This is a genomic window from Dubosiella muris, assembly GCF_004793885.1.
GTDB lineage: Bacteria > Bacillota_I > Bacilli_A > Erysipelotrichales > Erysipelotrichaceae > Dubosiella > Dubosiella muris.
This window is the reverse complement of record NZ_SRYG01000008.1, coordinates 57672-98365: the sequence shown is the minus strand read 5'-3', so window position 1 is coordinate 98365 and position 40694 is coordinate 57672. Positions and strand designations below refer to the sequence as shown.

Genomic DNA, 40694 nt, shown 5'->3' with positions numbered 1-40694 from the left:
TCTGACATCTCCAATAATGGCTTTATCCAAGCGTTACAAACTTTTTGTAAGAACCAAAGGAAGTCGACAGTCTTTTTTTAATCTTCTTCAAACGTTTTCAAATACGCCAGCAGCGTCTGAAAATCGCCATGGGCGAACAAGTCGATATTTTGGTTGGAGCGGTTGATCAAATGGTCCGTCAGCAAGAACGTGCGCATCCCCAGCTTTCGGGCCACCATGTCCTCGTCCACGTCGTTGCCGACCATGACGCACTCTTCCGGCTTCAAGTCGAAGTCCCGCAAAATGTTTTCGTAATACGCCAAAGACGGCTTGCACGCGCTGGCGTTTTCATACGTGGTCACCAAGTCAAAATCGTTTGGATCCAGTCCCGCCCAGCGAATCCGGGAATACGTCGCGATTTGGGGAAACAGCGGGTTGGTCGCCAGCATCAGCCGGTATTTCTTTTTCAAAGCCTCCACGATTTTCTGGCTTTCAGGATTAGCCGGACAAACCTTTTGGATCTCCTGAAACTCCTGCTCGTAAAAGCGCTCGAAAACGGGAACGTATTCCAAAATGCTCTCTCCATACATTTCCTCCATCTTTTTCCAGAATACGCGCTCGTTTCTTTCCGGGCCCTGGTCTTTGATCATTGCCTCCGTCGCCGCCCAAATGCTGCGAATCAGCTGCCGGGAATCGAAGGCGTACGCCATTTTGGCCGCCAGCTTTTGAAAATACAACTCGACGAACTGCTCCTGGTCCATTGGCAAAAGCGTTCCATCCAAATCAAATAAAATTGTTTTAATCATACGTTTAATTATACACGATTGGAATCGTCACGGAAAGAGTCGTTCCCTTTCCTAAAACGGATCGAATACGAACCTCGCCATCATAAAACAAGGCGATGTGCTTGACGATCGACAAGCCAAGTCCCGTTCCCTTTTTCGTGTTCGTATCCGCCCGGTAAAAGCGCTGGAACACCTTTTCCTGCTCGTCTTCGGCAATCCCGATTCCGGTATCCACCACGGTTAAATGCATGTTTTCCTCTTTGGCGCTCAAGTGGATGTGAATCGTTCCGCGCGGTACATTGTACAACACGGCGTTGTGCACCAAATTGGAAACGAGCTCCTCCATATACGGCTTGTACGCGTACACACGAACCGGCTTCAGCATCGTCGTGATCGTCAGCTGCTTCTCGTTCGCCAGCGGTGTCAGGCTTTTGACTATGGACTGGACGACATCCTGCATCTCGACGATTTCCGCCGGCCCGTTGTGCTCGTTTGATTCCAGACGGGAAATCATCAAAATATCCTGAATGAGCCGGGTCATGCGCCGACTTTCCAAAAGGATGCGGTCGATGCAATCCGCGCGCATCGCCTCTGTCAGCTCGTCTTGTTTTAGAAGCTCCGCGTAGCCTTGAATGCTCGTCAGCGGGGTTTTTAGCTCGTGGGAGGCGTTAGAAAAAAAGAGCTGCTTCATTTGCTTGTCGTTTTCCAAGTCGTGGATTTGCGAATTGATCTTGCGATCCATTTCCTCGATCGAGGAAGTAATTTCCTGCAATTCGGGACAGTCGTAGTCGTCCAGCTGGATCGGCTCGTCTTGGCGGTTTCGCACTTTTACGGAAATCTGGTGGATGGGCTCGAGCAGGATCCTGGAAAAGTGGCGAATGCAAATATAGGCGAGTCCGCAAGAAAACGCGAAGATGAAAATGAAAATCGGCAGCGTGTGGCTGACGCTTTCGTTCAAGCCTTCCAGCGGCATCGCCAGCCGGATGATGCAGTGGTCCTTTGGCATGTATTTGGCCACATACAAAAAATTCATGTGCGTCGTCGCGGAATAGCGTGTCTGGCTTCCACTTCCCTTTTCCAGGGCGAGCTGGACTTCCTTGCGCTGGAGGTGGTTTTCCGTTTCGTGGGCGTACGTGTCGCTTAAAACGGTCCCATCCTCGGCGATGACGCTCAGACGAATATCGCTCTCTTCCAAAAATTTGGAAAACGTGTCGGTTTCGCGGGGCGCGATGCTGACAAGGTCGATCATGTTTTCAAGCGTCTGCACTTCTTCCTGAATGTATAGCGTGTGGAAAACCATGTACAAACCGGTAAAGGAAATGAAAAGGATCATCAAAAGGATCCCCATAAAGATCGCGGTAATTTTCTTTCTCATAACAACCTCTTTTCTTTATCCTATCAAAAAAAATCCCTTTCGGGATTTCTATTGTTCAACTTTCCTGCAACGTATATTCGGCCAGCTGGGTCGCGTGGTCCGAAATACGCTCGTAGTTGTAAATCGTATCGAGGAAATAAATGCCTTCCTGCACGTTGTACGACTGCTCGCTCATCCGGTGCATGTACGACTGCCGCATCGTCTTTTCCATTTCGTCGACGCGGTTTTCATGCTTCTCGACTTTTTTGTACTGATCCAAATCGTGATTTTCCCGCATCTTCAACGCGTATTTCATCGTCTTGTAGGCGTGGGAGGAAATCGTGTTGATATCCTCGATCATCGTTTCGCTCATTTTATGCTCCAGCATTTGCTTCGAGCCGTTGAGAATGTGCATGCAGTAATCCGAAATGCGCTCGATGTTGTTGATGGCCAAAATCGAGTGCTGCAGTTCCAGCTTGTCGGCTGGCGGCAGCGTCGCGATGTCGACCTTTTCCAAATACGAGGTCAGCTCTTCCTGAAACCGGTTGATCTTGCGCTCGTTTTCCTCCATCTTTTCGAAATGGTCGTGCGAAACGAGCACGTCGCGGGAATAGGAAATGTTGCTTAGGGCCAGCGCGCCCATCCGGATGATTTCCTGCCGGACGACATCGAAGGCGATCCCCGCGTTTTGGAGCAAACGCTTATCCAAGTGCACGAATTCTTTTTCCTTGATTTCCTCGTGCTCGGGAATCATTTTTTGCGCCAGCTTCACCAGCCAGTTGGCGAACGGAAACAACAAGATCGTCGTCGCGATGTTGAAGCCGGAATGGAACAAAGCCAGCGAGGTGCCGGTCACGGTGGATTGCGCCACAAGCGGATTGAGCGCGAAGAAAATCCAAATGACCGAACCAATCAAGATCGAGCCAATGATGTTAAAGAGCAAGTGCAGCATGGCCGCCCGCTGGGCGTTGCGATGGGCGCCAATACACGACAGCAGCGCCGTCACGCACGTTCCAATGTTTTGTCCCAGGGCGATAAAGGCCGCCGCGCTCCAGTTCACGACGCCGTTGAACGCGAGCGTCTGCAAAATTCCCATCGAGGCGGAGGATGACTGAATCACCGCCGTCACGACCGCGCCGACAAGCAAACCGAAAATCGGATTGGAGCCGATGACGGTAAAGGCCTGGTAGAAGATCGGCTCGTCGCTGTAAGGCTTGATCGCGCCGGACATGGCGTTCAAACCAATGAACAAAATACCGAATCCGACAAGGATGCTCGACGTTTGCTTCATCCGCTCGGTTTTGGCAAACAGCAGGATGACCGTTCCGATAATGAGCAAAATCGGCGCGAAGAAATCCGGTTTAAAAAACGATCCCCATTCCGACATGGAAACGAGCCAGCCGGTCATCGTCGTTCCGATGTTGGCTCCCATGATAATTCCAATGGCCTGGCTTAGGTCCATCAGCCGGGCATTGACAAACCCGACAACCATGACGGTCGTTGCCGAGGACGACTGGATAATGGCCGTGATCAAGGCGCCGACCAGCACCCCGACGACGCGGTTGTTGGTCAGCATCGCCAGTAGTTTTCTTGTTTTCGCGCCGGCGGATTTTTGCAATCCATCCGCCATCAGCTGCATACCGTAAATAAACATTCCAAGACCGCCCCCGAACGCAAGGACGCTTTTTAAAATTTCAAGATTCATGAAAAATTTCCTTTCTCTTTCGAATTTAGTTTACCACGTTCAACTTTTTCAAAAGTAAAGGAAACGTAAAGCTTTCCACCCGCTCTTTACATGGAATTAACATAGAAAGATCCGTTTTGGATCAAAGGTTTTGCAGTTTGTGCTTGATGGTTCGCAAACCGTTGTACAGCTTGTATTGGGACGGCTTGGCGACATACGTAAAATCGCCGACGAGCTCGGCCACGATGGCGTTGAAGCTGCGCTTGAATGTAAAGACGCCGTAGTCCTCGGCGCTCTCGTCGAAATCGCCGCTGATGCCGTAAAAATTATAGCGGTCGCATCCGTGTTCGATGGCCATTTGGATCATATGCCATTGGATCATGAACGAGCCGGCGAAGCGGTTCAAGTCTTTGTTGGATCCCGAAAACAAGTACAGCACCTCGAATGGTGTCACCATAAACGAGGCGGCCGCCAAGTACAACACCGTGCCATACGCGTCTTTGTATTGTTTGATTTCGGCCAGCTTTTTGTCGCATCCTTGAATGGCGTACTCGGCTTCTTTTTTGCGGTTGATCTTCTTTTGGGAATCGGGTGTCTTTTCCAAATCGCGCTCGGCTTTTTCGAGCGTCTTGACTTGCCGGGCGCGGTCTTTTTCGACATTGGCCCGATAAGAGTCCAAGTCGATATACGCCAGACACGCTTTGAAATCGTCCTGGAAATGGTCGGCGTACGCCTGGTATTTCGAGAGCTCCGGCGCTTCGAAATGCCGGATCTCCCCGGCCAAATCGACGAGTTCTTTCAAGATGTACAGCTCGTCGCGGCCCAGCTCCTTGACTTTGACGCCCATGCGCTCCGCGTTGCGAATGCTTTGGCGCGTGTTCGTGTGCATCGCCTTGAACACGTCTTCTTTTGTTTTCCCTTTCAAATCGAGAATCGACATCCAGCGCGGTTCGAAGTTGACGTCGTTGCCAACGCGAAATCCCTCATGGTGAAAGCCGGCCTGTTCGAACACCGCGATCAGATCGTCGCGCTTTTTTCCCTCGAGCACTTCCCCGTTTAAGTCATGCGGCTGGTAGTCCACGTACGGATCGACTTTCATGTACAAGCAATCGTGGGCGTTCAAATACGTTTTGAGTTCGTCTAAAAAAACGCGGACGAGATCCAGGTCGTCGTAGTCGATCAAAAAGCCGCGCAGCGACATGTACAGGCGCAGCTTGCCAAACACCGGCAGCGAGACGAGGACGCACGCGGCCGCCAGACTGCCGTCCTCGTTTTCCAATCCGACAAACGTCTTGTCCCAGCTTGGTGTGTTGTCTTCGCGCAGCTCGGCCATTTCGACGGACTGCCAGAAGTTTTTTTCTTTATATTGATCCCGAAAACCGGTGTATCGTTGTTGTGTGATTTCTCTAAATAGCATGAAATTCCTCCATCCGCCTGATTATAGCACACAGGGAATGTTCATGCACTCGAAGAAGCCATTTCCACCTGTTTTCCCGCCTTCTGTCCAATCGTTGAGCGCTTTCGTGCTGGCGTCGCCGTTTTCATTGAGGGCGATCAGCGATCCATCCTCCAGGGTGAGCACAATGTACGTGTTTTGCTGCCAGTAGATGTACACAAGGCACGGACCAACCCCTTCGATTTCACCTTTTCCGGCCGCGTATTGTTCGGTGCTGATGCCATCCGCACCGGCGCCAAGCGTTTTCATCATCATGGAGCGCGGCTCGCTCTGCCCTTTCGTGAGCGGGCCTTTCAGCGTCGTGCCATCGTAAAGCGACACGGGCGAGGTTACGAGGTCGACTTGGCGGATGGAGTCGAGCGGGATCACGGTATTCAAATTGAATTTAACCGCCTTGCATTCGATTTCCTTGTCAGTTACGCGAATTTGCACCGAGGGCTTCAAGGAGTAAAACAAAATGACAAATACGATCAAACCTAGACCGATGCCGAAAATCGCAATGACAAACTTATAATTTTTTCTCATTCGCTTTCCTTTCCTGAGTGGCTTCTTTTTTATTATTATACATAATTTTCAGCAAACGCAAAAAAGACTTGCCGAAGCAAGTCTTTCCTTTGATTCTTATTTCTTTTCGATGATAGATTCGTTCCAATGCTCGTTTGGTTTCACGTCGAGCAATTCGCAAACGGTTGCCGCGATGTTGGACAATCCCAGGTTGTCATCCTGTTTGCATACGACGTCGGCGCCGTATACGATGAATGGCACTCTGTTGAGCGTGTGGCTCGTCTTGGCTTTGTGCACTTTTTCATCCGCTTTCGGCTTGTCGTACATTTCGTCGGCGTTGCCGTGGTCGGCGGTGATGAGCAGGATGCCGTTTACTTTGTCAACGGCTTTCATCACGCGGCCGAGCGCAAGGTCGACGGCTTCGACACCGATGATCGTCGCTTCCAAATTGCCTGTATGGCCGACCATGTCGCCGTTTGGATAGTTCGTGCGCAGGAACTGGTACTCGCCCGACTCGATGGCCTGAATGAGTTGGTCGGTAATTTCCGCCGATTTCATCCAAGGACGCTGTTCGAATGGAATGACATCCGACTGGATTTCCACGTACGTTTCCAAATTGTCATCGAATTTCTCCGAACGGTTTCCGTTCCAGAAGTACGTCACGTGACCGAATTTCTGCGTTTCGGAAATGGCGTATTCGTTGATGCCTTCCTTGACGAGCTGCTCGGTCAGCGTGTAGCGGATCTTTGGCGGCTCGGTCAAATATTTCTTTGGAATGTTGAGGTCGGCGTCGTATTGGAGCATGCCGGCGAATTTCACATCCGGTTTGTTGCCGCGGTCGAACTTGTCGAATTCTTCCCCTTCGTCGAACGCCTTGCAGATTTCCTGCGCCCGGTCTCCGCGGAAGTTGAACAGAATGACGCTGTCGCCGTCTTCGATCGTTCCAACCGGTTTTCCGTCTTTGGCGATGACGAATCCTGGCAGATCCTGGTCGACAACGCCGCTTTCGTTGCGGTATGTCTCGATAGCTTCAGTCGCCGAAGCGAACTGACGTCCTTTACCGTGCACGTGGATGTTCCATCCTTCCTCGACCATCGGCCAGTTGGCTTCGTAGCGGTCCATCGTGATTTGCATACGGCCGCCGCCGCTGGCGATGCGCGCGTCGAACGAGTCGTCGTTCAAATCGTTCATGAAGTTTTCGATTTCATCCACATACTGTAAAGCGGATGTTTCCGGCACGTCGCGTCCATCGAGCAGCACGTGTACGCGGACTTTTTTCACGCCTTCTTCTTTCGCTTGTTTAATGAGCGCTTCCAAATGTTTGATGTGGGAGTGCACGTTTCCATCCGACAACAAGCCGATGAAATGCATCGTATGATCTTTCGCGCCTTCAACGAGCTCTTTCCATGTCGCCGAGTTGAACAGCTCTTTCGAGTCGATGTTCTCGTTGACGAGTTTGGCGCCCTGCGAGTAAATTTGTCCGCAGCCGATCGCGTTGTGACCTACTTCGGAGTTTCCCATATCGCCATCTGTCGGAAGCCCTACGGCGAGTCCGTGCGCTCTCAATTCCGTATGCGGGCATTCGTTCCACAGTTTGTCCAAATGAGGTTTGTATGCCATCTTTACGGCGTTTCCAAGCTCTTTGTCGCTAATGCCGACACCGTCCATGACAACAAGGACCACAGGTCTTTTTTCCATGTTTATTCCTCCTAATTTAATTCATAAAAAGTTTACCACTTAAAGGAGTTCGATTCAATTAACCATGTGAAAAAATGAACAATACGATAGGAGGATAGAATGTTTTTCATTAACCAATTATAAAGGACCGCCGTCAAGCGGTCGCTTTGTCTTATTCTAAAATTTTGATTTCTTCGATGTCGTCATCGAACAGGTTGTATAAGTTTCCGTCATCCGCATCAATAATCAAACTTTCTTTGTTGCTTTCATCATTATCTTCCGGATAACAGTATTGACAAACAGTACCGGTCATTTCAAGACCTTTTTTTGTTCGAATCCAAAGTTTATTTCTGACAAAGTATTTTTTAAGATCCATGCTTTGATTCTTCTCTCTTGGGATTGCTCAAAAGCGGCATCCTCCACGCTTATGAAACCCATAGCTTCAGTTTATGTTCAACCACTTTTAAATGAAGAACTCCTGTCAAGCGGTCACTTTGTCTTCATCTAGATTTTCAATTTCGTCAATATCATCTTCGCAAAGGTCATAGCAATTTCCATCCGGTGCATCAATCAGCAAGCTTTCCTTGCCGATGTCCTCATTATCTTCCGGATAGCAATACTGCCATAGCGTACCAATGATTACCCGCCCGCTTTTCGTACGAATCCGGATTTTTCCGGGCTTACAATATTGTTTCAAATTCATCCGTCATCCTCCTTTGACCACACTGGCACGAAATGATTCGTCAGTTTCATTATTTCCTGCAAATTGAAAGAAGCCTTATAAAAGAATCCCGATCATTCAGGATGCTCGTCAATGAAAGTCTTCATCATTTTAGCAATTTGTTCCGCCTGACTGACACCAGCACGTTCACACGCCTCTTTGAATTGAACGGTTAATTCTCTTTTCAGCTTATAGCTTTTCGAAATCAATCCGTTCTTTTCCTGATAGCGTTTTGTAGCTCTCGTCTGACTATTTGACATCGTGTTTCCTCCTATCCTTCTCGATTGCCATACCCAGTTTCACAAGGCCGACCGCGCCTCCTCCATACCCAATCGTTTTTAAAATAAAGCGCATTTCAGCTTTCCTTTCTATTTCGTTTCCAGATATTTATAGTGTACCATTGCACACACTTTGATTGGAGATCAAAAAAAGACAGAACCATCATGATCCTGTCTTTGATTGTATTGATTATTCCTGCTCAAGCGCGAGCGTGCGAGTCGTCAGATCGCATACTTCCGCCGGTCCGTAGTACTGGATCGCACCCGGATATACGTAGCATGTTTCTTCCGCCCACTGGTCGCGGTTGGCTTCGAAGAATTTGAATGGTTTGCCATCAAGCTCGACAAGCGCCTTTTTAATAACCGGCTTGTCCTCGCCATGACGACGCTCGATGTTCATCATCTTCGTGATCGGCATACCGCCGGCTACCCATTCGCTGGCTGGATTGGAAAGGTTGGAAATTTTCGACAAATATCCCGTGTATCCATACTGGATGAGCATGAACGCGTTGTAGCCTAACGAGTAGCAGTAGTCCGCGTCAAAGTTCGACGGGAACGCGCAACGTCCTTCGTACCCGAAGAAGTGGTGCAGCGGGTTGAATTTGCCCGTGTACGTGCCAGCCGCTTTTCTTTGCGCCAGTTTGTCCGCTACAAGCGCGGAGAACAGTTTTTCCGATTCGATAAGCGAAACCTGCACGTTTCCGTGTGGGTCGCGCTCGAGGAACAGCTGCTGCTGGATTCCCTGCGGCAAAATGTCGAACACTTCGAACGACTCTTTCGTCAAACCGTTTTTGATGAACTCGTATTTTTCAGCCCATGTCGGCAGCGCGTTGAACGCGTCCGCTTTCGCGCCGGCCAGCAGTTCGTTGATCTCGGCGATCAGCGCGGAGAACTCAGGAACGAATTCCACAACGCCTTCCGGAATGATAGCCACACCAAAGTTCATGCCTTTAGCGGCGCGTTTTTCAACAGAGTCGGCGATGTAGTCGGCAATTTGGGACAGCGACATTTTCTTTGCCGCCACCTCTTCGGAAATGAGGCAGATGTTTGGCTGGGTTTCCAGCGCGCACTCCAAAGCGACGTGGGAAGCGGAACGTCCCATGACCTTGATGAAGTGCCAGTATTTCTTCGCGGAGTTGGCGTCACGCTCGATGTTGCCAATGACTTCGCTGTATGTTTTCGTCGCGGTATCGAAACCGAACGAGATCTCGATATCCTCGTTTTTCAAGTCGCCGTCAATCGTTTTCGGGCAGCCGATGACTTGAACACCCGTGTTGTTGGCAGCAAAATACTCGGCCAATACGGCAGCATTCGTATTGGAGTCGTCACCGCCAATAATCACGATTGCGGTAATTCCGTGTTTTTTGCAGACGTCGGCCGCGATCGCGAACTGTTCCTGCGTTTCCAGTTTCGTTCTTCCCGAACCGATAATATCAAAACCGCCCGTGTTGCGGTACTCGTCGATGTATTTGTCGTCGAATACGAGGTAGTCGTCGTCGATCAACCCGCTTGGCCCGTTTTTAAAGCCAAACAGCTCGTTGTCCGGGTTCGTCGCTTTCAACGCGTCGTACAAACCGCAGATGACGTTATGGCCGCCCGGGGCCTGCCCACCGGAAAGAATGACACCCACCACTTGTTTTTTTGGTGCTGACGTGTTCTCTCCTCTCTCAAATGTGATTTCTTTTTTCCCATAGGTATTCGGGAACAGCGCTTTAATGGCTTCCTGATCCGCAACGCTTTGCGTTTCCTCTCCTTCTTTGACGCAGATTTCCGAAATTCCGTTTCGCAGCATGCCTGGCAGCTTTGGCGAATATTCGTATCTGGCCTTTTGTAACGGTGAAATTTTCATATTACCTCTCCTTTTTTCAGTTTAAATTATAGAATAGGCGTTCCGAAAAGTAAATGGAATGTGTGGGCATTTCCCGATTTGAAAGAGCTTATTTTTTTCGAAAAACAGCCATTCACAAAAAAAACGCCAGAACGTGTCCGGCGTTTTCCTTACGCTTCGTTTTCGTGGCTGGCGAACCGGGAAAGAAACTGTTTCGTCCGTTCCTGCTGCGGATCGTTAAAGATCTGCTCCGGCGTGCCCTGCTCGGCGATGACGCCCCGGTCCATGAAAATGACCCGGTCGCTTACCTCTTTGGCAAACTGCATCTCGTGCGTGACGATGACCATCGTCAGCCCTTGCTTGGCCAGCTGCTGCATGACTTCCAGCACGTCCCCGACCATTTCCGGGTCAAGCGCGCTGGTCGGCTCGTCGAAAAGCAGCACTTCCGGATCCATGCAAAGCGCGCGCGCGATGGCGACACGCTGCTTTTGCCCGCCCGAAAGACGGGTGGAATCCGAATTGGCGAACGCCTCCATGCCCACTTGTTTCAGACGCTCCATCGCGATTTTCTTCGCCTCGTCTTTGGAGCGTTTGAGCACTTTCGTCTGCCCGATCATGCAGTTCTCGATAACGTTCAAGTTGTTGAATAAATTAAACGACTGGAAAACCATGAGCACCTTCGAGCGGTAGTCGCCTTTATCCATGCTCGAATCCAAAATGTTTTGTTTTTTGTATTTGATTTCGCCGCCATCCGGGATCTCGAGCAAGTTGATGCAGCGCAGCAGCGTGCTCTTTCCCGAACCCGAAGAACCGATGATTGTCACGACTTCGCCTTTTTCGACATTGAAGTCCACATCGTGGAGCACCTGCAAGTCGCCAAAATGCTTTTGAAGATGCTCGATATCAATGATATGTTCCATAGGCTTCCTCCTTTACGCGCAATGATCCTTGATCGTCACGGTGTTCGTCTTGTTGATGCGCCGCTCCGCCGCGTTCAGCAGCCACGTCGCCAGCGTCGTCAAGATCAAATACAAAATGGCGGTCACGAAATAAATTTCAATATAGCGGTACTGCGTCCCGGCTACGCTCGTGGCCTGGAAATACAATTCCGTCACGGCGATCGCGTTGAGCATACAGGAGTCCTTGATGTTGACAATTAGCTGGTTGCCAATCGACGGGAACGTGTTTTTGATCGCCTGCGGCAAAACGATGTGCATCATCGTCTGGAAGTTGCTCATGCCAAGCGACTTGGCCGCCTCGACCTGGCCGCGGTCGATCGACTGGATTCCCGAACGGACGATTTCCGCCATGTACGCGCCCGTGTTAATCGAAATGATGATCATGCCCGCGGTAATCGGCTCCCAATGGAAAACCGGCCGGAGCAAATAGTAAATAAACAAAGCCTGCACCATCATCGGCGTTCCGCGGAACACCCAGATGTAAAAACTGGCGATCGCCTGGAAAAATTTGATAATTCCCTTTTTGACCGGATTGTCGAGCGGATCGTCCGGAAGACCCCGGATGGCGCCGACGATCAATCCAATCACCAAGCCGCCCAGCGTGCCGACGATGGCAAACGAAATCGTGACCTTGATTCCGTACCAGAACATCGGCCAGTTGGCCTGGAGCATTCGCCAGCAATACGCAAAATCAAGCGACATTCCTATTCACCCGCCGGCGCCGTTTCAACGGCGGTCGCCATGTACGTGTTGCGCTGGTCTTGCGAGATCTTGTCCAGCGCGCTTTGCACGGACTTGAACAATTCGCTGTCCCGGGAATCGTTTTTCATTCCAATCGAAACCGTCGTGTCGACGTCGAATCCTTTGCCGTCCTCGAATTTCACGATCGCCAAATCCGGGTTGGACGCCACGATGCCTTCCGCTACCGGCATTTCGGCCGTGATCGCGTCCGCGTCGTTGTGCTGAAGCGCCACGACAAGCTCCGGATACGTCGCTCTAGGCGTCACGTGCTCCACGCCTTCGATCTGGTCGATCACGTCGTCGTAGTTCGTGTTTTTTTGGCCAATGACTTTTTTACCGGAAAAGTCCTGAATCGACGTGAAGCCTTCTTCCTCGCCGCCTTTGCGCACGATCATGACCATGCCTTCGCTCTCGTAATATGGCGTCGTGAAGTCCAGACCTTCCTCGCGCTCCTCGTTGGCTGTCATACCCGCGATGATCGCGTCGATTTCTCCGGAAGCGACTGCCGGCTGCAAGCCGTCCCAAGCCACTTTTTTCACGACAAGCTCCTTGCCTATCTCGTCGGCGATTTCTTTGGCCATCATGATATCGTATCCGTCGCAATAGCCCATGCCGCCGCCAAGGTCTACGCTTGTTTCTGTTTGTTCCGATGTCTGCCAGTTGAATGGCGCGTAGCCGCATTCCATTCCAACGGTGAATGTGTTGTCGTCCTGCGCGGCCTCGCTGGACCCGCATCCCGTCAATGCCATCAGCATCGCAGCGCCGACGCATACCAATGATTTTTTCATAAGTTATTTCTCCTCCCGTCCAGATAAAGAAAAAAGCTATATGTTATCGAACATATAGCACGTACTTCTACGCTTTTCGATAACGCCTCTTCGAGTGAAGGAGTGCATCAAGTATTCCCTGATACCCCAAGAGCCGGATTGCCGCCCGCCTCTTTCGGCGATGGTTGCCTTTCCACGGTTTCTTCGCATGCCTGCTCCGCCGTCTACTGATCTGCACCGCTACCTTTATCTTTATCCAATCTTTTTAATAAGGTCATTATAGGGGGGCGGGCGAAGGATGTCAACGGCTTCCACCCCGATTTCTTTCGTTTATGGCCAAAGGAGATGAAAGAGCCGAATCAAAAGCGCGTTTTCGTCGAACACCATCGGAATTTGCGGAAACACGACGACCATCCGAACGATGTAGTACAACAGCATCGCCGCCGCCCAGCCCGCCCAAAGCCAAGTCAAAACGTTCTTTTGTCTCGCCAGCGCGATCGAGACGACCGCGACCAGCAGCGTGGGAATGACCATCGCGTGGTAAAACAACGACGCTTTCACGTTCCCTCGTGCCAAAAACACCAAAGCGGTCGTGAAATTGCATCCAGGACACGGAATACCGGTCACGGTTTGAATCGGACAATGATACCCGAATACAAAAAGCAGGCACAACGCCAGCAGCGCCATACCTGTTCTTTTCAAAAACTTATTCGCCATACCGAACGAACGTGTTGATCGAGTTTTGCAAAATGGCCATCGAAACGATTTCCGCGAAAATCGCCAAAATCGCCAGCAACGTGGAGTCGTCGCCCAGACGAACTTTGGAATCCAAGTTGTACATCGCCTTGCCCGCCTGATAAAAGAAATAAATCTCGTACAGTCCGCACGTCACGATCGACAGCAAAACGACCAAAATCGGATCCGTCATTTGCGGCTTTCCTTGCGCGGCGCTCAGCTCGTTGACGTCCTTCGCCAGCAAATACAGCCAGACAAGTCCGTAAATTCCGCACGTCACGATCGTCAAGATCACATCCAGCGCGATGCTGCGCTCCTGAACCGGGGAGGCGTAAAATGTCCGCTGGGCTTGCGGATTCGCGTTGCCGCTCATTGGATCGCGCGCTTCCGTTTCCGCCTTCAAATAACGAGCCAGTTCGGAATGCTTCAAAAGAACCCAGTCCTCCATGCCGTTTTTCCAAACGTACGTCGTGCCTTTGATCACGCCCTGGTCGATGAAGGCCTTCATTTCCATTTCCGTAAACGGCCCCGTCGACGCGTTGTTGGCCACGTAGTACCATTGCGCCTCCTGCGGTTTCGCTTCTTCCTCCTTCGGCTCTTCCAGCGTCGTTTCCTCCACTTCCACAACGACCGGCTCCTCTTGCGTTTCGGTTTCGGCCGGTCCGCTTATCACATCTTCGTCGTTCGAGCTTTCTTCCATTATTTCTTCCGTCAGCGCCGCTCCGCAATTCGAGCAGAACTTCGCATCCTCGCTATTTTCATAGCTGCATTGTTTACAAATCATTATTTTCCCTCCAGATCATGCGGTTTATGTTGTTAATTATAACCGTTCCAAGACAATGATGCAAATTATTCCTCTTTGTCCTCGTCCTGGTCCTTGCGGGTAAAGAACTTCACAACGAGCAGCAGGACGGCCGCCAGCGCCACGAAGCCAATCGTGATATAAAAGCCTTCGTTCGTTTTGGCCGACGTGTTCGTGCCTTGCAGCTTGGACGGCTTCTGGTTTGGCTGAAGCGAGTTTGGAATGATCTTTTTATAGTAAACGTTAATGATCGTGTCCTCTTTCAACCCGTCCCCTTTGGTTTCCCGGTCGGTTTTCACGTATTCATAGCCGTTGATCTCGATTTTGTCGAACTTCGAAACATCCCATTTCGCGTCTTCCTTCAAGCCGACGACCTGGTTGGAAGGATGGATCGACTCATCGTTTTCAATGTTTAAATAGTTGACCCGGACATAATACCGGCTGATTGGCTGCACCGAAACGACGATTTCGATCGGTTTGGCCAATGTCCCGCTAACTTCGCCTTGCACGGCGACGATTTTAAAATCTTTTGGCACGTTGGCTTCAATCAAATCCTGAAAATTGTAGTTCTCGCCTTCAGGCTGGCCATAAACGACGTATTCGTGCAAATCCTCGTCAGTTTGCGAGTCGATATAGCGCACCGTGACGTCGAACTTTTTGACTTCCGCCGGCTTTTGCTGGACATCCCCCGCGTCGTCTTTTTCATCCACGGCCGGTTGCTTTTCGTCAGCCCCGGCAGTTTCGTCGCTGGTTTCTTCTTTTTTCGGCTCGCTCATGTCCGTCAGCGTTTCCGCCTCGTCTTTGACAAGCTTTGTTCCCTCAAAGACAGAATCGTCCTCTTTTTCAATCGTGCTTCCCTGGCTGACATAGGAGCCAAGCGTGACGTCTTTGACGTTCTTTAACACAAGCGTCGTGTTGTTCATGAAAAAGTCCACGTCGATAAAACCGTCGATTTGACCCGTGTTGCCGTTGAGCAGCATCGTCGAGTCGTCGATGGTCATCGGCGAAAAAATCGAAAGGCCGATTCCCGCGTTTTCAAGGCTGGACACATTGGATTTCTTTTTCAACGTCCACGTTCCGCCCGCGATGCCGTTTTGATTGTTTTGAACGAGCACCTTGGAGTTTTGCAGTTCGACCGGCGTCGCGTTGAGCTGCATCGCGTCCGCCTTGTTGTCCTTGATCGTCAATTTGGAATTGTTGACAAAGGACAAGGCGCCGCTGTCCTGGCTGTTGGCGTACACGCACGGCTGGTCGGCTTCCATGCCGGTCATGTCGATGGTCGTGTTGTCAAACTGCACTTTGGCTTCCGTCACATTGAAAGCGGGCTGCTTGAGATGGTCCTGAATGTCGAAATGGCAATCCAGAAACGTCGCCTCCCCCATGTAGGCGGAAAGGTAGCGCCCCTCGTAGTGACTGGCGGAAAAGGTGCACTTTTTAAATACGATGTTCTCCCCTTGCAAAAACAAGTTGGAGTCGGTTATCGAATCCATCGTCTGGCTTCCTTGCGTTTTGAAATCGCAGTGGTCGAAAACGACATTGTCCCCGACAAACAGCTTAAAATACTCTTTCAGGTTTCTTGTCTTGTCATCGCCGTCGGATAGTGTTTTTCCGGACAATTCAAACGTACAGTCGGAAATCGTGACAATGGAGTCGTCTGTGCTTTCAAAGCGCAGCGCCTTGCCTTCCTCGAGCTTGAACGTCTTGTTCGCCGTGTTTTTGGAAATCGTCTCGATTTGCATTTCGGGCGTCTGCCCGCTTTCTTCAACCGGTTCTTTTTCCTTGTCGTCCTGATTATTTGTTTCGGCTTCCTTGGCCGGCGCCGGCTTTTCCTCCCTGGCCAGAAGCGGGACCGGACCTTCGGACAGCATCGCGGCCGCGATCATAAATGGTATGAGTTTTTTTTGCATAAACATGCCCCCTTTATTATTGGTTTCATTATAGCATCTCCGTCCGCTTTTCGTTTTCCCACGCCCGCAAAACCACTGGACAAACAAGAAAAACAGCACAGATTGCGTGCTGTTTCGAATCTTTGGTTTATTTTTTCTTCACGACGACATCCTCTTGCGTTTTAAAGATCGAATGGGCCGGGATTTGTCCGCGAACCCGGGAAAGAGGATAAATGTTCGTGTCCCGTCCAATGACGGTTCCCGGATTGAGGACGCTGTTGCATCCCACCTCCACATGGTCGCCCAGCATCGCGCCAAACTTTTTCAAGCCGGTCTCGATCGTTTCGCATCCGTTTTTCACAACGACAAGCGTCTTGTCGGATTTGACGTTGGACGTGATCGACCCGGCGCCCATATGGGAGAAGTAGCCAAGAATGCTGTCGCCGACATAATTGTAATGCGGCGTCTGCACGTGGTCGAACAAGATCACGTTTTTCAGCTCGACCGAGTTGCCCACGACGCAATGCGCACCCACCAGCGCGCTGCCGCGCACAAACGCCCCGTGCCGCACTTCCGTGTCGGGTCCGATGATGCAAGGCGCGCCTAAATAGGCGGTCGGCGCGATGACGGCGCTTGGATGCACCCACACGTGCCGCGCGATTTCCTCGTAATCGCTCAGCGAAGGACCCAAAGTCAAAATCAGCTCCTTGATTCCTTTCAGCGCTTCCCACGGGTAAGTAAACTGCTCTAAATACGCTTTGGCCAGCGTATGGTTCAAATCATATAAATCCTGAATCGTGTACATAGTGCTTAATCTCCTTCCTCCAACGCCATCAGCGAACGGACAAACATTCCGTTGGCTTCGTCAAACTCCGTTTCCGCTTCCTTGCAGACCAGGATTTGCGAAGTATGCATCGTTTTCATCTTTTCCAGATCCTGCAGCAAATGGCTTTTCTTTTCCTCCAGTTCGAGGATCTTGCCGTCGACGTCGTGAATTTCGTGCTCGATTTTCTCCGACTCGCGCACGTAGTGCTTTTTCGTGTTCGTCTCCTGCTTGAGAATCGTCTCGGCGCTCTTCATCAAATCCATTTTGCGGGCCACATTGACCGTGCGCGTCAACGCCTCGCGGGCAGCCATGATGCGTCCGGCATCCATCAAGCCGGCCATCGTCACGTCGTCACGGGAGCCGCGTTCGGAAATTTGCGGCAGCAAGTGGCTCAAATACGTTTCCAGATCGGCGCCTTCCAGTTCGCAAAGCTCCAGGCACAATTCGGCGTAAAACGCCGACAAGTGGATCGTGTCGTAAAACGAGCGTTCCACGCCGTCGCTTGCCAGAAACAACGCCATCGGATCGTTTTCGCGCCGGTCGATAAACACGTAGCGCATCCGTTTGGCCGCGTCCTTGTCGCAAAGCGACGTCGTTAAATTGCGAATGCACAAATCGTCTTCCGGCATCGGGTCATCCAGCGAGCCGTCCTCGTTGAAGACGGCGCAAGTTCCGTCCCCCTGCTGGACGATCAAAATATACTCGGGCGTCATCAAGGCGGCCAGCAGCGTCGAGCCGTAAATGTTTGTCAAATACATGCCTTTTTGGTAAATCGAGGAAAGCGTCTGCGCGCGCTCGTATTCGTCGTCCTGGATCGGATACGCCTTGATGTCCGCGTAGACATACTGGTTCCAGTGGTCGACGATATCCTGAATCAAAGAACGAACGAGCTCGTCGCGTTCCTTTTCTTGTTCCAAATACGAATAAAGATCATATCGCTTAATCGTCTGGGCGAACAATTCCAGATTTTTCACAGCCACGTCCACCGCCAGCCGCGAGCCGATCTCGCTGCGGAAACATTCCCGGGCTCCATGACCGTCCGCGACCGCCACGATTTGATAGTCGTCGTGCTCCAGCGTCAAGACCGAGTCCTCGTTGGACAATCCGTCTTGGACATGCTTGCTTCCGGTGGCGCTGTTTGAAAAAAGAGTGTGCTTACTCACTATGTTCATCCTTTCTAACATTTATTTTCATCATTTTCAGAAAAAACATTTCATTTCATCCATTATACCTACAGTTTTTCGTTTTTGCACCACAAACCGCACTTTCCGCGTGAAAAACCGCGTTTATTTTTTTGTTAGACTCCGCTTATTTATAATGTTGCGCCGAAATTTTTAATCCGATACACTGAATTCGGAAGCGCTTCCTGACAAGGAGAACACAAATGAATCACATAAACTTTTACGACGACCCGTTTCAGGCCGGCTGCCGGTGGGGCCGATCGCTGCGCCGGCAAGGCGTCTGTCTCGCCCGGCCTTACGCCGCGCTTTTGACAGAGGAAAGAAAAGCGTTTGCCAGGCTTTGCCTGCCCCATTACGAACGGTACGCGCCCGCGTTGCTCAAAGAAATGAAAGGCATCGCCCAAGGCAACCAAATCGACTTTTTCGATTTATTCACGTTTGTGAGCACGATGTATTGCTTCACCTTCCAGCCACGATGCACGTGTATCGCCTGGCGAAAGCAAAACCGGGCCTGGCTCGGGCGCAACAGCGACTTTTTTTCCTCGCTGTCGCCATGGTATGCCCACTGCGCGATCCGCTATCCCCACTCGCTTGCTTTTCAAGGCAACACGACGGCTTTTGTCGAAATGGAAGACGGCATGAACGAGGCCGGTCTGGCGGTCGGCCTGACCATGGTGTACCCGACCATCGTCGCTCCCGGCTTGAACGCGGGCGTTCTCGTCCGCTGCCTTTTAGAGCGATGCGCCACTATAGAGGAAGCCCTTCGTTTTTTAACTACGGTTCCGATTGCCAGCCAGCAAACGATCATGATGGCTGACCAGACAGGTCGAATCGTGCTCGTTGAAGCGAACCGCCAGCGCGTCCAACGGGTTGAATCGACCGGTTTTCTCGTCGCGACCAACGCGTTTTGCCATCCGGACATGCAAAAATTCAACGCCCCGTTTCCAGTGGATGACTGGCAAGCCGGCTTGCGCCGTCAAACCGCGACAAAAGCCATGGAAGCCGGAAAACCCGTCGAGGAAATTCTCGCCGGCCGCCATGGTTTTATGAACCCGCGCGACGTGGACAAGGACACCGACACGGTGTGGTCCGTCGTGTACGATTGCGCCACCCGAACGACGCGGCGCTGCGAAGGTAGTCCGGCCCGACAGCCGTTTTTCACGGACAAGTCCCTTCCCCGCTAAATTTTAATCGACCCGCTCTGCCGGGTCGTTTTTTCGCCTTGGCCGGCTTAAAACGATCGTTTCCTTGAAAGTCGTCTTGGATTCTTCGATGGTTAAGGCGCCCCCTTGCGTTTCAATCATTTGGCGAACGCTTGCCAGTCCGATTCCGTGGTGTTCAGCCTGCCCGCTTTTTCGTTTTCGATTCACGGTGACCCAGCGTAATTCTTTTTCGATCGTGAAATGGATTTGGATGGGATGGCGCGGATCCGCGTATTTTTCCAAATTGGAAAACACATTGTCCGCGATGCGTTCGAACAACGTCCAGTCCAACGTCCACGATCCAACGCTCGTTTTCATTTCGCTTGTGATAATAAAGCCCTTGCTTTGCAGTCTTTCTATTCTTTCCTTAAGCGCCTGGACGATGTCGGACGCCAAAACCGGCTTTCGTCGCACCGATACGCTCTTGTCTTGAACGAGCGCGGTTTCAAACATGCGATCCGACAACACGCGGATGTGGTCGACTTTTTGGTTGGCCAGCGCGATGTAGCGCGCTCGCGCCGACTCGTCTTGAAAACGATCCAGCTCCAAAGTTTCCAAATAGCCTTTCAAAACGGTGAGCGGCGTGCGCAAATCGTGAGACAAGCCCGTAATGAGCGCCTGATTGGCGGCCCGCGCGTCTTGTTCCACTTTTGTTTTTTCCAAATACGACTGACGCATCGACTCCAAGTCGTTTCCAAGCTGATTCAGCTCGTCGCCGTCTTTTTTCTCGATTGCGTATTTCCAGTCCCCCAGCGCAAACGCCTGAACGCGGAATTGCAACGCGCCAATCCGCCCAATTTGCGCGTCCATGTACTCTTTTAGCCAAAACAAGACGAGCAGTCCCGCATAGCCAAACGCGAAAGCCGTATACACCGGGACGAGCCAGTAAAAAGGATACGCCGACAAAACGAGCAAATTCTCTCCTTTCTTTGTGGACAAATAGTGAGAGGCGTACAGTGGCTCAAGGGCGTCCACACCGGCCAGCGCCTGCGAGTCGGGCCGGACCACTTCTCCCAAAAACACGCCGTCCCGCTCATATAAAAACGCTTGTGACGTGGATGGCAAATGAAGCCGGATGGCTTTTTTGATGTCCTTTTCCTTTGAAAGAAACTGTATGTCCTTTTCGATTTGATCGAGCCGCGTTCGCAAGTCTTTCCGCAAGTCGACAGCATACGACACCGCCCGGGCCAAAACCGTGCGCTGTGAAAACAAAAGCCCGAAAACGAGCGCGAACGAGACGATCGCGCCGCCAAACACACCGAGCAGCTGCCTTGGCATCGCCTTCCATGAAGCGAAAAACAGTGTTCTTTTGAACGGTTCCACCGGGATTTTCGCGCTCCACCGCCACACCAGGATCCCCGCTCCAGCCGCCGCCACAAGACAAAACGTTTCATAGCCGCGAAAAAACGAATACAACACGGGATACAGCTCGACAAGAAACCCATCCCCCTCGATTCGCGTCGCGTAGGCATTCTTGTAGCCTGAGTCCGGCATCCCATGAAACGTCATGATCGAACCCGTCTCGTACCCCGGCCCGTCGTCCACGACAAGCTGACTGAAAAAAGAATCGCCCCATTTTGCGTTGATCGCAAGACCGATCTTTTCCACCGGATCCTTGTTGGCGAGCCCTTCCGTCACGATCGTTTGAATCGACTCGATTTGGCTTTTTGAACACGCGACGCCGATCCAGCCCTGATCCACGGCCAATTCGAGCGCGAACGGATACAGCCAAAACAGCCCGATGGCGCAAAGCCAGAACACGAGTCCCGCCACATACAGTCGCAACGCTTTACTCTTCACAATAGTAGCCTCTTCCCCACAACGTCTTAACGAGTTGCGGATTTTTTGGATCGTCCTCGATTTTCCGGCACAAATTGCGCATATGCACCATCACCGTGTTTTGCACGCCATAGTACGCCTCCTCGTGCCACACCCCTTCGTAAATTTGCGAAAGGGCCAGCACCTGGTTTTTGTGGCGGACGAGAAACACGAGAATCTCGTACTCCAGATCCGTCAGCTCGATTCTCTCCGCTCCTTTGTGGACCGAACGCCGCTTTTCGTCGATGACCAAATCGTGATAGTGGATCAGTTCGTTTTTTGGAACGCTTGCGTACTCGTGGGCGCGTCGCAGCAGCGCCATGACGCGCATGCGCAGCTCGGCATAGGAAAACGGCTTGACTAAATAGTCGTCCCCTCCGCTCGAAAACCCCATCACCTTGTCGTTTTCCTGTCCTCTGGCCGTCAAAAACAACACGGGCGCTTGCGATTGCTCGCGGATTTTCCGGCAAAGCTGGTAGCCGTCCATTTTCGGCATTCTCACATCAAGAATGAATAAATCGACCGCTTCGCCAAGGTGCCCGAGCGCCTCCTGCGCCGAATGGCACGGAACAATCGAATAGCCTTCTCCTTCCATCAAAACCTGGATCACGTGGACGATTTCCGGCTCGTCGTCCACAACCATGATCGTATACGCCATATCCCGCCCCCCTTTCTCTTCCTATACCTTATCAAAAAACCACGCCTCGTTTTCTTAATTTCTCTTAAGAATTTTTTTTGATTTCTTTTTTTTCCCTTTCGGTCTTTCTTTTTCTTGTTTTGGTACGATACCGTCAGGAAAGAAAGGTGATTTTGATGACGCGAAACCGAACCATCGCCTGCGTTCTTTGTTTGTTTTTAAGCCCCGTCGTCTTGTTTTTGGCGGCCCCGCCCGCCGTGTTTGGCAACGCTGTCGACTGGTACAGCCAGCACGTCGTTTTAGGAGAAACGATTCGGGACACAATGCGCGCCAGCCGTTCGCTGTTTTGCGACTTTATCCCCCAGCTGTATGGCGGGGTGAACTTTTACGCCATCAGCTACTATGGCTATTTGCGACCTGACGTCCTGTTCGCGGCGCTCTTTTCTTCGCTCGAGTTCGCCTATATCCTCATCGCCTACGCCGTCTTTTTAATGGGCCTCGCCGCGGTAGCTTGCTTTTTCTTTTTAAAAGCCAACAAGTTCTCCTGGTGGATCTGCTTCGCGCTTTCGCTTGGTCTGCCGTGCACGACGCTGTTTTTTCAGTCGCACAGGCAAATCATGTTCGTGAATTTCATCCCGTTTCTTTTTTTCCTGCTTATCGGGGTCGATCGACTGCTCCAAACCGGAAAGAAGCGCCTTGTGATCGGAAGCGGGACGCTCCTCTTGTTCCACAGCTTTTATTTCGCGCCAGCCTGCTATTGGGTCGCCCTCGTGTACTACGCGATCAAAGGCGGATCGTTTCGCGCCAGCAAACCATTGTGGCTCAGCTTTTTGATCATCGTCCTTCTTGGCGCGCCGTTATGGTTGCCAACCGGCTTGTATTTGCTGGAAAACAAGCGTCCGGGCGCCGCCATAGACTGGCCTGCCTTGTTTGTGCCCGACTGGAAGCTAAGCGGCTTGTTGTACAACCGCTATGGCTGCGGTCAGCCGTTGCTCGCCTGGTTCGCCCTCGTGTATGCCTTGTTCGTGCCAAAAACGAGGCCCTTAGCGATTTGCCTGCTGACGGTTTTCCTGTTTCCCGTCTTCTGGTACGTGTTCAGCGGCTTTTTATACGCGCGCACAAAGGCGCTGCTGCCGCTGATGCCGTTTGTGATTGGATTGGAAGCGTTCTTTTTACAAAGCGTGTCCCATCGCGTTGGCGTTCGAAACCCATGGATCCTTGCCGGTTTTTTCCTGCCGGTCTTGACGATTCAAAACGGCGTTCTCTGGTGGGATATTCTCGCTTTAGGCGTCGCCCTTTGCCTGTTCGCGCGCAAAACCCGGTTCGTTTTCGCACTGCTGGCCGGTCCTCTGCTCGTGTGGAACGCGCAAAATCCGCCCGATTCGTACTTGAAAAAAATGCCAAGTTTGCCGGACTGGATTGGAAAAGTCCAAAACGAATCCATCGCCCTGGTCGATCAAAGCCAGCTGGTCAACGCGACGTTTGGTTTGCGCGCGAATCGTTCGAGCGGCTACGCCTCCATCTATCCAAAGCGCTACAACGAATACATCTTCGACTTGCTCAAAGTCAACATCCCCATCAACAACCGGACGGCGATTTTGGATTCGACCAATCCGTTTTACTTGTTTTCCCGCGGTATCCAATGGGTACAGGCCGACACGTGTCCGCCCGGCTTCGAGACGGTCGCGCCTTCCCTTTACCGCGCCACGTCGGTTTTGCCACGCTTTTATTTGACGCGCGCGTGGATGGACGAAAAGACATGGGAAACGCTCCCGTTTCCGGACACCTTGCAGGCGATGATCGAACAGCCATGCGTGTCGAACGCGCCGGGTCGCGCGGCTGCGTTTCAAAGCCGCTGGAAAACCGAGTCGTTTCCAAGCCTTGATTGCCTCGTGCGCGCTGAAAAAACGGAAACGATGGACATCGCGCTGGATCCAAACCGTATCACCGTGCTGCAATTCGATATCGAAAACCACGACAAGGAAAAGCCGGTAGTCGTGGACGTCAACGGCATGCGCAACAAGCTGTCGCCTGCCTCGTCCGTCTACTACAACCACAATACGCGCTTTACCTTCATGCTGGCTGGCGGACAGACAAACGGGCGGCCAACGATCCAATTTTCGGCGGGAAACTACGCGATCAAAAACACAACGTGGCGTTCGATCGACGCCTCGATGTTTCAAAAGCGGCTCGGCGAGATCGAGCCCGTCCAGGCGAAGGAAGGTCAAAACCGATGGTCGCTGACAATCGACGCGAAGGAAGACGCGATTCTCGTCACTCCGTTTTCCGATCAGACCGGCTTTTCGATTCGGATGGATGGAACGCCGATCGAACCGGTTCGCGTCAACAAGACGTTTGTCGGCTGTCCCGTTTTGAAAGGAAGCCATCAAATCGACATCGTGTACGAGGCGCCAGGAAAAAAAGCGGGAATCGCGATGGCTGGATTTGGTATTTTTCTTGCGGTTTGCTCACAAAGGAGGTGGAAACAATGAAAGAAGGCTTTGCCTACACAGGGGTCGGGATCTTGACGACGCTTGTCAACGCGCTGGTGTTTTGGGTCGCGTTGAAAATAGCCGATCCGCTAATTGCCAACTTGCTGGCGTGGATCGTGGCGGTCGTGTTCGCGTATGGAGTCAACGCGAAGCTTGTTTTTGGTCGGAAAGTGACGCGATCCGGTTTTCGATCGTTTTGTTTGTTGCGGCTCGCCTCGCTCGGGCTTGAAAACGTCTTGTTCGCTCTTGGACTTTGGCTCAACGGAAAGCCGCTGCCGCTGAAAGCCGCGATCGCCGTCGTGACGGTCGTCGCCAACTATGTTGGATGCAGGAAAACCGTTTTTCGAAAGGAGGACTCTCATGCAATCTCTCACGATCATCGTCCCCTGCCTCAATGAGGAGGGGTGTATTGTTCCCTTTTACGAGGAAGTGACAAAAACGTTGGCCCAGAAAGACGTGGCGTACCGGATGCTGTTTGTGGACGATGGAAGCCAGGATGGAACGCTTCGTGAAATCAAGCGGCTTTGCGGCCATGACAACCGCGTCGGCTATGTGTCGTTTTCGAGAAATTTTGGCAAGGAGGCGGCGATGAAAGCCGGACTGGAGCGCGTCGACACCGATTTGGCCGTGTTCATGGATGCCGACTTGCAGCATCCGCCGCGCTTGCTGCCCCGCATGCTGGAAGTCCTCCACGAGGAAAATGTCCATCTGGTTGGCGCGCAAAGAAAAGGACGGAACGATCAGTCGAAAAGCCGGCAGCGGCTTTCCAATTTGTATACCCGTCTTAGCCGGCGCCTGCTTCATGACCTTGATCCGGCGGGCGCCACCGATTACCGTGTCATGGACCGGCTCGTTATCCAGGCGCTGCAACGCTGTCCGGAAGCCGATCGCTACACGAAAGGGTTGTGGATGTACGCGGGATTTCCAACAAAATGGATCCCGTATGAAAATATCGAACGAAAAGCGGGCACGACAAAATGGAATCTCAGCCACCTGTTTGGCTACGCTTTGTCGGCGCATCTTTCCACGACCGCCTTTTGGTCGTGCGCGCTTACCGGCTGCGGCCTCCTCTTTACCCTGCTGACTGTAGCCGCTATCCTGTGGCTCGTGCTCGACTTCTCAAAAACGGCGCTCGTGCTCGTTGTCCTCTGCGTACTGGCCGATCTTCAATACGCACTTATGGCGCTGATGGCGATTTTGCTGTGTAAGACAAATATGGAGGTAAAACACCGGCCTTTGTATGTCGTTCAGGAGGCGTCGTCCGCAAAAAACGCGGCTTTTAAGTAAAGGCTGCGTTTTTTCGCATAGTGCAGGGCGGTTTTATAATCTGCCTTGCTTTCATAGTATTCGATCAAAATCCAGTCGTGTTTGTTTACGCGTCGTGGAAACGCGGCTCTCTTTAGTCGACTCCTTCTTGCCTCCTCGCTTCTGTGATCTTAAAATAAAGGAAAAGAGAAAGGAAAGACGCGTATGATCAAAGCCGCGATTTGCTGCAAAGGAGGCTTCTCCTCCAGCACGATGGCCGAACGCATCCGCAAAGGAATCAAGCACTATGGTCTTGAATCCGAATTGTCCATCGACTTCTGCCCGTTTCTGCTTGCCTCCAAAAAGATCGAGGCGTACGATATTTTCATTTTGTGTCCTCATCTTTCACGCGATGTGAAGCGGTTCAACGAGCGATATTGCCACGACCGCAAACCGCTCTACGTCCTGCCCATTCGCATGTATGGTCCGGTCGATGTGCAGGAGTTGTATTGGGACCTTATCGACTTGCTGGCCTTGTTCGCGAAACACCCGGTCAATCCGGTTCATTTTCCTGGCGAGGAAAACGCGTTGAAAATCAGGCGAATCACTGCTTACCGCCACCAAAACCGGTAAAGCCGCTTCCTGCCGGTCCTTCGGGACCGTTTTTTTTGCAGCCCGTTAAAAAAAGCACCGCCTGCCGACAGTGCTTTCGTTCTTTCGATAGATATTATTGTTTTTCCTGAATACTTGTGATTTTCCAGTCGCCGTCTTCTTTGGTCAAGCCGAACACCAGATTCGTTTCGGCTTCCGGCAGCTGTGCGACCATTTCCTTCATCTTGTCAAACACGACCTTCGACAAGTCCTTATACATTTTTGCTTCCAATTCCTCTTCCGTATGGTTTTCCGCATAGGACTGCAATTCTTCGGTGTGATCGTTGATGTAGTTTGTCACTTCGTTTAACGTCAAATCCTGGATCTCGTTCAAATCGAATTCATCCGTGTCTTTTCCGTTCAGTGTGATATTCGCCGTCGCCTTGTCGCCATCGACCTGAATGCCGTCCACCTTATATTCCATGAACGTTTTCGACACGAAATCCTGCACGAACGAACGGGCTTCCCGGTCGAAATCCTCGCCAAGTCCCATGCTTTCCAGCTGGCTGTCCAGCTCGGAATACACCGCCGCGAATTCGAGATCCGAACCCGCGTCCTTGCTTAAAAACGCGTCCGCGCTTTCGTAGTCGCCGCTCTTGCAGTTGCCAAGATACGAATCAATGACGACTTTGATCGCTTCCTGCTCTTGCTCGCTGTTGGAGCAAGCGCTCAATCCGACAACCATCATCATCGCAAACAAACATTTCAAAAACCTCTTCATACTTCTCTCTCCTCGGCCTTCGCCTTTTCACTACTTATATTTTAGGCAAATTCCCAGGCAAGTGCAATCCATCGTTTATTTTATTTTTTCGTATTCTTCTTCCAAAACGAAGCGGAAATTAAATTCTTCCTCGTTTTGCATTCCGATAAAATAAATTCGTTCAATATCGTTGTGATCGAACAAATACAAACGCTTTGAATCAATCATTCCTTCCGGCCACAGCACCGACGAGTAGTCGAACACTTTTTTCGACGGCTCGTGGCGCTGGAACCGGCCAACAATCATGATTTTCTTGTCGCCGTTTTTTAACGTGACAATCGAACCGAGCGGCAGCAATTCCGGCATGGTTTTCCTCCTTTCTGTTGATTTCCTTAATATTTGACATGGACTTTTAAGCCTAGACCGGCAATGAATCCAAGTTTGGCGCCCATTTCCCATTCCCGGTTTTTATGCGAGTAGGAAATGTCGCCGCCGGCGCTCAACAGCGATCCGGACCCCTTTACCGAAACGCTCGCGCCAAACAAATGAAACGCCAGAACCGCCTCCCCTTCCAAGGCGGCCACATGACCCTGGGCCTGAAACGTCTGCTCGTCTGCCGACATCACGACCTGGGCGCTCGCGCTGGCCGCGCCCACTTTTCCGCTGGCGTCCAACGTCGCGTTGATCATATCCGTTCCCACTCTTGTGTGGCTTGCCACATCCAGCAGGCTGCCATCGAGCTGGGCCGAGAGCGCGAGCTTTGGATCAAACTGCTTTTTCTCGTTCCAAAGCTGAAGCGTGCACTCCCCGCTCGCTTGCGCGTTGCCGACTTGCATCGACGTCTTTTGCTCAAAGTATTTCGTCGAATACACCGAGCCGACGCTCAAATAATGTAGCGACGCGCTCGCGTTCGCGCGCATCGGATCCGGTTTTTTTAGCAGCTGCGAAACCGGACGCAAATCCACGCCGTAAGAAAAACGAGGCTGTCCAACCGACGAACTCGATGTCGTGATGGGAAGCGACGATTCCGTCGCGGCCGCCTGGCGGGCCATCGTTAAAAAGTACTGGCGCAGCGATTCGATTTTCGCCAAAATCGTCTGATGGCGGCTGGCGAGCGTGAAATCCGCGAACACGATTTGCGTCCGCAGGCGATGGACGCGCCCGGCATACGCCTCACAGGCGTTTGTGTCGATAACCAAGCCGATCCATCTCCATGATCTGCGTGTTGATCAGCCCCTGCAACGAAGCCAGCGCCTTGGACACGTACCGCGTTTCCGCCGCGGATAAAAAAGAAGGGATGTCCTGCTGCAAGGCGGCGATTTGCGTCGTCGCCCGCTCATAGACAAGATAGCCTCTATGCATGGAACGAGTTCTCCATGAGCGCCTCGTTTTCCTCGTAGGCGACAGCCGTTTGTGACAAGTAGTTCGCGTGGTTTTCAATCGTCTGCAAATACGACTCGAACATCGGGTGCAGCGTCTGGAACTCGTCCATCAGCCGGGAGGCGGCTGGCGAAGTCCAAATGGATTGCACCTCGTTCATCTTCGATTGGATTTGGCTAAATACGCCATGAATCTCGCTTTGCATGCTTTTTAACTGCGTGGAATGCTGCATCAAGTCGGCAGCGGAAATATTTAATCTCGACATTGTCACTCCTCCTATAAATTTCTAGCCTGCGCCAGGCGGTTTTGCTGGAGCTGCTCGTACGCTTGCGAGCACGTCTTCAAGACGTTGGCGTACGACTCGATGACATATACCATGCGCATGAGCTGCGGCCACAAAATCTCGACTTGCTGAATGAACGCGTCGTTGTCGCTTCCTTGCCACACGTCGCTTGTCGACAGCATCAGCCGGTTGATCCGCTCGATCAGCTGCTCGTATTCGCCCGCCTGGGCGTGCAGGGCGTTCCCTGATTGGTAAAGTTGTTCATAATTGACTGTAATTTTCATTTTTTTCCTCTCTTTCAAAAGACGATCAAATGATCGCCATGGGCGACGCGTTCCAGCGTCCCCGTTATTTTTCGTTCCAGTTCCACGTTGTACAAGGCGTGGTAGTGGGCCGCCTGTTCCATCTCGCCCCATTGCGCGACGAATACGGAAGCCGCCAGCCCCGGGTCCAGCGACACGATGCGCCAGCCGCCCCGGTCGATCGAGCGCACATAGACGAACAATCTAGGCATAAATTTCCAGCAGGCGTCCGGTCTGCACGCCCCCTTCCTGAAAGACGATGACTTCACCTTCGGTGTGGACCAGTCGTTTTTTGAGCAAAAACGCGTAGTCGTTGAATCCTTCGCCCACCCACATCACGTCAAAGTCATAAAGGCGCGCCTGGAACGTGGCGTCCTGAAACAAGCTCTTGTCCTTTTCGACATCCAAAATCAAAATGTCGGCATTTTCTTTTACGCTTCCGACCGCGACGCGCAAAAACGGGTCGTTGTGGCGCCACACCTGCATCAAATAAAACAAGTCTTCCTGCCGGCCGGATTCCCGGTAGCAGACGAGCAGCTTGCGCTTTTTGGTCCAGAAAATCGGCAAAAAGCGCGCGTCGTAGCCAAGAACCGGTTCGGAAAAGTAGTTTTGAGCCTCATTGAGCGAAAAGCGGCCATCCATGCAAGGCAGCGGCGCAAGACGCGAAGGCGAAGGCGCTGACGGCACGCACCAGCGGGCGGTAAAGTATTCGTTTTGAATGGAAAGTAAAGCCATGGGAAAGTCCTTTCTTGTATCGTGGATAAAATCGTTGAAAAACTGACGAACCGCTTCCGGGTTCGAAAAATCGCAACCGATACGGCAGGCGGAAGCCGCCAAAAACGGTTCGAAGCGAGAATGGGTTTGGGAAAACAGGCAAATCAGGCGGATGTTCGGTTTGTCCAGCCAGGCCGCCTTGTCCAGCCAGGCGGCGTCAAAGTCAATCACGACCGTCACCGGATCTTCGATCGCTTGCAAAAACCAAAGCGAGCTTTGCTCAAAATGAAGATGCTCGACATACACCGGGTCAAAGCGGGCCTGAATGCTTTCGACAACCGCGCGCCGGTGGCGCCCCGCCCATACCGCCACCCGCTCTCCCAAAGGGATGTCGTACCCCTCGAGCTTTTGCTCGCAAGGCTTGTCGACAAGCCAAAGCGAGTCAAACGCGACCGAATCAAGCGGCGGCTGCACGATGGGCGCGGTCGTTTCCGGCAGCGCCAGCACGTTTTTCTTCATGGCGTTCAAAATCGAATCCGCCCCGTCGTCCCGCGCGCCTTCGACATGCCAGCGCCGGACGCCGGCCTGCACGTAAAACGAGCGGCCGACCACCTCGTCCTTTTCGCTTTCCTGCATGTAAAACGTGCCCGGCTCTTCGATCGTTGCCGCCTTGTCGTGGCTTAAAACCTCGCGGGAATCGCTGGCGGAATTGACCTTCAAACAAATGCGGTACTTTGAATTGGACCAGATTTGCTCGTCGACGACGCCCGCCGGCTTTTGCGTGGCCAGCACGAGATGGATTCCAAGCGAGCGGCCGATCCGCGCCATTTCCTTCAAGTCGTCCATGACATGCGGGTACTGGAGCTTGAGCTGGGCGAATTCATCCACCACGATCAAGACGTGGCTCATCGCGTGCCCGTGCGCCCGATACCACGCGATATCCGCCACTTGCCCGCTTTGCTTTTGAAAGGAAGCCAGTATCGTTTGACGACGCTTGATTTCGCAACGCAGCGACGCCATGAACCGTTCGATTTGGTCGCCTTCCAAATTCGTGATTTGCCCGGCACAGTGCGGAAAGGCGTAAAACGCGCTGCCAAACGCCCCGCCCTTGAAATCAATGAGCAAATACTGAAAGTCCTGACTGGAAAAGTAGACGACGCCATACAGCAGCAAAGTCGCCAAAAACTCCGACTTCCCCGAACCGGTCATGCCGGCCACCAGCAAGTGCGCCCCCAAAAGATCCAGCGTGACCAAGCCGCCTTCGTTGACGCCAATCACAAACCGAAAGTCCTTTTGACCACCTCGCGCTTGCGCCACGCCGCGCTCCAAGTCGAAAATATCGTGAACCGACACGAGCGCCGGACATCCCTGGCGCGGCAGCGGATGACGCAAAAGACTTGGCTGTTCGACCGTCTGGTCAAACGGATACGACGGCATGTGTTCCGCGCAGCAAATCAAGGAAGCGTTGTCGGGCAGCCGCAACGGTTTGACCGGCAGCATTTCCTTTTCGACTACGATCCAGTACATCGTCTTCGTACCTATCGCCGCCAGCGCCTGCTCGACATCGTCAAAACGCAAAATCCGCTCTTCGACGCACAACCCATGCAGCCGCGGCAGCGTGCCGGGCGCACAAATCCACACCCATTTGCTCTTTTCGTCCGCTCGCGCCGCCATGTGGCAAAACAAATCCATCGGCGCGCACCGGATCCAAATCGCCGCCTGCCGGGCCAACGGCCGCCATACTGGCGCCGATTTTTGATGCTTCGCGATTTCGTTTTGAACTTCCGTGTACAGCTCCGATTTGCGCGTCGCGTAGTTGACCGCCGGCATGGCCGGCAACGCGACGGGGACGCGCTCGATTTCAATCGGAATCAAGTCGGGCGGACACAGGCAGTGTTCTTGTTTGGACGAGTCGTCAAATGCCAGCGTGTAGCGCCGCACGGCTTGCGCGTAGTCGTCGAGCCGCTCGCGCACGTAGTCCATGTACAACGTTTTCGCTTCGAGGATTTGCGCGCGGTTTTGGCGGCGGCCATGGAAAAACTGAAACAATCCCAGCATCAAAAACGCAAACGACATGAACAACGAGGACATCGACATGAGCAGGAAATTTCCTAAACGCTCCGGCGCGATCCGGGCCTGGATCCACAAGGAGATCCCGGTCGACGACAACATCATGAACGAGGGCGCCAGGGCGCCGGCCAGCGAAGAGCGAGCCGCCGAAGGCATCGAGACAAACGGTTCCAGCGCGTCAAAAACGGGAATCTTGCATCGTTCGATCAAACAACGCGGCGCCAGCGCGCCTGTCTCTTCTTCTGGCTCTTCCGGCCATGGTTCGTCGCGCCACGGCGTGTCGCTAAACAAAAACGGCGGATAGTAATACAAAACGGTCGTGGCCGCCAAAATCGTATCGCCCGCATGCAAGTCGGCTTCCTTCACCCGCGCCCCATTCACATACGTTCCATTCGTGCTTTGATCGACAAGACGGTCGTTCACAATCGTGAAATGCATCCCGGAAAGATGCGGGTCGGGCTGTTGAAAATCCTCTCGCCCCAGCGTGAACTTCGCGCCAATGCGCTTCATGGCGTACTTTTCAAGCGGCTTGATAAAGACGGTCGTTTCCCGATGGCGCGCCGGCTGGTTCCAGGACACGCGTCCCACCCCTTCCACCACGACGCTTTCCTCGTTCCAGGAAAGAGCCAGGCTTCCGGCGGCGGACGCGCCCGGCTCCAAGTCAAACCACTCGGCCGCGTCCGGCTTGCATACGACCAGTCTATACATGGCGCCACAGCCATCGTCCAAGCCAAATCACTGGCGCGAGCAGCAGCGCCCAGCCGCCTGCCCAGGCCGGTTTGGGCGCGGGCGCTTCCACTTCGAAATCGCGGCGCAACGTTTGGATTTGGTTGTCGGCGTCCCGGTACGCGATATCGACAACGTACTGGTCGGGCGCGGTGTCGATTTCGAAATACGCCTGTTGCAGCCGGTCTTGCTCCAGCGCGTCTTTTGAAACGGCTTTCCCGTTGACGCGAATGGACTCGACCCGCTCCGGATCGGTGTCGGCCAGCACGATTCGCACCTTTTCGCTGGCAAAGCGCCCGGATGCGGGAACAAGCGCCTCGTTGACAATTTCCAGCCGGGGCGTCTGGATGGCCGGCTCCTTTTTCCACGCCACGTCGAGTTGTTTTTGGTCGTCGAGCCGAAACGTCTTTTCCAGTATGGCTTCGCTTTTGAGCGACGAGGTGGCGACGAATTTGATTGGCTTAAAAGGATCGAGCGGCGGCTTCAATGCCGGGCGCGCGTCGGCAAAATCGACAGGATCCGGCTGTGGCTGTGGCTGAGGCTGAGGTTGTGGCTGAGGTTTGGGCGCGGGAAGCGGGAGCGGCGCTTGGATGGCGGGAATGGAAACCGTTTGCGAAGCGAAAAACACCTGGTCGTCTAAATCGGTCATTTCCGCCTCGATTCGCACGGTTTGCCCCTCGCTTTGCGCGCCCCACTTGACACGATCGACGTTGTCGTACATGGTTTCGCCGATTTTCCAGCGTACGGTTTTCACAGGGCGGGACAGCGCGAAATGAAGCGTGTCGTCTTCCCAGCTCGCTTCGAACGTGACTGGCTCGGGCTTGTATTCGACCGGCTCGAGAACGAGCGGTTCGAGCAAGGCGCCGCTTCGGATTTCGAACGTGTTGGTGCCGGGGACGAGCCGCGCTTCGTCGACGGCTTTTTCCTCGCCGTTGTGCCAAAGCGTAAACCCGTCGCGCCAATGCTCGATTTCGATGCCGGCGCCCCGAATGTGGAGGATGGGCTGGACGAGTGGTTCGATTTGGATCGTCTGCTCCGTTGTGTTGCCGGCCCGGTCGTGCGCCACGACGCGGACTTCGCGCATCGCGGGCGTTAAAACGAGCTCGCGTTTTTTGTATTCGACGCCGTCGACGAAAAACTGGATCCGGGCGAGATCCTCGCTTTCGGCCCGGACATCGAGCAGCGTGTCTTCGGCGAGCAAAAGCTCGTCGGGAACGTTGATTTGAAAGGCGGGTGGTTCTTTGTCGCCTTCCACGTCCAGCACGCCGGCCTGGATGGGCTCTCCGTTTGGATCGACGAGCGAAAACTCGATTTCAAAACGGCGGGCGTCGTGGACGTCGATAGGTTCGCCGTTCCAGGGTTCGCCATTGACGACGATCACGCTTTGGGACACATCGACGTGGTCGGCGAGTTCGATGCGGATCGTTTCCGCGGTGGCGGCTGCCTCGATTGGCGGCTTCGGGATTTCTTGCGTTGTATTCATTAGGTATTTGTTCTCCATATTTCTAATAGCGGGCGCAGGGCCGGATCTTGAAAGTCGACATACGGCTCGATAGCTTCGATTTCCAAAATGGCCCGGCTTTTCAAAAAAAGGGCGTATTCCACGATTCGCTGCGGATCGTGCTCGGCCAGCAAGGCGTACATGCGCTGCTGGCGCGAAATAGACAAGTAGATTTCGTTTTGAATGCAGATGTCCAGCAGTAAAGCCGCGTGGCGCGGATGGCTCGTTTTGTCGACAAGCCGCTCCATCTTTTCCGTGGTGAGGTTTTCATACAGCATGCCGCTCCATTCCAGCAGCAGGATCTCGTCTTCATAGCGTGTTTTCGTGGCGGGCGGAATCGTTTCGAACACGGCCCGGCTCAGACCGGGATCGTCGGCGCGAATCGTTTCCCGCACCAGAAACAAGACGTTTTTTTCATCGCTCCAAAACGCGTCGTCGAGCTTTTCTTTTTCTACGAGCGAATATAGCGTTTCCTGTTTGTTTTTGTACGCTTCCAGCACGGTCGGCTCAAGGGGCGCCCCGCTCGCCAGCCCGGCAAAGGCGGCGAGAAAGACAGACAGAATATAGGCCGCAACCTTGAGGCGTGATCGTCGCAGCGCGCGACGTAGCGACGGAATCGAAGATTTGGGATGTTTGCCTATGGAAACGAGGCGTCGAAGGAGCGGATGGAGCAGACGAAGATCGTCGGCGATTTCAAAGGCGTCTTGTTTGGGATGGATCGGGACGCTGGAAAGATAAATCGTGGAGGCGTGGAGCGGAACGCAGGCGTTGAAGTCGATCAAATGCGGCTGGTCGTCTTGAACAAGAATGTTGGCGGGCTTGTAGTCGATGTAAAGAAAGCCAAGGGCGTGGAGCGATTCGATTTGGTCGAGCAAGGCGAAAACAAGGCGAAGACGGCGCTTTTTGGATGGACGCGAGGCGAGCCATTGATCCAGGGGGATGCCCGGGATGTGCTGCTCGACAAGACAAAGCGAGCCAAACGATTCGTTGACGTCGACAAGATGGGGCGCGTAAGGAGAGAAAGCAGAGGCGAGAATTTCAATTTCAAGCATGAACTGCCGGCGAAGGATGGGATCTTTCGGATCGAGAAGCGTTTTTCGCACGTACAGCACGCCGGTCTTGCAATCGACGACTTCATCGACTTGGGAATGGCGGGTCACGCACAAGGTTTTGGAAAATTCAAAGCGGTCGCTCATAAAACCGGAAGACGTGGTCGGCGAACACGACGCGCATGCCCGGACGCAGCCGCATTTTTCGCTGCACGCGTTTGTCGTTTAAAAACGTGCCGTTGCTGGATTTCAAATCTTGGATATAGCACCGGTCGCCGTCTTTGGTGATGCGGGCATGTTTAAGCGAGATGTTCGGCTCGTCCAGAGCAATCTCGCACGTCATCGCCCGTCCGACAACCATTGACTCGAACAAAAGGTCGAAGCGCGTGCCGTTTTCATCTTGCAAATACGGCGCGTCCTGGTCGAGGGCGCCAATGATTTGGGTATGGAGGATCTTGTCCTCGCGGCGCAAGACGGGCGCGGGCTCGACAAAGTATCCGCCCACTTCCTCTCTGGCCAAAAAGCCGTCGCTTCTTTTTTTCGACCAGCGGTCGTACCATTTTTTCGGGTGGTACTGGCGGCGAAGCGCCTTGAGTCCGAGAACGAGATTGGGAATGGAAAATTCCTCGGAATGAAGAAGCGCGTGCAAATAGCCGGTCACTTCATAGTCGTGCGCGGTTTGAAACGTGGCGGCCAGCGCCCGGACAAAGGCCAGACAGTCTTCCTTGCGGTACAGCCAGTAATCCAGCTTGAGCGGCACGACCACAAACGCAAGCCCGGTGCCGTCGCGTTCGATATAGATCCAGTCCAGATCCAGCAGCACGGGTTTGGAGCGATTGACCGCGATCGCCTTCTCGAGCAGTTCGATCAAAAAATCGTACCCTTCCCCGCTTTCAAACACATAGTGCTTTAAAAAATGCGCAACCGGCACTTTCTTTCCATACCGGTACGCCAGCGTTCCGTTGGCGTTGTCGATCGGATCGAGGCAGTAGTCGTCGTGCCGGATGGCGGCGATCAAGTCCGGATCCATCGCGTTTTCATCTTGAAGCGCGATTTCCAGCACGTCGCCGCGCTCGTTCATCGTTTTGATTTGCTGCTTCATAACAACTCCTTTCCAGGGCACTTGGTTGCCACACCTTTTATATACGTTTTTTTTTCGAAAAATGGACACTTTTTTTAAAAAAAATTTAATTTTTTTCCTTTTATATAGATTTATACTTATTTTTTCCTTTGATTAAGTATACTTTTCTTCATTATATGTCTAGACATTTGTTTGATTATGATATATGATGTGATCGTAAACGATGTATCCCCTTTCAAAATGGATCCATTGAAAGACGATACGGCAAATAAGGAGAAGAAATTATGAAATCACTTGACCGTTTTACGGAACCTTTACTCGAATTCGGATCGAAACTGGCGGCGTTCAAACCGCTTGAGATCCTTCGTGACGCGTTCATGCTCGCGTTCCCGCTGACGATTTTCGGATCAATCACGCTGATCATCGCCAACTTTCCGTTTTTAGCCAACCTGATTGGCGAGGACGCGGCCGGCACGCTCAACGCGTTGCTCGGACCGGCTTCGACCGCGACGATGTCGATTGCCGCCATCTTCTTGTGCCTCGGTATCGGCTACTACTATTCGAAAGACAAGGAATGCGATCCAATCTTCGGCGCGGCCATCGCGCTGGCGGCCTTCCTGCTCGTCACCCCGATGGAAATGAACGTCGACTTGGAAGCGGGCGGCCAAATGCTCGTATCCAACATTTTCAACATCGACCGTCTGGGCGCGCGCGGCATGTTTGTCGCCATGATCGGCGCCTACTTCGCCTCGTTCCTGTATTGCTTCTTCACGAAGAAAAACTGGACGATCAAAATGCCTTCATCGGTTCCGCCTGCGGTTTCCAAATCGTTTGCGGCCCTCATTCCGGCCGTGATCACGCTGACCGTGTTCCTGCTGATCCGGATCGGCTTTATGTATACGCCTTGGGGCAACGTGCATGACTTTATTTACCAAATCGTGCAGGCGCCGCTTGTAAGCCTTGGACGTGGTCTTGGCGCGACGATTTTGGCGATTCTCGCGATTCAGTTTCTGTGGTTCTTCGGCTTGCACGGACAGATCATCGTCAATTCGGTGCTGGATCCAATCTGGAACACGCTGACACTCGAAAACCTGGAAGCGTTCCAGAGCGGCGCGCAAATCCCGAACATCGTCACAAAGCAGTTTATCGAGATTTTCACCGTCGGCATCGGCGGCTCGGGCATGACGCTGGGCGCGGTCATCCTGATGATCTTCTTCTGCAAAAGCAAGCAGCTTAAACAAATCGGACGTCTGGCGGCGCCGGCGGGCATCTTCAACGTCAACGAGCCGGTCATCTTCGGTATGCCGATCGTCCTCAACCCGACGATTTTCATTCCTTGGGTCGTGGCGCCAATCATCAACGTCATCATCGTCTACTTCGCGATGTCGGCCGGCCTGGTGCCTTACACGACCGGAATCACCGTGCCTTGGACGACGCCGATCTTCCTTTCCGGCATGCTGGCGACCAACTCGTGGCAAGGCGGTGTCGTGCAACTTGTCGAACTCGTTGTCGTGGCGCTCTGCTGGTTCCCGTTCCTGAAATCGCTTGATCGCCAAAACGTGAAAATCGAGGCGGAAACGGAATAAGATGAAAACAGTGGTTTGTTTCGACATTGGCGGCACCGCCGTCAAGCACGCGCTCATCGAGGACGGAAAACTGCTTGAAAAGGGCAGCTTTCCAACCGAGCGCGCCAGTGGAGATCACGTTTTGAATGAAATGCTGAACGTCGTGCAGACGTATGGAAAGAGGGCGAAGATCGACGGTCTCTCCATCAGCTCGCCCGGCTTTGTCGACAACAAAACGGGCACGGTTCTTTCAGGCAATGTCATCGACGGCTTCAACGGTTTGGCCATCCGGGAATGGTTTCAATCCCGGACCGGCTTGCCGGTCGCCATCGAAAACGACGCCAACTGCGCCACGATCGCCGAGCACTACATGGGCAACGGCCAGGGCTATGAAAACATGGTTTGCATGACGCTGGGCACGGGCGTGGGCGGCGGAATCATCATCAACGACCGCCTTTACACCGGCAACGCCAAGATGGCGGGCGAGTTTGGATTCATGTTCATCAACGGGATCCACACCGACAAGCCGGAAGACGAGATCCTTTCGGGCTTCGCCTCCACGCGGGCGCTTGTGGAAAGCGTCAACAACGAGCTGGACGAAAAACTCGACGGCATCGAGATTTTCCGCCGGGCCGAGGAAGGCGACGCGCTTTGCAGCGAAAAAGTGTCCGCCTTCTATGATGCCGTGGCGATGGGCATCTACAACATCGCCTACACTTTGAATCCAGACATCGTTTTAATTGGCGGAGCGGTTTCGATGCAGCCGAAACTGCTTGACGAAGTCAAACGACGCGTCGAAGATCTGACACCATCTTTTTCTCTCAACTTACTGGATATTATGCAGATCGACCGATGCAAATTTCTCAACGATGCGGGATTATATGGCGCGTACGCCAACTTTATGGAAACGTTCGCCAAATAAGGCAGTCACAGTCTGGAGCGTGACTCGCCATAAAAAAAAGCCGGAGTGCATTCGCTCCGGTTTTTTCGTCTGTTCGATGGGCAACGCGGCTGGCGTTCGCCGGTTTTTTACTCTTTTTCCTTCACGACAACCGACACGCCGTTTGGGATGCATGTCAGCGTCGCGTCCTTCCCTTTCATTTCGTACGCCATCGCCAGCGCTTGGTCCAGTGATGGAGCGTATGTCATCTTCAAGCCTTCGATCATTTCTTTTTGTTTTGGATCGGCCACAAAGATGATCGGATGCTTGCGGGCGATGCGGGCCAGAATTTGCGAACACCACTGATCGGGACGGGTTTCGGTTTGCGGCGTCGCCAGAAACTTTTGATACGCCGTCTCGATGTCCGGCTCGTCGGCGATGATATGGTAGAAGAAATCGCCGCCTGTGCCGTCTTTGCATGTCGCCAGCATGATGATGACGCCATCGTCTTTGACCGTGGCTTCGGCGGCCGTCATGCCTTTGGGCGACTGATACGCGTTTTGATCGAGCGGATAGCCACCGTTGGTCGTGATGACGATGTCGGCCGGTTCGGGCTCGACGCACACGTACGGATCCAAAAACGCGCAGCCCGCCGCGTGGGCCTGCTCAAAATCGCCCGCGAACGCCGCGACGGTTTTCTTCTTTTCGTCGATGACGACATTGACAATGTACGCCAGCTTTGCCAGTCTGGCGGCCTCCACCATGTCGGTATGGATCGGGTTGTCCTTTAAAATCCCGGTCCGGGCGTGCGCATCGTCGATAAACTTCGAGCAGTGGTTGCCCATGACGGTGACGGCGTCGGCCACCCCGGGGAGCACGCTTTTGCGCCCGCCCGAATAGCCGGCGAAAAAGTGCGGCTCGATAAAGCCTTCCGCGATGAGCAAATCGGTATGCACCGCGTCCTTGTCGACAATGCAGTCCGGTCCCGACGGCAAAACGCCGATCTTTTCATTCCGGGACGGATCGTGGGCGTCGTGGACGAGGATCTTGTCCTGAAAGCGGGCGTACAACGCGTCGCCCAGCTTCGCTTTTAGCTCCTCGGTCGAGGTCGGCCGGTGGAATCCGGTCGCCACAAGTAGCCGTATGTTGATGTCCGGATTGCCTTCTTCCAGCTCCCGAATCATTTCCGGCAAAATATCCTGGCTTGGCACTGGTCTTGTGTGGTCGCTGATGATGATCACGCAATCTTTTTTCCCTTTCGCCAACTCGCGAAGCGGCTTGGAGCCAATCGGATGCTCCATCGCCTCGCGCACAATCGTCCGCCCGTCGCGCTCGCTTTTGAGCGTGTCCACTTTCGACTCCAAAACCGGCGTGTCGTCCGGTACCCAAAGATCCTGGGTTGTCGTGTCGTAAAAAAAACTGACTTTCTTCATTGCTTTCACCTTTTCAAATTGGTACTACCATTCCTTCCCTCTTATTTTATGAAACCGCTTTCAGTCCTGCAACCCTTTCGCACGAAAAAAACCGGAACGCGTCCGGTTTGAAATTGTTTTTTATTTCTTTTCCAAGTCGAATCCGAAGTATTCGATAGCGTTGTTGTAGGAAATGCCCTTGATGATCGGCGCGAGCAAATCCATGTCGTACGGGAACTCCCCGTTCTCAACCCAGCCGCCCACGAGATTGCACAAAATGCGGCGGAAGTACTCGTGACGCGGGTACGACAGGAAGCTTCTCGAGTCCGTCAGCATGCCGACAAAGTTGCCAAGCAAGCCAAGGTTGGCCAGCGACGTCATTTGTTTTTGCATACCCGTCTTGTTGTCGTTGAACCACCAGGCGGATCCTTGCTGGATCTTGCCGATCGCGTCGCTGTTTTGGAAGCAGCCGATAATCGTGCCAATCATTTCGTCGTCACCCGGGTTAAGCGAGTAAATGATCGTGCGCGGCAAACCGCCGTTGGCGTTGACCGCGTTCAGGAAATCGGCCAGCTGCGCACCCGGCGCCTCGTTGGAAATGCAGTCGAAGCCCGTATCCGGTCCGAGTTTGTCGAACATCGTCGTGTTGTTGTCGCGCTTGCAGCCATAGTGCAACTGCATCACCCAGTCGTGCTTTTTGTTTTCCTGGGCCAAAAACAGCATGATCGCCGTCTTGAATTTCACGATTTCCTCGTTGGAAAGCGTCTCGCCGTTTTTCTTTTTCGCGAAAATCGTCTCGATTTCCTCGTCACTTGCCGGAACG

Annotated in this window: 40 protein-coding genes and 1 riboswitch (1 of these 41 only partly in view); of the genes, 7 read left to right on the top strand and 33 right to left on the bottom strand. The window is 52.9% G+C overall.

Going from position 1 to position 40694, the window contains the following annotated elements; translation table 11 throughout:
* Positions 1-77 precede the first annotated feature (77 nt).
* From E5336_RS05350 to E5336_RS05265, 18 genes are all read right to left on the bottom strand, one after another.
* The gene (locus tag E5336_RS05350) at positions 78-785 is read right to left on the bottom strand and encodes an HAD family hydrolase (protein WP_135980046.1); all 708 of its coding nucleotides are present in this window, start codon (positions 783-785) and stop codon (positions 78-80) included.
* Positions 786-789: 4 nt separating this feature from the next.
* A complete protein-coding gene (locus E5336_RS05345; RefSeq protein WP_135980045.1) occupies positions 790-2139 on the bottom strand; it encodes a sensor histidine kinase in 1350 nt (449 codons plus the stop codon).
* Positions 2140-2194: 55 nt separating this feature from the next.
* Positions 2195-3823 carry a Na/Pi cotransporter family protein gene (locus tag E5336_RS05340; RefSeq protein ID WP_135980044.1) on the bottom strand — a complete coding sequence of 543 codons (1629 nt, stop codon included), beginning with the start codon at positions 3821-3823 and terminating at the stop codon, positions 2195-2197.
* Positions 3824-3944: 121 nt separating this feature from the next.
* On the bottom strand, positions 3945-5219 hold the full coding sequence (locus E5336_RS05335; protein WP_135980043.1) for a peptidoglycan bridge formation glycyltransferase FemA/FemB family protein: 1275 nt from the start codon (positions 5217-5219) through the stop codon (positions 3945-3947).
* Positions 5220-5240: 21 nt separating this feature from the next.
* Entirely contained in the window at positions 5241-5783 is a 543-nt protein-coding gene (locus E5336_RS05330; RefSeq protein ID WP_135980042.1) for a hypothetical protein, read from the bottom strand.
* A gap of 96 nt (positions 5784-5879) precedes the next feature.
* Positions 5880-7460, bottom strand: coding sequence for a 2,3-bisphosphoglycerate-independent phosphoglycerate mutase (gene gpmI / locus E5336_RS05325; RefSeq protein ID WP_135980041.1), 1581 nt, complete (start codon positions 7458-7460; stop codon positions 5880-5882).
* Positions 7461-7611: 151 nt separating this feature from the next.
* The gene (locus E5336_RS05320; RefSeq protein WP_135980040.1) at positions 7612-7815 is read right to left on the bottom strand and encodes a hypothetical protein; all 204 of its coding nucleotides are present in this window, start codon (positions 7813-7815) and stop codon (positions 7612-7614) included.
* A gap of 105 nt (positions 7816-7920) precedes the next feature.
* Complete coding sequence (locus tag E5336_RS05315; protein WP_135980039.1) at positions 7921-8142, bottom strand: hypothetical protein; 222 nt, start codon at positions 8140-8142, stop codon at positions 7921-7923.
* Between the two features lie 92 nt (positions 8143-8234).
* On the bottom strand, positions 8235-8420 hold the full coding sequence (locus tag E5336_RS05310; RefSeq protein WP_135980038.1) for a hypothetical protein: 186 nt from the start codon (positions 8418-8420) through the stop codon (positions 8235-8237).
* A gap of 208 nt (positions 8421-8628) precedes the next feature.
* On the bottom strand, positions 8629-10287 hold the full coding sequence (locus E5336_RS05305; protein WP_135980037.1) for a diphosphate--fructose-6-phosphate 1-phosphotransferase: 1659 nt from the start codon (positions 10285-10287) through the stop codon (positions 8629-8631).
* 149 nt (positions 10288-10436) lie between these two features.
* A complete protein-coding gene (locus E5336_RS05300; protein WP_135980036.1) occupies positions 10437-11186 on the bottom strand; it encodes an amino acid ABC transporter ATP-binding protein in 750 nt (249 codons plus the stop codon).
* Positions 11187-11198: 12 nt separating this feature from the next.
* Entirely contained in the window at positions 11199-11927 is a 729-nt protein-coding gene (locus E5336_RS05295) for an amino acid ABC transporter permease (RefSeq protein ID WP_135980035.1), read from the bottom strand.
* 2 nt (positions 11928-11929) lie between these two features.
* Positions 11930-12754 carry a transporter substrate-binding domain-containing protein gene (locus tag E5336_RS05290; RefSeq protein WP_135980034.1) on the bottom strand — a complete coding sequence of 275 codons (825 nt, stop codon included), beginning with the start codon at positions 12752-12754 and terminating at the stop codon, positions 11930-11932.
* 72 nt (positions 12755-12826) lie between these two features.
* A riboswitch (Lysine riboswitch) is annotated at positions 12827-12990 on the bottom strand.
* Positions 12991-13063: 73 nt separating this feature from the next.
* A complete protein-coding gene (locus E5336_RS05285; RefSeq protein ID WP_168353564.1) occupies positions 13064-13435 on the bottom strand; it encodes a DUF2752 domain-containing protein in 372 nt (123 codons plus the stop codon).
* A 4-nt stretch (positions 13436-13439) separates the two neighbouring features.
* The gene (locus E5336_RS05280) at positions 13440-14252 is read right to left on the bottom strand and encodes a DUF4234 domain-containing protein (RefSeq protein WP_135980032.1); all 813 of its coding nucleotides are present in this window, start codon (positions 14250-14252) and stop codon (positions 13440-13442) included.
* 65 nt (positions 14253-14317) lie between these two features.
* On the bottom strand, positions 14318-16177 hold the full coding sequence (locus E5336_RS05275) for a MucBP domain-containing protein (protein WP_168353563.1): 1860 nt from the start codon (positions 16175-16177) through the stop codon (positions 14318-14320).
* Positions 16178-16304: 127 nt separating this feature from the next.
* Positions 16305-16961, bottom strand: coding sequence for an acyltransferase (locus E5336_RS05270; protein WP_135980030.1), 657 nt, complete (start codon positions 16959-16961; stop codon positions 16305-16307).
* A gap of 5 nt (positions 16962-16966) precedes the next feature.
* The gene (locus E5336_RS05265) at positions 16967-18145 is read right to left on the bottom strand and encodes a PP2C family serine/threonine-protein phosphatase (RefSeq protein WP_168353562.1); all 1179 of its coding nucleotides are present in this window, start codon (positions 18143-18145) and stop codon (positions 16967-16969) included.
* Between the two features lie 221 nt (positions 18146-18366).
* Here E5336_RS05265 and E5336_RS05260 point away from each other — a divergent pair, with 221 nt between their 5' ends.
* Entirely contained in the window at positions 18367-19347 is a 981-nt protein-coding gene (locus E5336_RS05260) for a C45 family autoproteolytic acyltransferase/hydrolase (RefSeq protein ID WP_135980028.1), read from the top strand.
* A gap of 3 nt (positions 19348-19350) precedes the next feature.
* On the opposite strand, the gene E5336_RS05255 is transcribed toward E5336_RS05260, so the two are convergent.
* Complete coding sequence (locus E5336_RS05255; protein WP_135980027.1) at positions 19351-21165, bottom strand: sensor histidine kinase; 1815 nt, start codon at positions 21163-21165, stop codon at positions 19351-19353.
* The gene (locus tag E5336_RS05250) at positions 21155-21841 is read right to left on the bottom strand and encodes a response regulator transcription factor (RefSeq protein WP_135980026.1); all 687 of its coding nucleotides are present in this window, start codon (positions 21839-21841) and stop codon (positions 21155-21157) included. The genes E5336_RS05255 and E5336_RS05250 overlap by 11 nt, the downstream gene beginning before the upstream one ends.
* A 155-nt stretch (positions 21842-21996) precedes the next feature.
* On the opposite strand from E5336_RS05250, the gene E5336_RS05245 reads away from it, so the two are divergent.
* From E5336_RS05245 to E5336_RS05230, 4 genes are all read left to right on the top strand, one after another.
* Positions 21997-24312 carry a YfhO family protein gene (locus tag E5336_RS05245; protein WP_135980025.1) on the top strand — a complete coding sequence of 772 codons (2316 nt, stop codon included), beginning with the start codon at positions 21997-21999 and terminating at the stop codon, positions 24310-24312.
* Positions 24309-24710 carry a GtrA family protein gene (locus tag E5336_RS05240; protein ID WP_135980024.1) on the top strand — a complete coding sequence of 134 codons (402 nt, stop codon included), beginning with the start codon at positions 24309-24311 and terminating at the stop codon, positions 24708-24710. Before E5336_RS05245 ends, E5336_RS05240 begins: the two co-directional genes overlap by 4 nt.
* Positions 24673-25599: a glycosyltransferase family 2 protein gene (locus E5336_RS05235; protein WP_168353561.1), complete on the top strand. Its 927-nt coding sequence runs from the start codon at positions 24673-24675 to the stop codon at positions 25597-25599. Before E5336_RS05240 ends, E5336_RS05235 begins: the two co-directional genes overlap by 38 nt.
* A gap of 183 nt (positions 25600-25782) precedes the next feature.
* Positions 25783-26190, top strand: a complete 408-nt coding sequence (locus E5336_RS05230) for a PTS sugar transporter subunit IIB (protein WP_135980022.1) — start codon at positions 25783-25785, stop codon at positions 26188-26190.
* A 94-nt stretch (positions 26191-26284) separates the two neighbouring features.
* Here E5336_RS05230 and E5336_RS05225 read toward each other — a convergent pair whose 3' ends face one another.
* The 11 genes from E5336_RS05225 to E5336_RS05180 all read right to left on the bottom strand — a co-directional run bounded on the left by E5336_RS05225 (position 26285) and on the right by E5336_RS05180 (position 36035).
* Positions 26285-26929 carry a hypothetical protein gene (locus tag E5336_RS05225; protein WP_135980021.1) on the bottom strand — a complete coding sequence of 215 codons (645 nt, stop codon included), beginning with the start codon at positions 26927-26929 and terminating at the stop codon, positions 26285-26287.
* A gap of 75 nt (positions 26930-27004) precedes the next feature.
* Positions 27005-27274 carry a DUF4176 domain-containing protein gene (locus E5336_RS05220; RefSeq protein WP_135980020.1) on the bottom strand — a complete coding sequence of 90 codons (270 nt, stop codon included), beginning with the start codon at positions 27272-27274 and terminating at the stop codon, positions 27005-27007.
* Positions 27275-27300: 26 nt separating this feature from the next.
* Positions 27301-28107, bottom strand: a complete 807-nt coding sequence (locus E5336_RS05215) for a hypothetical protein (RefSeq protein ID WP_135980019.1) — start codon at positions 28105-28107, stop codon at positions 27301-27303.
* Positions 28082-28270, bottom strand: a complete 189-nt coding sequence (locus tag E5336_RS05210; RefSeq protein WP_135980018.1) for a hypothetical protein — start codon at positions 28268-28270, stop codon at positions 28082-28084. Before E5336_RS05210 ends, E5336_RS05215 begins: the two co-directional genes overlap by 26 nt.
* Positions 28263-28553 (bottom strand): WXG100 family type VII secretion target, encoded by a 291-nt coding sequence (locus E5336_RS05205; protein ID WP_135980017.1) that lies wholly within the window; start codon positions 28551-28553, stop codon positions 28263-28265. The genes E5336_RS05210 and E5336_RS05205 overlap by 8 nt, the downstream gene beginning before the upstream one ends.
* An 11-nt stretch (positions 28554-28564) precedes the next feature.
* A complete protein-coding gene (locus tag E5336_RS05200; protein ID WP_168353560.1) occupies positions 28565-28855 on the bottom strand; it encodes a WXG100 family type VII secretion target in 291 nt (96 codons plus the stop codon).
* Positions 28856-28869: 14 nt separating this feature from the next.
* Positions 28870-29085 (bottom strand): hypothetical protein, encoded by a 216-nt coding sequence (locus E5336_RS12380; RefSeq protein WP_168353559.1) that lies wholly within the window; start codon positions 29083-29085, stop codon positions 28870-28872.
* Positions 29078-32365, bottom strand: coding sequence for an FHA domain-containing protein (locus E5336_RS05195; RefSeq protein ID WP_135980015.1), 3288 nt, complete (start codon positions 32363-32365; stop codon positions 29078-29080). The genes E5336_RS12380 and E5336_RS05195 overlap by 8 nt, the downstream gene beginning before the upstream one ends.
* Complete coding sequence (locus tag E5336_RS05190; protein WP_135980014.1) at positions 32358-33866, bottom strand: SDR family oxidoreductase; 1509 nt, start codon at positions 33864-33866, stop codon at positions 32358-32360. The genes E5336_RS05195 and E5336_RS05190 overlap by 8 nt, the downstream gene beginning before the upstream one ends.
* The gene (locus E5336_RS05185; RefSeq protein ID WP_135980013.1) at positions 33866-35080 is read right to left on the bottom strand and encodes a protein kinase domain-containing protein; all 1215 of its coding nucleotides are present in this window, start codon (positions 35078-35080) and stop codon (positions 33866-33868) included. The genes E5336_RS05190 and E5336_RS05185 overlap by 1 nt, the downstream gene beginning before the upstream one ends.
* Positions 35064-36035, bottom strand: a complete 972-nt coding sequence (locus E5336_RS05180) for an FHA domain-containing protein (protein ID WP_135980012.1) — start codon at positions 36033-36035, stop codon at positions 35064-35066. The genes E5336_RS05185 and E5336_RS05180 overlap by 17 nt, the downstream gene beginning before the upstream one ends.
* A 263-nt stretch (positions 36036-36298) precedes the next feature.
* Between E5336_RS05180 and celB the strand changes: the two genes are divergently transcribed.
* On the top strand, positions 36299-37600 hold the full coding sequence (celB, locus tag E5336_RS05175) for a PTS cellobiose transporter subunit IIC (protein WP_135980011.1): 1302 nt from the start codon (positions 36299-36301) through the stop codon (positions 37598-37600).
* 1 nt (position 37601) lies between these two features.
* On the top strand, positions 37602-38501 hold the full coding sequence (locus E5336_RS05170; protein ID WP_135980010.1) for an ROK family protein: 900 nt from the start codon (positions 37602-37604) through the stop codon (positions 38499-38501).
* Between the two features lie 107 nt (positions 38502-38608).
* On the opposite strand, the gene larA is transcribed toward E5336_RS05170, so the two are convergent.
* Both larA and uxaC read right to left on the bottom strand, forming a co-directional pair.
* Positions 38609-39892, bottom strand: coding sequence for a nickel-dependent lactate racemase (larA, locus tag E5336_RS05165; protein ID WP_135980009.1), 1284 nt, complete (start codon positions 39890-39892; stop codon positions 38609-38611).
* Positions 39893-40012: 120 nt separating this feature from the next.
* Positions 40013-40694 carry the end of a glucuronate isomerase gene (gene uxaC / locus E5336_RS05160; RefSeq protein ID WP_135980008.1) on the bottom strand. It continues 734 nt past the right edge of the window, so 682 of the gene's 1416 nt are visible here — the last part of the coding sequence; its start codon lies off the right edge, out of view; its stop codon occupies positions 40013-40015.

What these genes read in the sequence shown, in the direction of transcription:
- E5336_RS05350 (WP_135980046.1), bottom strand. Translation starts at nt 785, where the DNA reads ATGATTAAAACAATTTTATTTGATTTGGATGGAACGCTTTTGCCAATG.
- E5336_RS05345 (WP_135980045.1), bottom strand. Translation starts at nt 2,139, where the DNA reads ATGAGAAAGAAAATTACCGCGATCTTTATGGGGATCCTTTTGATGATC.
- E5336_RS05340 (WP_135980044.1), bottom strand. Translation starts at nt 3,823, where the DNA reads ATGAATCTTGAAATTTTAAAAAGCGTCCTTGCGTTCGGGGGCGGTCTT.
- E5336_RS05335 (WP_135980043.1), bottom strand. Translation starts at nt 5,219, where the DNA reads ATGCTATTTAGAGAAATCACACAACAACGATACACCGGTTTTCGGGAT.
- E5336_RS05330 (WP_135980042.1), bottom strand. Translation starts at nt 5,783, where the DNA reads ATGAGAAAAAATTATAAGTTTGTCATTGCGATTTTCGGCATCGGTCTA.
- gpmI (WP_135980041.1), bottom strand. Translation starts at nt 7,460, where the DNA reads ATGGAAAAAAGACCTGTGGTCCTTGTTGTCATGGACGGTGTCGGCATT.
- E5336_RS05320 (WP_135980040.1), bottom strand. Translation starts at nt 7,815, where the DNA reads ATGGATCTTAAAAAATACTTTGTCAGAAATAAACTTTGGATTCGAACA.
- E5336_RS05315 (WP_135980039.1), bottom strand. Translation starts at nt 8,142, where the DNA reads ATGAATTTGAAACAATATTGTAAGCCCGGAAAAATCCGGATTCGTACG.
- E5336_RS05310 (WP_135980038.1), bottom strand. Translation starts at nt 8,420, where the DNA reads ATGTCAAATAGTCAGACGAGAGCTACAAAACGCTATCAGGAAAAGAAC.
- E5336_RS05305 (WP_135980037.1), bottom strand. Translation starts at nt 10,287, where the DNA reads ATGAAAATTTCACCGTTACAAAAGGCCAGATACGAATATTCGCCAAAG.
- E5336_RS05300 (WP_135980036.1), bottom strand. Translation starts at nt 11,186, where the DNA reads ATGGAACATATCATTGATATCGAGCATCTTCAAAAGCATTTTGGCGAC.
- E5336_RS05295 (WP_135980035.1), bottom strand. Translation starts at nt 11,927, where the DNA reads ATGTCGCTTGATTTTGCGTATTGCTGGCGAATGCTCCAGGCCAACTGG.
- E5336_RS05290 (WP_135980034.1), bottom strand. Translation starts at nt 12,754, where the DNA reads ATGAAAAAATCATTGGTATGCGTCGGCGCTGCGATGCTGATGGCATTG.
- E5336_RS05280 (WP_135980032.1), bottom strand. Translation starts at nt 14,252, where the DNA reads ATGATTTGTAAACAATGCAGCTATGAAAATAGCGAGGATGCGAAGTTC.
- E5336_RS05275 (WP_168353563.1), bottom strand. Translation starts at nt 16,177, where the DNA reads ATGCAAAAAAAACTCATACCATTTATGATCGCGGCCGCGATGCTGTCC.
- E5336_RS05270 (WP_135980030.1), bottom strand. Translation starts at nt 16,961, where the DNA reads ATGTACACGATTCAGGATTTATATGATTTGAACCATACGCTGGCCAAA.
- E5336_RS05260 (WP_135980028.1), top strand. Translation starts at nt 18,367, where the DNA reads ATGAATCACATAAACTTTTACGACGACCCGTTTCAGGCCGGCTGCCGG.
- E5336_RS05250 (WP_135980026.1), bottom strand. Translation starts at nt 21,841, where the DNA reads ATGGCGTATACGATCATGGTTGTGGACGACGAGCCGGAAATCGTCCAC.
- E5336_RS05245 (WP_135980025.1), top strand. Translation starts at nt 21,997, where the DNA reads ATGACGCGAAACCGAACCATCGCCTGCGTTCTTTGTTTGTTTTTAAGC.
- E5336_RS05240 (WP_135980024.1), top strand. Translation starts at nt 24,309, where the DNA reads ATGAAAGAAGGCTTTGCCTACACAGGGGTCGGGATCTTGACGACGCTT.
- E5336_RS05235 (WP_168353561.1), top strand. Translation starts at nt 24,673, where the DNA reads ATGCAATCTCTCACGATCATCGTCCCCTGCCTCAATGAGGAGGGGTGT.
- E5336_RS05230 (WP_135980022.1), top strand. Translation starts at nt 25,783, where the DNA reads ATGATCAAAGCCGCGATTTGCTGCAAAGGAGGCTTCTCCTCCAGCACG.
- E5336_RS05225 (WP_135980021.1), bottom strand. Translation starts at nt 26,929, where the DNA reads ATGAAGAGGTTTTTGAAATGTTTGTTTGCGATGATGATGGTTGTCGGA.
- E5336_RS05220 (WP_135980020.1), bottom strand. Translation starts at nt 27,274, where the DNA reads ATGCCGGAATTGCTGCCGCTCGGTTCGATTGTCACGTTAAAAAACGGC.
- E5336_RS05210 (WP_135980018.1), bottom strand. Translation starts at nt 28,270, where the DNA reads ATGCATAGAGGCTATCTTGTCTATGAGCGGGCGACGACGCAAATCGCC.
- E5336_RS05205 (WP_135980017.1), bottom strand. Translation starts at nt 28,553, where the DNA reads ATGTCGAGATTAAATATTTCCGCTGCCGACTTGATGCAGCATTCCACG.
- E5336_RS05200 (WP_168353560.1), bottom strand. Translation starts at nt 28,855, where the DNA reads ATGAAAATTACAGTCAATTATGAACAACTTTACCAATCAGGGAACGCC.
- E5336_RS12380 (WP_168353559.1), bottom strand. Translation starts at nt 29,085, where the DNA reads ATGCCTAGATTGTTCGTCTATGTGCGCTCGATCGACCGGGGCGGCTGG.
- E5336_RS05195 (WP_135980015.1), bottom strand. Translation starts at nt 32,365, where the DNA reads ATGTATAGACTGGTCGTATGCAAGCCGGACGCGGCCGAGTGGTTTGAC.
- E5336_RS05190 (WP_135980014.1), bottom strand. Translation starts at nt 33,866, where the DNA reads ATGAATACAACGCAAGAAATCCCGAAGCCGCCAATCGAGGCAGCCGCC.
- E5336_RS05185 (WP_135980013.1), bottom strand. Translation starts at nt 35,080, where the DNA reads ATGAGCGACCGCTTTGAATTTTCCAAAACCTTGTGCGTGACCCGCCAT.
- E5336_RS05180 (WP_135980012.1), bottom strand. Translation starts at nt 36,035, where the DNA reads ATGAAGCAGCAAATCAAAACGATGAACGAGCGCGGCGACGTGCTGGAA.
- celB (WP_135980011.1), top strand. Translation starts at nt 36,299, where the DNA reads ATGAAATCACTTGACCGTTTTACGGAACCTTTACTCGAATTCGGATCG.
- E5336_RS05170 (WP_135980010.1), top strand. Translation starts at nt 37,602, where the DNA reads ATGAAAACAGTGGTTTGTTTCGACATTGGCGGCACCGCCGTCAAGCAC.
- larA (WP_135980009.1), bottom strand. Translation starts at nt 39,892, where the DNA reads ATGAAGAAAGTCAGTTTTTTTTACGACACGACAACCCAGGATCTTTGG.